Annotated in this window: 43 protein-coding genes, 2 tRNA genes, 1 rRNA gene and 1 riboswitch (1 of these 47 only partly in view); of the genes, 34 read left to right on the top strand and 12 right to left on the bottom strand. The window is 71.8% G+C overall.

The genetic code is table 11. The features are described from left to right. The 5 genes from rrf to AMK19_RS16855 form a co-directional block, all read left to right on the top strand. A 5S ribosomal RNA gene (gene rrf, locus AMK19_RS38615) occupies window positions 1-68 on the top strand; the annotation flags it as partial. Between the two features lie 140 nt (window positions 69-208). Next, the gene (locus tag AMK19_RS16870; RefSeq protein ID WP_083646905.1) at window positions 209-904 is read left to right on the top strand and encodes a sigma factor-like helix-turn-helix DNA-binding protein; all 696 of its coding nucleotides are present in this window, start codon (window positions 209-211) and stop codon (window positions 902-904) included. Further along, complete coding sequence (locus AMK19_RS16865; RefSeq protein ID WP_073812429.1) at window positions 897-2,036, top strand: hypothetical protein; 1,140 nt, start codon at window positions 897-899, stop codon at window positions 2,034-2,036. The genes AMK19_RS16870 and AMK19_RS16865 overlap by 8 nt, the downstream gene beginning before the upstream one ends. Window positions 2,037-2,382: 346 nt before the next feature. Then, window positions 2,383-3,306, top strand: coding sequence for an ABC transporter ATP-binding protein (locus AMK19_RS16860; RefSeq protein WP_073812520.1), 924 nt, complete (start codon window positions 2,383-2,385; stop codon window positions 3,304-3,306). An 8-nt stretch (window positions 3,307-3,314) separates the two neighbouring features. Then, a complete protein-coding gene (locus tag AMK19_RS16855) occupies window positions 3,315-3,992 on the top strand; it encodes an ABC transporter ATP-binding protein (RefSeq protein ID WP_073812519.1) in 678 nt (225 codons plus the stop codon). 25 nt (window positions 3,993-4,017) lie between these two features. Here AMK19_RS16855 and AMK19_RS16850 read toward each other — a convergent pair whose 3' ends face one another. Then, the gene (locus AMK19_RS16850; RefSeq protein ID WP_073812427.1) at window positions 4,018-4,845 is read right to left on the bottom strand and encodes a patatin-like phospholipase family protein; all 828 of its coding nucleotides are present in this window, start codon (window positions 4,843-4,845) and stop codon (window positions 4,018-4,020) included. 129 nt (window positions 4,846-4,974) lie between these two features. Here AMK19_RS16850 and AMK19_RS16845 point away from each other — a divergent pair, with 129 nt between their 5' ends. The 4 genes from AMK19_RS16845 to AMK19_RS16830 are packed head-to-tail and all read left to right on the top strand — an operon-like array spanning window position 4,975 to window position 9,401. Then, entirely contained in the window at window positions 4,975-7,536 is a 2,562-nt protein-coding gene (locus AMK19_RS16845; RefSeq protein ID WP_073812425.1) for a sensor histidine kinase, read from the top strand. Then, window positions 7,533-8,213, top strand: a complete 681-nt coding sequence (locus tag AMK19_RS16840; RefSeq protein WP_043914021.1) for a response regulator — start codon at window positions 7,533-7,535, stop codon at window positions 8,211-8,213. Before AMK19_RS16845 ends, AMK19_RS16840 begins: the two co-directional genes overlap by 4 nt. A gap of 55 nt (window positions 8,214-8,268) precedes the next feature. Beyond that, window positions 8,269-8,679 carry an OB-fold nucleic acid binding domain-containing protein gene (locus AMK19_RS16835; protein ID WP_073812423.1) on the top strand — a complete coding sequence of 137 codons (411 nt, stop codon included), beginning with the start codon at window positions 8,269-8,271 and terminating at the stop codon, window positions 8,677-8,679. Beyond that, window positions 8,676-9,401: a DUF3159 domain-containing protein gene (locus AMK19_RS16830; RefSeq protein WP_083646903.1), complete on the top strand. Its 726-nt coding sequence runs from the start codon at window positions 8,676-8,678 to the stop codon at window positions 9,399-9,401. The genes AMK19_RS16835 and AMK19_RS16830 overlap by 4 nt, the downstream gene beginning before the upstream one ends. 61 nt (window positions 9,402-9,462) lie before the next feature. Here AMK19_RS16830 and AMK19_RS16825 read toward each other — a convergent pair whose 3' ends face one another. Both AMK19_RS16825 and AMK19_RS16820 read right to left on the bottom strand, forming a co-directional pair. Then, window positions 9,463-10,119 carry a potassium channel family protein gene (locus AMK19_RS16825; RefSeq protein WP_073812422.1) on the bottom strand — a complete coding sequence of 219 codons (657 nt, stop codon included), beginning with the start codon at window positions 10,117-10,119 and terminating at the stop codon, window positions 9,463-9,465. Further along, entirely contained in the window at window positions 10,119-10,787 is a 669-nt protein-coding gene (locus AMK19_RS16820) for a potassium channel family protein (protein ID WP_073812420.1), read from the bottom strand. The genes AMK19_RS16825 and AMK19_RS16820 overlap by 1 nt, the downstream gene beginning before the upstream one ends. A 245-nt stretch (window positions 10,788-11,032) precedes the next feature. On the opposite strand from AMK19_RS16820, the gene AMK19_RS16815 reads away from it, so the two are divergent. The 8 genes from AMK19_RS16815 to AMK19_RS16780 all read left to right on the top strand — a co-directional run bounded on the left by AMK19_RS16815 (window position 11,033) and on the right by AMK19_RS16780 (window position 19,571). Next, window positions 11,033-13,084, top strand: coding sequence for an APC family permease (locus tag AMK19_RS16815; protein WP_073812418.1), 2,052 nt, complete (start codon window positions 11,033-11,035; stop codon window positions 13,082-13,084). A 490-nt stretch (window positions 13,085-13,574) separates the two neighbouring features. Next, entirely contained in the window at window positions 13,575-14,894 is a 1,320-nt protein-coding gene (locus AMK19_RS16810) for a class I SAM-dependent RNA methyltransferase (RefSeq protein WP_073812515.1), read from the top strand. Window positions 14,895-15,062: 168 nt separating this feature from the next. Next, on the top strand, window positions 15,063-15,299 hold the full coding sequence (locus tag AMK19_RS16805) for a toxin-antitoxin system HicB family antitoxin (protein WP_035862820.1): 237 nt from the start codon (window positions 15,063-15,065) through the stop codon (window positions 15,297-15,299). Continuing rightward, complete coding sequence (locus AMK19_RS16800; RefSeq protein ID WP_033216979.1) at window positions 15,296-15,709, top strand: hypothetical protein; 414 nt, start codon at window positions 15,296-15,298, stop codon at window positions 15,707-15,709. Before AMK19_RS16805 ends, AMK19_RS16800 begins: the two co-directional genes overlap by 4 nt. 115 nt (window positions 15,710-15,824) lie before the next feature. Then, complete coding sequence (locus AMK19_RS16795) at window positions 15,825-16,655, top strand: putative RNA methyltransferase (RefSeq protein ID WP_073812417.1); 831 nt, start codon at window positions 15,825-15,827, stop codon at window positions 16,653-16,655. A 98-nt stretch (window positions 16,656-16,753) separates the two neighbouring features. Next, window positions 16,754-18,106, top strand: coding sequence for an AAA family ATPase (locus tag AMK19_RS16790; protein WP_143200235.1), 1,353 nt, complete (start codon window positions 16,754-16,756; stop codon window positions 18,104-18,106). Continuing rightward, the gene (locus AMK19_RS16785) at window positions 18,103-18,429 is read left to right on the top strand and encodes a nucleotide pyrophosphohydrolase (protein WP_073812414.1); all 327 of its coding nucleotides are present in this window, start codon (window positions 18,103-18,105) and stop codon (window positions 18,427-18,429) included. The genes AMK19_RS16790 and AMK19_RS16785 overlap by 4 nt, the downstream gene beginning before the upstream one ends. Window positions 18,430-18,665: 236 nt before the next feature. Beyond that, the gene (locus AMK19_RS16780) at window positions 18,666-19,571 is read left to right on the top strand and encodes a DUF6099 family protein (protein ID WP_073812412.1); all 906 of its coding nucleotides are present in this window, start codon (window positions 18,666-18,668) and stop codon (window positions 19,569-19,571) included. Window positions 19,572-19,759: 188 nt separating this feature from the next. Here AMK19_RS16780 and dapD read toward each other — a convergent pair whose 3' ends face one another. Further along, window positions 19,760-20,749, bottom strand: coding sequence for a 2,3,4,5-tetrahydropyridine-2,6-dicarboxylate N-succinyltransferase (gene dapD / locus AMK19_RS16775; protein WP_443135014.1), 990 nt, complete (start codon window positions 20,747-20,749; stop codon window positions 19,760-19,762). A gap of 101 nt (window positions 20,750-20,850) precedes the next feature. On the opposite strand from dapD, the gene AMK19_RS16770 reads away from it, so the two are divergent. From AMK19_RS16770 to argF, 3 genes are all read left to right on the top strand, one after another. Continuing rightward, window positions 20,851-22,539 (top strand): 3' terminal RNA ribose 2'-O-methyltransferase Hen1, encoded by a 1,689-nt coding sequence (locus tag AMK19_RS16770; protein ID WP_073812409.1) that lies wholly within the window; start codon window positions 20,851-20,853, stop codon window positions 22,537-22,539. Next, window positions 22,536-25,184 (top strand): polynucleotide kinase-phosphatase, encoded by a 2,649-nt coding sequence (locus AMK19_RS16765; RefSeq protein WP_073812408.1) that lies wholly within the window; start codon window positions 22,536-22,538, stop codon window positions 25,182-25,184. The genes AMK19_RS16770 and AMK19_RS16765 overlap by 4 nt, the downstream gene beginning before the upstream one ends. A 195-nt stretch (window positions 25,185-25,379) precedes the next feature. After that, window positions 25,380-26,381 (top strand): ornithine carbamoyltransferase, encoded by a 1,002-nt coding sequence (gene argF, locus AMK19_RS16760; protein ID WP_073812406.1) that lies wholly within the window; start codon window positions 25,380-25,382, stop codon window positions 26,379-26,381. A 21-nt stretch (window positions 26,382-26,402) separates the two neighbouring features. Here argF and AMK19_RS16755 read toward each other — a convergent pair whose 3' ends face one another. The 4 genes from AMK19_RS16755 to AMK19_RS16740 form a co-directional block, all read right to left on the bottom strand. Further along, window positions 26,403-26,951, bottom strand: a complete 549-nt coding sequence (locus tag AMK19_RS16755; protein WP_073812405.1) for a hypothetical protein — start codon at window positions 26,949-26,951, stop codon at window positions 26,403-26,405. 140 nt (window positions 26,952-27,091) lie between these two features. Next, on the bottom strand, window positions 27,092-27,496 hold the full coding sequence (locus AMK19_RS16750) for a type II toxin-antitoxin system VapC family toxin (RefSeq protein WP_073812403.1): 405 nt from the start codon (window positions 27,494-27,496) through the stop codon (window positions 27,092-27,094). A 100-nt stretch (window positions 27,497-27,596) separates the two neighbouring features. Beyond that, the gene (locus tag AMK19_RS16745; RefSeq protein WP_073812402.1) at window positions 27,597-28,529 is read right to left on the bottom strand and encodes a hypothetical protein; all 933 of its coding nucleotides are present in this window, start codon (window positions 28,527-28,529) and stop codon (window positions 27,597-27,599) included. Between the two features lie 110 nt (window positions 28,530-28,639). Beyond that, window positions 28,640-29,158, bottom strand: coding sequence for a SigE family RNA polymerase sigma factor (locus AMK19_RS16740; protein WP_073812400.1), 519 nt, complete (start codon window positions 29,156-29,158; stop codon window positions 28,640-28,642). A gap of 318 nt (window positions 29,159-29,476) precedes the next feature. Between AMK19_RS16740 and acnA the strand changes: the two genes are divergently transcribed. From acnA to AMK19_RS16715, 5 genes are all read left to right on the top strand, one after another. Continuing rightward, window positions 29,477-32,122: an aconitate hydratase AcnA gene (gene acnA, locus AMK19_RS16735; protein ID WP_073812399.1), complete on the top strand. Its 2,646-nt coding sequence runs from the start codon at window positions 29,477-29,479 to the stop codon at window positions 32,120-32,122. 171 nt (window positions 32,123-32,293) lie between these two features. Then, the gene (locus AMK19_RS16730) at window positions 32,294-33,607 is read left to right on the top strand and encodes a glycoside hydrolase family 18 protein (protein WP_073812397.1); all 1,314 of its coding nucleotides are present in this window, start codon (window positions 32,294-32,296) and stop codon (window positions 33,605-33,607) included. 372 nt (window positions 33,608-33,979) lie between these two features. After that, the gene (ngcE, locus tag AMK19_RS16725; protein WP_073812396.1) at window positions 33,980-35,374 is read left to right on the top strand and encodes an N-acetylglucosamine/diacetylchitobiose ABC transporter substrate-binding protein; all 1,395 of its coding nucleotides are present in this window, start codon (window positions 33,980-33,982) and stop codon (window positions 35,372-35,374) included. Window positions 35,375-35,502: 128 nt separating this feature from the next. After that, complete coding sequence (locus tag AMK19_RS16720) at window positions 35,503-36,435, top strand: carbohydrate ABC transporter permease (protein WP_073812394.1); 933 nt, start codon at window positions 35,503-35,505, stop codon at window positions 36,433-36,435. A gap of 10 nt (window positions 36,436-36,445) precedes the next feature. Next, on the top strand, window positions 36,446-37,396 hold the full coding sequence (locus AMK19_RS16715; protein WP_073812393.1) for a carbohydrate ABC transporter permease: 951 nt from the start codon (window positions 36,446-36,448) through the stop codon (window positions 37,394-37,396). 66 nt (window positions 37,397-37,462) lie between these two features. Here the strand turns inward: AMK19_RS16715 and pepN are convergent, their stop codons facing one another. Beyond that, a complete protein-coding gene (pepN, locus tag AMK19_RS16710) occupies window positions 37,463-40,057 on the bottom strand; it encodes an aminopeptidase N (protein ID WP_073812391.1) in 2,595 nt (864 codons plus the stop codon). 187 nt (window positions 40,058-40,244) lie between these two features. Between pepN and AMK19_RS16705 the strand changes: the two genes are divergently transcribed. After that, window positions 40,245-40,880 carry a mycothiol-dependent nitroreductase Rv2466c family protein gene (locus AMK19_RS16705; protein WP_073812389.1) on the top strand — a complete coding sequence of 212 codons (636 nt, stop codon included), beginning with the start codon at window positions 40,245-40,247 and terminating at the stop codon, window positions 40,878-40,880. A gap of 91 nt (window positions 40,881-40,971) precedes the next feature. Here AMK19_RS16705 and AMK19_RS16700 read toward each other — a convergent pair whose 3' ends face one another. Beyond that, window positions 40,972-42,372: an amino acid permease gene (locus AMK19_RS16700; protein WP_073812388.1), complete on the bottom strand. Its 1,401-nt coding sequence runs from the start codon at window positions 42,370-42,372 to the stop codon at window positions 40,972-40,974. Window positions 42,373-42,649: 277 nt separating this feature from the next. Between AMK19_RS16700 and AMK19_RS16695 the strand changes: the two genes are divergently transcribed. Both AMK19_RS16695 and AMK19_RS16690 read left to right on the top strand, forming a co-directional pair. Further along, the gene (locus AMK19_RS16695; RefSeq protein ID WP_073812386.1) at window positions 42,650-43,246 is read left to right on the top strand and encodes a biotin transporter BioY; all 597 of its coding nucleotides are present in this window, start codon (window positions 42,650-42,652) and stop codon (window positions 43,244-43,246) included. A gap of 69 nt (window positions 43,247-43,315) precedes the next feature. Then, a complete protein-coding gene (locus AMK19_RS16690) occupies window positions 43,316-43,801 on the top strand; it encodes a ribose-5-phosphate isomerase (protein ID WP_073812384.1) in 486 nt (161 codons plus the stop codon). A 71-nt stretch (window positions 43,802-43,872) separates the two neighbouring features. Here the strand turns inward: AMK19_RS16690 and AMK19_RS16685 are convergent, their stop codons facing one another. After that, on the bottom strand, window positions 43,873-45,126 hold the full coding sequence (locus AMK19_RS16685; protein WP_073812382.1) for a GNAT family N-acetyltransferase: 1,254 nt from the start codon (window positions 45,124-45,126) through the stop codon (window positions 43,873-43,875). A 165-nt stretch (window positions 45,127-45,291) separates the two neighbouring features. Here AMK19_RS16685 and AMK19_RS16680 point away from each other — a divergent pair, with 165 nt between their 5' ends. The 3 genes from AMK19_RS16680 to AMK19_RS16670 all read left to right on the top strand — a co-directional run bounded on the left by AMK19_RS16680 (window position 45,292) and on the right by AMK19_RS16670 (window position 48,621). Next, complete coding sequence (locus AMK19_RS16680; RefSeq protein WP_241844430.1) at window positions 45,292-46,503, top strand: PP2C family protein-serine/threonine phosphatase; 1,212 nt, start codon at window positions 45,292-45,294, stop codon at window positions 46,501-46,503. Window positions 46,504-46,891: 388 nt separating this feature from the next. Continuing rightward, complete coding sequence (locus AMK19_RS16675) at window positions 46,892-47,086, top strand: hypothetical protein (RefSeq protein WP_043913995.1); 195 nt, start codon at window positions 46,892-46,894, stop codon at window positions 47,084-47,086. 371 nt (window positions 47,087-47,457) lie between these two features. Further along, window positions 47,458-47,611: riboswitch (cyclic di-AMP (ydaO/yuaA leader) on the top strand. Window positions 47,612-47,616: 5 nt separating this feature from the next. After that, window positions 47,617-48,621, top strand: a complete 1,005-nt coding sequence (locus AMK19_RS16670) for a M23 family metallopeptidase (protein WP_073812381.1) — start codon at window positions 47,617-47,619, stop codon at window positions 48,619-48,621. Window positions 48,622-48,753: 132 nt separating this feature from the next. Here the strand turns inward: AMK19_RS16670 and AMK19_RS16665 are convergent. Further along, window positions 48,754-48,827, bottom strand: a tRNA-Gly gene (locus tag AMK19_RS16665). A gap of 150 nt (window positions 48,828-48,977) precedes the next feature. Here AMK19_RS16665 and AMK19_RS16660 point away from each other — a divergent pair. The 3 genes from AMK19_RS16660 to AMK19_RS16650 form a co-directional block, all read left to right on the top strand. Continuing rightward, window positions 48,978-49,051: transfer RNA gene (locus AMK19_RS16660), tRNA-Pro, on the top strand. Window positions 49,052-49,253: 202 nt separating this feature from the next. After that, the gene (gene tig / locus AMK19_RS16655; protein ID WP_073812379.1) at window positions 49,254-50,636 is read left to right on the top strand and encodes a trigger factor; all 1,383 of its coding nucleotides are present in this window, start codon (window positions 49,254-49,256) and stop codon (window positions 50,634-50,636) included. A 224-nt stretch (window positions 50,637-50,860) separates the two neighbouring features. Next, window positions 50,861-51,359, top strand: the 5' portion of a protein-coding gene (locus AMK19_RS16650; protein ID WP_073812512.1) for an ATP-dependent Clp protease proteolytic subunit. It continues 131 nt past the right edge of the window; the window shows 499 of its 630 coding nt (coding positions 1-499); its start codon is at window positions 50,861-50,863; its stop codon lies beyond the right edge, outside the window.

The raw sequence follows: 51,359 nt of genomic DNA, 5'->3' as shown, positions 1-51,359 counted from the left end.
AAGCTAAGCCTCACAGCGCCGATGGTACTGCAGGGGGGACCCTGTGGGAGAGTAGGACGCCGCCGAACAATCTTTCAGGGAAAGCCCCTCGCCTCACGGCGGGGGGCTTTTTCGCGTTCTCGGACCATTTCCGGACCATTTCCGGAGCCGGAGGCCGAACCGCCGGGGCTGTTGCCGGGTGGTTCGGTGCACGGCACACTGTGGCGTCATGGTCGTGGAGCAGGGCGAGGGGGCCGGCGGAAGAGCCGGCCGAGGCGGCGACGACTTTCGGGTGTTCTACGAGGCCGCGTACGGTCAGTTGGTCGCGCACTTGTACGCGCTGACGGGTGATCTGGGTGAGGCGCAGGACGCCGCGCAGGAGGCGTTCGTCCGGGCGTGGAACCACTGGGGGCGGCTGGTGTCGCACGAGAATCCGGTGGCGTGGGTCCGGCTGACGGGGCAGCGGATCGCGATCAGTCGCTGGCGGCGGGCGCGGACGGCGTTGCAGAGCTGGATCCGGCACGGGGACGCGAATCTGCCGGTTCCGGGGCCGGGGCCGGAGACAGTGGCGTTGGTGGAGGCGTTGCGGCAGTTGCCGGAGGCGCAGCGGTCGGCGTTGGTCTGGCACCACATGGGGGGTCGTTCGGTGGCGGAGATCGCCGCGGACGAGGGGGTGCCGGTGGGGACGGTCAAGGCGCGGTTGCACAGGGGGCGGCAGGCGTTGGCGGTGCTGTTGGGGGAAGAGCCGGCGGCGGCCGTGGAGGAGCCGATGGTCGCGCCACTGCGGTCGGCCCCGGTGGCTGCCGCAGGTGAACCGGCGGCGGGGGGCGGGGAGTTGACGAGGGCCGACGGTGCTGACGAGGTGCCGGTGACGGCGCGGTTGACGGGGGCTCGGGTGCGGATGGCGGACGGATCGCATGTCTGAGCCCGAGGCGGAGACGGTGGAGACAGTGGGAACGGAGGACCGCCCGGCGATCGGGGCTGCCCGGTTGGAGGCGATGTTCGACGGGCTGCGGCGCGAGGTGGTGCTGGCCGTGCCGGTGCCGCCGAGCGAGGAGATGGTGCGTCGCGGGGTACGGCGGGGGCGTTACCGCGCGGGGGCGGTCGCGATGGCGGGGGTGCTGGGCGTGGCGGTGCTGTGGTCGGCGGCGGAGTTGGTGCCCCCGCCGCCGGGGCACGGGCACGGCGTGGCGGGGTATCCGGTGCCTCCGACGGCTGCGGCGTCCGGGCCGTCGGAGGTGCGGTCGCTCCCGGAGCCGCAGTTGCCGTTGCTTCCGTCGGCGAATTCCGAGGTGGAGTGGGCGCCGCTGGAGTCCGCAGATGCGGTGGTGCGGGCGCTGACGCTGGACGTGTCGCGGATGCCGAGCGTCCTGGGCGGGTACGGCCCGTGGACGGCCTTCCCGGTGGCGGACCAGGTGGCCACCGGCACGGCGTCCCCGGGCTCGACGACCGCGGCAGGTCCCTCCGCGAACGCCGACTCGGCCGTCGGCAACGGCACTTCATCGACAGCGAGCCGGCCGGCGACCCAGTCGGCGAGCCGGGCACCAGGTCAGGAGACGAACCGAACCGCAAGCCGGCCGGCGGGCCAGACCCCCGGCGCGAGCGGAAGCGCGTCCGGTCCCCCCGGCGTGGACGCGTTCGCGGACGGTTGTGTGTCGCGGCTGGTCCGCACGTCGGGTGCCGTGCAGTTGTGGGAGCAGCGGTACGTGGACGCCGGGCACCCGGAGGCGACGGCGCAGCAGGTGGTGATGCGGTTCGAGTCGCCGTTGGCGGCGGAGTACCAGGCGAGCCGGCTGATGGGGGGCGGGGAGTGTGTGAGCTCGGGGGCGGGGTGGACGGTCGAGCAACAGGTCGGCGCAGTGGTGGCGTTGGGGGTGCGGCAGCCGGTGGCGTATGCGGAGGAGGCGGTGGTGCACATCAGCGGCACGATGGTGGCGGTGTTGACGGTGCGTCGCGGCGGGCGGGGGGTGTCGCCGGCGGCGGGACTGTCGGATCCGTTCCGGGAATCGGCGCTGGAATTCCTGCAGTTGCGCGCATCGGAGCCCGAGGCCGGCTGAGGCCGCACGGTCCTGGAACGGCACCGGACCCAGGGGCGGCGTCGCGGTGTCCGGAGAGTTTCGAAAAAAGTCCGAGGTGCGGTGCAACCGGGCTGCTTCGGGCCGCGTTGGTGTGATGAGGTCGCCGCCGATCGGGGTGGCGGCCTGCGGGGGAACGCCCGGTCGGACGGTCGGGGCAGAACAGGGGACTGTCCCGGCTGCCCGACCGGGCGTCAACGAGGCACCCGCCGGGCGTCGCCGACGAGGTGCGGCCGGGCGGGAGCGTCACAGAGGTGTCGGCCGGAGTGCAGGCCGTGCCGAGCCGTGGGTTCGGCGGCCGGAGGGGAACGCGGTGGGGGTGTCGGTGGTGTCGGAGCCCGAGGGGCTGGACGAGTTGCGTCGACGGGCGGTCGCGGCGGGTCCGCCGCCGGCCGAGGGCATGGTGGTGTGCGAGAACCTGGTGCGGATCCACCGTTCCGAGGGCGTCGAGGTGCAGGCCCTGCAGGGGCTCGATCTGACGGTCGAGGACGGCGAGTTGATCGCGGTGGTCGGCGCGTCCGGTTCGGGGAAGTCGACGCTGCTGGGGATCCTGGCGGGGTTGGACGTGCCGACGGCGGGCAGTGCCCGGGTGGCGGGGCACGATCTGCTGGCGATGGACAAGCGGGAGCGGCTGGCGTTCCGGCGCCGGACGGTGGGCTTCGTCTGGCAGCAGACGGCGCGGAACCTGCTGCCGTACCTGACGGCGGTGGAGAACGTGATGCTGCCGATGGGGTACGCGGGGGTGCCGCGCCGCGATCGGCAGCGGCAGGCGGCGGACCTGCTGGGGATGTTGGGGATCGGGCACCTGGCGGGGCGTCGGCCGGCGGAGATGTCGGGCGGTGAGCAGCAGCGGGTGGCGATCGCGGTGGCGAACGCGAACTCGCCGGCGCTGCTGCTGGCGGACGAGCCGACGGGCGAGCTGGACAGTGCGACCAGCGAGGAGATCTTCGCGGCGCTGCGGTCGGTGAACGAGGAGTTGGGGGTGACGGTGCTGATCGTCACCCATGACCCGATGGTGGCCCAGGAGGTGCGGCGCACCGTGCGGATCCGCAACGGGCGGACGTCGACGGAGGTGCTGCGTCCGGAGCGGGGCGAGCCGGGGGTGGAGTACGCGGTGCTGGACCGGGTGGGCCGGTTGCAGTTGCCGCAGGACTTCACCGAGGCGTTGGGGCTGAGCCGCCGAGTGCGGTTGGCCCTGGAGGAGGACCACATCGGAGTGTGGCGCGCGGAGGGGTCGGAGGTGCGCGGGTGACCGGCGCGATGGTGGTCGTGGAGGACGTGCACCGGACGTTCGGGGCGGGTGACCGGGCGGTGCACGCGGTGCGCGGGGTGTCGTTCACGGCGAAGGCCGGGGAGCTGACGGCGCTGCGGGGCCGTTCGGGCTCGGGGAAGACGACGCTGCTGAACCTGGTGGGCGGCCTGGACACGCCGTCGGCGGGGCGGATCAGCATCGCGGGGATGGATCTGTCGGGGCTGGACGAGTCGGGCCGGCTGGCCTTGCGGCGCGAGCGGATCGGTTTCGTGTTCCAGTCGTTCGGGTTGATCTCGGTGTTGACGGCGGCGGAGAACGTCGGGGTGCCGATGCGGTTGCGCCGGGTGGCGGTGAGGGAGCGCGAGGAGCGGGTGCGGACCCTGCTGGCGATGGTGGGCCTGACCGACCACGCGGAGCAGCGGCCGACGGAGCTGTCGGGCGGCCAGCAGCAGCGGGTGGCGGTGGCGCGGGCGTTGGCGAACGAGCCGGCGCTGTTGATCGCGGACGAGCCGACCGGGCAGCTGGACTCGGACACCGGTCTGGCGATCATGGAGTTGCTGCGGGCGGTGGTGCGCAGCGAGGGCGTGACGGCGCTGGTGGCGACGCACGACCCGCAGCTGATGGACCTGGCGGACCGGGTGCTGGAGCTGCGGGACGGCAGGATCGTCGAGGAGCCGCAGCAGTAAAGAGGAGCCGCAGTAATAAGGGGTGTCAGGCCCAGAGCTCGCGGACCTGCTCGGTGATCCGGTGGGCCTGGGCCCGGCCGGCCTCGGCGGCGGGTGCACGGACGGCGGTGTCGAGCGGGTTGGCGCCGAAGGCGGCGAGCGCCTCCTCGTCGGGGGTGACGGCGAGGACGGCGCCGGTGGCCCGGAGGGTCTCCAGTTCGGTGTCGAAGTGGTGGTCGGTCATCGGGGCGACGACCAGGACGGCCTGTTGACCGGTCATCAGGTCGGCGTTGGTGTTGCTGCGGATGCCGCCGTCCATGTAGCGGCGGCCGTCGATCTCGACGGTGGGCCAGATGCCGGGGATGGCGCAGCTGGCGGTGACGGCGTCGACCAGGGGGATGCCGCTGTGCCGGTCGAAGATGCGCAGTTCGCCGGTGTCGGCGTCGACGGCGGTGAGGGTGAGCGGCCAGGCGGGCCAGTCGTGGGCGGGGAGACGGCCGGCGACGACGGCGCGTCGTTCGGCGGCGGGGACGGTGTCGGTGTCCAGGGCGAGGCGGCCGATGCGGCGGCGCAGTTCGGCGGGGTCGGTGATCTCGGCGACCAGGCCGGCCCAGGTTTCGAGGACCGACCCGACGGTGTCGAGGGGCGGGACGATCTCGTGGTTCTGCCGGGTCGGGTCGGTCTGCCGGAGGTGGAGTTCGGCGAGCGGGAGACCGGAGGCGAGTTGGCCGGCGACGGTGGCGCCGGCGGAGGTGCCGAGGATGTGGTCGGCGGTGCCGGGAAGGTCGAGGCCTGCTTCGGCGAGGCCGTGGAGCAGGCCGGTCTCCCAGGAGATGCCGGCGAGTCCGCCGCCGCCGAGTACGAGTCCGCGCATGGTGGTTCCCCCTTGGGTTGATCGCTTCGTTCGGCATTTTGGCGCAATGGCCGTCAAGAAGTTGCCAATTCTTCAGTCGGGCCAGCCTGATCAGCGGATATTCCGATTGCAGGGCCTAGTCTCAATGGCATGGTGCACACGGGCCGCGGCCGGCTGCGGATCTATCTCGGGGCGGCCCCGGGCGTCGGCAAGACGTACGCCATGCTCTCCGAGGCGCACCGCCGCCTCGACCGGGGCGCGGACGTGGTGGTCGGCTTCGTCGAGACCCACGGGCGCGCCCGGACCGCGGAACTGCTCGACGGCCTGGAGACCGTCCCGCGCCGCACGATGACCCATCGCGGCGCCGAGTTCACCGAACTCGACCTGGACGCGCTGCTGGCCCGGGACCCGGCGGTGGCGCTGGTCGACGAACTCGCCCACACCAATGTCCCCGGCTCGCGGAACGGCAAGCGCTGGCAGGACGTCGAGGAGCTGCTGGCGGCCGGGATCGACGTGATCTCCACCGTCAACATCCAGCACCTGGAGTCGCTCGGCGACGTGGTCGAGGGCATCACCGGCGTCCGCCAGCGGGAGACCGTCCCGGACGAGGTGGTGCGGCGCGCCGACCAGATCGAGCTGGTCGACATGTCGCCGCAGGCGCTGCGCCGCCGCCTGGCGCACGGCAACGTCTACGCGCCGGAGAAGGTGGACGCGGCGCTCGCCCACTACTTCCGGCCCGGCAACCTGACGGCGCTGCGCGAGCTGGCGCTGCTGTGGACGGCCGACCGGGTCGACGAGTACCTGCAGCGGTACCGGGCCGAGCAGGGCATCCAGGGCACCTGGCAGGCCCGCGAGCGGATCGTGGTCGGCCTGACCGGCGGCCCGGAGGGCGCCACGCTGATCCGCCGCGCCGCCCGGATCGCGGCCCGCAACAGCGCCGGCGAGCTGTCGGCGGTGCACATCTCGCGCTCCGACGGCCTGTCCGGCTCCTCGCCGCAGACGCTGATCGAGCAGCGCGCGCTGGTGGAGAGCCTCGGCGGCAGCTTCCACTCGGTGCTCGGCGACGACCCGGCGGCCGGGCTGCTGGACTTCGCGCGCGGCGTCAACGCCACCCAGATCGTGATCGGCACCAGCCGCCGCAAGCTCTGGCAGTACGTGTACGGGCCGGGCGTCGGCCTCACGGTGACCCGGGACTCCGGGGACATCGACGTCCACATGGTCAACCACGAGCACGCGGCGCTCGGCCGGGGCCGGATCCCGATCCGCAGGGTCACCGACCTGGGCCGGACCCGGGCGATCGCGGGCTGGCTGATCGGCGTCGCCGGGCCGCCGCTGCTGGCACTGGTGCTGAGCCGGTTCCACGACCAGGGCCTCTCCACCGACATGCTGCTGTTCCTGTCGCTGACGGTGTGCGCGGCGCTGGTCGGCGGACTGTACCCGGCGATCGCCTCGGCGCTGGTCGGATCGACGGCGCTCAACTACTACTTCGCGCCCCCCATTCACGCCTTCACCATCGCCGAGCCGCAGAACATCCTGGCGGTGGCGATCTTCACCGCGGTCGGCATCGCGGTCGCCACCGTGGTCGACCTGGCCGCCCGGCGCAGCCATCAGGCGGCCCGCGCCCAGGCCGAGGCGCAGACCATGTCCGCGCTGGCCGGCACCGTGCTGCGCGGTGCCCCCAGCGGCGAGGGGGTGCTGACGGCACTGCTGGAGCAGGTCCGGGAGACCTTCCAGCAGGAGGCGGTCGCCCTGGTCGAACGCGCCGATCCGCACGCCGCCTGGAACGCCGCCGCCTCGGTCGGGCCGCGTCCGCCCGCCGGTCCCGAGCAGGCCGACGTGGACGTGCCGGTCGGCGACCGCCTCGCGCTGGTGCTGCGCGGCCGGGTGCTGCCCGCCGCGGACCGGCGGATGCTCGGGGCGTTCGCCAACCAGGCCGCCATGCTGCTGGAACGCCGCCGGCTGGCCGGGGAGGCCGCCGCCGCCCGCCGGGAGGCCGAGGGCAACCGGATCCGCACCGCGCTGCTGGCCGCCGTCTCGCACGACCTGCGCACCCCGCTGGCCGGGATCAAGGCCGCCGTCACCTCGCTGCGCGCCGAGGACGTCGAGTGGGACCAGGAGGACGAGGCCGAGCTGCTGGCCGGCATCGAATCCGGCGCGGACCGCCTCGATCATCTGATCAACAACCTGCTGGACATGAGCCGCCTGCAGACCGGCACCGTCACCCCGCTGCTCCAGCCCACCGACCTGGACGAGGTGGTGCCGTTCGCGCTCGGCGGCGTCCCGCCCGGCAGCGTCCGGCTGGACGTGGCGGAGTCACTGCCGATGGTGCGCGCCGATGCCGGGCTGCTGGAACGGGTGCTGGCCAACCTGGTGGAGAACGCCGTCAAGTACGGCCCGCCCGGCAGCCCGGTGCTGGTCAAGGCGGACCTGCTGCCGCGCGAGGGCCGGGTCGAGCTGCGCGTGGTGGACCGCGGTCCGGGCGTCCCCGAGGAGGCCCGGGAGCGGATCTTCGCCCCGTTCCAGCGCTACGGCGACGCCCCGCGCGGCACCGGCGTCGGCCTCGGCCTGGCGGTGGCGCGCGGCTTCGCCGAGGCGATGGACGGCGCCGTCACCGCCGAGGACACCCCCGGCGGCGGGCTGACCATGGTGGTCTCGCTGCCCGCCGTCGACCTGCACGAGCACACCGACAACGGAAAGGCCGGTCCCGCATGACCCGGGTCCTGGTGGTGGACGACGAACCGCAGATCGTCCGTGCCCTGGTGATCAACCTCAAGGCCCGCAAGTACGAGGTGGACTCCGCGCACGACGGCGCGAGCGCCCTGGAACTGGCCGCCGCCCGCCATCCCGACGTGGTGGTGCTCGACCTCGGCCTGCCCGACATGGACGGCGTCGAGGTGATCCGCGGCCTGCGCGGCTGGACCAGGGTGCCGATCATCGTGCTGTCCGCCCGGCACGCCTCCGACGAGAAGGTCGAGGCGCTGGACGCCGGTGCCGACGACTACGTCACCAAGCCGTTCGGCATGGACGAGCTGCTGGCCCGGATGCGGGCCGCCGTACGCCGCGCCGAACCGGTCACCGCCGAGGGCGAGCCGGTGGTCGCCACCGAGTCGTTCACCGTCGACCTGGCCGCGAAGAAGGTCAACCGTCAGGGCCACGACGTCCGACTCACCCCCACCGAGTGGCACCTGCTGGAGGTGCTGGTGCGCAACTCCGGGCGGCTGGTCAGCCAGACCCAGCTGCTGCAGGAGGTGTGGGGGCCGGCCTACCGCAAGGAGACCAACTACCTGCGGGTCTACCTGGCGCAGCTGCGCCGCAAGCTGGAGGCCGACCCCTCGCACCCCCGCCACTTCATCACCGAACCGGGCATGGGCTACCGCTTCGAGCCGTGACCGGGCCCACCCGTGGCTCTGCCGCCGGGAGGCGGTGAACCGGTACCCTTCCCGCATGAGTGGTGACAACATCGGCGACCAGCCGCAGGGCCGTTTCCGCCGCATGCTGAGCCGGCTGACGTCCTCCTCGGAGGAGCTGGCCGCCCAGGAACTGCGGCAGGACACCGCCGAGGCGGGCTGCACCCCGATCGCCGCCTGCGGCGACCGTGAGATCGTCACCGTGGCCGGCACGCTGCGGACCGTCACGCTGCGCCCCCGTGCGGGTGTGCCCGCGCTGGAGGCCGAGCTGTTCGACGGCACGGAGGCGCTGGACGTGGTGTGGCTGGGCCGTCGCTCGATCGTGGGCATCGAGCCGGGCCGCCGTCTGATCGCCAGCGGCCGGATCGGCCACGCACGCGGGCGCCGCGTGCTCTTCAACCCCCGCTACGAGCTGCGTCCGGTGGGACACGGGAGCGAGTCCGCGTGAGCAACGAGGCCGAGGCGATCCGAGTGACCGCGCACGACCCGCAGGACGACCCGCAGAGCGGTGTGTACGAACGGGACGCCTCCAAGGAGGCGGCCGAGACGGTGCTGAAGGCGTTCGGCGGCATCCGCGGCATGGTCGACATGACGCTGCCGGGCCTGGTGTTCATCATCGCCTTCAACATCACCCACAAGGTGCCGGTGGCCGCCTGGTCGGCGCTGGCGCTGTGCGCGGTGTTCGTGGTGGTCCGGCTGGCGCGGCGGGAGACCATCCAGCACGCCTTCTCCGGCGTGTTCGGGGTGGCGATCGGCGCCTGGATCTCGATGAAGACCGGCAAGGCCGAGGACTTCTACCTGCCGGGCCTGCTGTGGAACGTCGGCTACTGCATGGCGCTGGCGGTCTCCGCGCTGGTGCGCTGGCCGATGATCGGACTGATGCTCGGCCCGATCACCGGCGAGATGTTCACCTGGCGCAAGCAGAACCCGGGCCGGCTGGCCGCCTACACCCGGGCGACCTGGGCCTGGGTGCTGATCATGGGCCTGAAGCCGTTGATCCTCTTCCCGCTGTACTTCACCCACAACGTCAACCTGCTGGGCTGGCTGAAGGTCGCCCTCGGCATTCCGCCGATGCTGCTGGCGATGTACGTGACCTGGCAGATCCTGCTGAAGGCGCCGCCGCCGATCAAGGCGGAGCTGCCGGAGGACGAGGAAGAGCCGCAGAAGTAGTCGGCAGATGTGACGAAGGGCCCGCGCGATGCGCGGGCCCTTCGTCGTACGGCGGGGCGGATCAGCCGGCGAGCAGCGTCTCCAGCTCCTCCTCGCGCTCCTGCGCGGCGACGAACAGCAGCTCGTCACCGGCCTCCAGGGTGTCGCTGCCACCGGGGACCAGCACCCGGCCGGCCCGGATGATGGTGACCAGCGCGGTGTCCACCGGCCAGGCCACGTCCGAGACCCGGGTGCCGACCAGACCGGTGTCGGCGGCCAGGGTCAGCTCGACCAGGTTGGCGTTGCCCTGCGAGAAGCGCATCAGCCGGACCAGGTCGCCGACGCTGACGGCCTCTTCGACCAGCGCCGACATCAGACGCGGGGTGGAGACGGCGACGTCCACGCCCCACGACTCGTTGTACAGCCACTCGTTCTTCGGGTTGTTCACCCGGGCGACCACCCGGGGCACCCCGTACTCGGTCTTGGCGAGCAGCGAGACGACCAGGTTGACCTTGTCGTCACCGGTGGCGGCGATCACCACGTGGCAGCGCTGCAGGGCGGCCTCGTCCAGCGAGGTGATCTCGCAGGCGTCGGCGAGCAGCCACTCCGCCAGCGGGACCCGCTCCACCGAGATGGAGTTCGGGTTCTTGTCGATCAGCAGGACCTCGTGGCCGTTCTCCAGCAGCTCTCCGGCGATGGAACGGCCGACGGCACCGGCTCCGGCGATTGCGACGCGCATCAGTGACCAGCCTCCTCGGGGCCCTTGGCGAAGGCCGCCTCGACCGCGGTCAGTTCGTTGCGGCGCAGCATCACGTGCACCAGGTCGCCCTCCTGCACCACCATCTGCGGGGTGGGCAGCACGCCCTCGCCGACGCGGGTGACGAACGCCACCCGGACACCGGAGGCGGCCTCCAGCTCGGACAGGCGGTGGCCTATCCACGCGGGGGCGAACGCCACCTCGGCGAGCTGCACGGCGCCCGACGGGTCCTGCCAGACCGGCTCGGCGCCGCTGGGCAGCAGCCGGCGCAGCATCTGGTCGGCCGTCCAGCGGACGGTGGCGACGGTCGGGATGCCCAGACGCTGGTAGACCTCGGCGCGGCGGGGGTCGTAGATGCGGGCCGCGACGTGCTCGACGCCGAAGTTCTCGCGGGCCACCCGGGCGGCGATGATGTTGGAGTTGTCACCGCTGGAGACGGCGGCGAAGGCGCCCGCCTCCTCGATGCCGGCTTCCCGCAGGGTGTCCTGGTCGAAGCCGACGCCGGTGACCCGGCGGCCGTTGAAACCGGCGCCGAGCCGACGGAAGGCGGTCGGGTCCTGGTCGATCACCGCGACCGAGTGGCCTTGTTTCTCAAGCGTTCTGGCGAGGGCCGAGCCCACGCGCCCGCAGCCCATGATGACGATGTGCACGCGACTACCTCACCCGATCCGTTGGGGTCATGACCTGCGTAAACACCGTTCATCGTCCTTCCGTGCCCCCGATTGCGGGGGCGACTTGTCGACTGCGCCTGTGATCCGACGCAGGGGGCAACCAGGTGGTGCCCGCTGACCCGTAATCCGACACGCTAGCCGGTCCGCCGAACACAGTCGCGACCAAGGTGGCCCCGGGAGGCATCGAGTGCCACCGGGAGCCCTTACGATTCCTTGCTGTGCCTATGCCTGCTGACCTACCGAAACGCATCCTGATCGGGCGTGCGCTGCGCAGCGACAAGCTGGGGGAGACGCTGCTCCCCAAGCGGATCGCGCTGCCGGTGTTCGCCTCGGACGCGCTCTCCTCCGTGGCGTACGCGCCCGAGGAGATCCTGCTCACGCTGTCGCTGGCCGGCGCGTCGGCGATCCACTTCTCCTGGCAGATCGGCCTCGTGGTCGCCATCGTGATGCTCGCGGTGGTCGCCTCGTACCGGCAGAACGTGCACGCCTACCCGAGCGGTGGCGGCGACTACGAGGTCGCCACCGTCAACCACGGGCCGAACTCCGGCCTGGTGGTGGCGAGTGCGCTGATGGTCGACTACATCCTCACCGTGGCGGTCTCCACCACCTCGGGCGTGGCCAACGTGGTGTCGGCGGTGCCGGCGTTGCGCGGCCACGAGATGGCGCTGTCGGTGTTCCTGGTCATCCTGCTGATGGGCATGAACCTGCGCGGTGTGCGCGAGTCCGGCTCCGCGTTCGCGGTGCCGACGTACGCGTTCATGGTGGGCGTGCTCGGCATGGTGGTCTACGGCCTGGTGCGGCACTTCGGGTTCGACTCGGCGCTGCCCGCGGAGAGCGCGTCGTTCCACCTGGAGCCGACGCCCGGCAACGGGGCGCTGACCGGGTTCGCGCTGGTGTTCCTGCTGCTCAAGGCGTTCTCCTCGGGCTGTGCGGCGCTCACCGGTGTGGAGGCGATCTCCAACGGCGTGCCGGCCTTCCGGAAGCCGAAGAGCAAGAACGCCGCGACCACGCTGCTGATGATGGCGAGCATCGCCGTCACGATGTTCATGGGCATCATCTACCTGGCACACCTGACCGGGACGCAGATGGCCGAGAACCCGACCGAGCAGCTGATCGGCGCGCCGGCGGACTACCACCAGAAGACCGTGCTGGCGCAGATCTCCGAGGCGGTGTTCTCCAACTTCACCCCCGGCTTCTACTTCGTCGCGGGCACCACCGGCCTGATCCTGGTGCTGGCCGCGAACACCGCCTTCAACGGCTTCCCGGTGCTCGGCTCGATCCTCGCCCAGGACCGCTACCTGCCGCGTCAGCTGCACACCCGCGGCGACCGGCTGGCGTTCTCCAACGGCATCGTGCTGCTGGCCGGCGCGGCGATCCTGTTCATCGTCGCGTTCGGCGCCGACCCGAACCGGCTGATCCAGCTGTACATCGTCGGTGTGTTCGTGGCGTTCAACATGAGCCAGTCCGGCATGATCCGGCACTGGACCAGGCTGCTGAAGACCGAGACCGACCCGAAGAAGCGCGGCCGCATGCAGCGCAGCCGGGCGATCAACGCCTTCGGCCTGGTGATGACCATGGCCGTGCTGATCGTGGTGCTCGCCACCAAGATCGGTCACGCCTGGATCGCGATCGCGCTGATGGTGGTGCTGTTCGTGATGATGAAGGCGATCCGCCGGCACTACGACAGTGTCAACTCCGAGCTGAAGGCCGCCGAGGAGCCCACCGACGTCGCCCCGCCGACCCGGGTGCACGCCGTCGTGCTGGTCTCCAAGCTGCACAAGCCCGCGCTGCGCGCCCTCGCGTACGCCCAGCTGTCCCGGGCGCACATCCTGGAGGCCGTCACCGTCAACGTGGACCCGGCCGACACCGCGGCGCTGCGCAAGGAGTGGGACGAGCGCGGCATCGACGTGCCGCTGAAGGTCCTCGACTCGCCGTACCGGGAGATCACCGGCCCGGTGCTGGAGTACGTGAAGAACCTGCGCCGCGACAGCCCGCGCGACGTGGTCGCGGTCTACATCCCCGAGTACGTGGTCGGCCACTGGTACGAGCACCTGCTGCACAACCAGAGCGCGCTGCGGCTCAAGGGACGCCTACTGTTCAAACCCGGTGTGATGGTGACGTCCGTACCCTGGCAGTTGGAGTCCTCGGAACGACGCAAGGCACCCAAGGCGTGGTCCGCGCCCGGTGCGGTGCGTCGTGGCGAGCCCCGGCCGCGTGCCGGGCAGACCACCGGGGAGTCCCGTGGCGGCAAGGACGACGCCGCGCCGCGCGACTGAGCGGCACGGCCCGTCCGGCCTCCCGATGGCCTTCAATGGGCCCGTGGCGGATCGTTCCCGGTCCGCCACGGGCCGCCGTGTTCTCCACCGTCCGTCCCCCCCCCGTCTTTCGTATCGCGTAAGGAAGCGCCCTGTGACCCGCAACAACCCGCCCCGCTCCTCCGGTCGCCAAGGCCGCCCCGGCCGCACGTCCGGCGCCAAGCCCGGGCAGGTGGCGCACCCGCGCTGGAGCAGCCGGCCGGCCCGGCCCGAAGCCACCGACCGGGAGGGCAACACCGCCCGCAGCCTGCCGCCGGTGCCGGGCGAGCAGCGTCCCGCCGAGGTGCGGCCGGCACCCGCGAAGGCGGCGAAGACTGCGAAGGAGCCGAAGACGGCGAAGGAGCCGAAGACGGCGAAGGGCGAGGGCCCGCGCGCGAAGAACGCCGATCGGCAGGGGCGCAAGCCCGGTGCGGTACGCGCGCCCAAGGCCGTGCGGCCCGCCCAGCGGGCGCTGCGGCAGCCGTCCGGCGACCCGCTGGTCGGCGAACGCTACGAGGTCGAGGTCGGGCCGGTCGCGCACGGCGGGCACTGCGTGGCCCGGCACGAGGGCCGGGTGCTGTTCGTCCGGCACGCGCTGCCCGGTGAGCGGGTGATCGCGCAGGTCACCGACGGCACCACCACCTCGCGATTCCTGCGGGCCGACGCGGTGGAGGTGCTGGAGGCCGCCAAGGAGCGGATCGAGGCGCCCTGCCGGTTCGCCGGCCCCGGCAAGTGCGGCGGCTGCGACTGGCAGCACGTCACCCCCGGCGGGCAGCGCAAGCTCAAGGGCGCGGTGCTCACCGAGCAGCTCGCCAAGCTGGCCGGCCTCACCCCCGAGGAGGCCCACTGGGACGGCTCGGTCGAGCCGGTCGGCGGCAAGCTCCAGGCCGGCGAGGTCCCGGCCTGGCGCAGCCGCGTCCAGTACGCCGTCGACGAGGACGGCACGATCGGCCTGCGCAAGCACCGGTCGCACGACATCCAGCCGATCGACCGCTGCCTGATCGCCGCGCCCGGCGTCACCGAGCTCGGCATCGAGTCCCGCGACTGGACGGGCGTCGCCTCCGTCGATGCGATCGCCGCGTCCGGCTCCTCCGACCGGCAGGTGATCCTGCGGCCGCAGCCCGGCGAGCAGCTGCCGCTGGTCGAACTCGACCGGGAGGCCTCGATCGCCCGGATCGACGAGCAGGACCTGTTCCACCGCGTGCACGGCCGCGCCTTCGTCCGCGAGCGCGCCGTCGGCCGCACCTGGCGGGTCTCCAACGGCGGCTTCTGGCAGATCCACCCCGAGGCCCCGGACACCCTGGTCGACGCCGTCCTCACCGGCCTCGACCCGCAGTGGGGCGAGAACGCCCTCGACCTGTACTGCGGCGTCGGCCTGTTCGCCGGCGCGCTCGCCGAACGGGTCGGCGAGGAGGGCGCGGTGCTCGGCATCGAGTCCGGCAAGCAGGCCGTGGCGGACGCCCGGCACAACCTGGCCGCGCTGGAGAACGTCCGGATCGAGTGCGACAAGGTCGAGACCCTGCTGCCCCGCACCGGCATCACCTCCACCGACCTGATCGTCCTCGACCCGCCGCGGGCCGGCGCCGGCCGCGACACCGTCGCGCACCTCTGCTCGCTCTCCGCCCGCCGCATCGCCTACGTCGCCTGCGACCCCGCCGCGCTCGCCCGCGACCTGGCCTTCTTCCGCGAGGGCGGCTACCGCCCGGTCTCGCTGCGGGCCTTCGACCTGTTCCCGATGACCCACCACTTCGAGTCCGTGGCCATCCTGGAGCCGATCGCCGACCGCCCGTAGTCGACCCACCCGTCAGGACGGGCGCGGGAGTTCCTCTCCCGCGCCCGTCCGGCGTTTCCGGGCCCGGTGGCCGGTTTTCGCGGGGGCGCGGGCGGACAGGGTTGGGGGAGCGGGGGTGCGGCCGGTTTGCGCCCTTGTTGTGCTAGCACCTCGGCGCTAGCGTGAAGCATGGCCAAGAAGCAGCTGAACGTCAGGGTGGATGCGACCACCGCCGAGATGGCCCGCGAGCGGGCCGAACAGCAGGGGATCAGCATGAACCAGTACATCGAGCGCCTGGTACAGCAGGACATGGGCGAGGCGGGGCGCAACTTCGTGGACGCCGCGGCGCAGTTCATGAAGGAGCACGAGGCGGCGTTCCTCGCCGAATTCGGATCGCCGAGCGAACTCCAGGACGTGCGCCGTTGAAACTTGAGGTCGACCTCTCGTGGCTGCTCATGACCGCCGAGCAGTACACGCCCGGTGACCCGCAGGTCACCGACTACGGATCGCTGCTCGCGGCGATCACCAGGCACCAGGCCGAAATCTTCGACATCGCCGTCTACCCGGAGCCGCAGGACCGTGCGGCCGCGCTGATGCACCAGCTGATCCGGGTCCCCGCGCTGGAGCGCAACAACGAGCTGTTCGCCACCGCCGTGGCCTACGCGTACCTGGTGGCCAGCGGCTGCCGGGTGGCGACCACCGCGCGCGAGGTGCGCAGCCTGGCCCGGGCGATCCGGGAGGGCAAGCTCGGCATCACGGGCGTGGCGGAGCGGCTGGCGATGTGGGTGGTCGACGAGTCGGAGGAGGAAGAAGTCGGCGACGACGGCGAGGAGTGAGCCGTCGGTACGGTCCGGCCGCAGGTCAGGGGCCGGGAGAGCGACGAGGCGTCCGCAGCCGGGATACCCTCGACGTTCCCCCGGCCCCTGACGATCCCGCGAGGATGCGACCGAGTTGCTGCAGGACATCGAGCCCTATCTGGTCTGCCCGCACTGCGCCCACCCCCTGACCCTGGACGGCCGCACCCTGCGCTGCGCGCAGGGCCACAGCTTCGACCAGGCCCGGCAGGGCTACGTCAGCCTGCTGGCCGGCGACGCGAAGGCGGGCACCGCCGACACCGCGGAGATGGTCGCCGCCCGCAGCGAGTTCCTGGCGGCCGGCCACTACCGTCCGCTGGAGCGGGCGCTGGCCGAGGCCGCCGCCGGGGTCGCGGCGGACACCGGCCTGGTGGCCGACCTGGGCGCGGGCACCGGGCACTACCTGGCGCGGGTGCTGGAGGCCCGGCCCGGTGCGGCCGGCGCGGCCCTCGACCTGTCGAAGTACGCGCTGCGGCGGGCCACGAAGGCGCACCCGCGGATCGGCGCCGTGGTGTGCGACGCCTGGCGTCCGCTCCCGCTGCGGGACGGCGCGGCGGACGTGCTGCTGAACGTGTTCGCGCCGCGCAACGGCCCGGAGATGCGGCGGGTGCTGCGCCCGGGCGGGCGGCTGCTGGTGGCCGCGCCGACCTCCCGCCACCTGCGGGAACTGGTGGGCGTGCTGGGCCTGCTGTCGGTCGACGAGGACAAGGACCGGCGGATCGAGGAGAAGCTCGGCCCGTGGTTCGCGCCGGTGGGGCGCACGGACGTGGAGTTCGCGCTGCGGCTGTCACGGGCGGACGCCGCCGCCGTGGTCGGGATGGGGCCGAGCGCCTGGCACACCGACCGGGCCGCGCTGGCCGCCGCACTGGACGCGCTGCCGGAGCCCGTGGAGGTCACCGGCTCGGTGCGGATCACCGCGTACGAGTGACACACCGCGACGGGCCCGGCGACGGTTGGGACTCGAAGGGGTGAAAGGCCGTCAGGAGAGTCGTTTCTCCAGCTCACTGCGGGCCTAAAGTGCTCGGAGTGACCAGCGAAGCCCCCTTGGCCCCGCCCCCGGTCGGGCCGCCCGACCGCTCCTCCGCCCAGCCGGGCCGGCGCCCGCCCGCGGAGTCCACACCCCTGGTGAAGCGCCCGACCGTCGAGGAACTGCGGCTGACGTCCTTCAAGTCCTACCGGCGCGCCACCCTGCCGATGTCACCGCTGACCGTCGTCCACGGCCCGTCCGGGGCGGGCAAGTCCAACGCGCTGGACGCCCTCTCGGTGCTCTCCCGGCTCGCCCTCGGTGAGGAGATCAGACCCTCGCTGGACGGCATCGGCGGCATCGGTGGCCCGCTCGCCGTCCCCGTCCGGGGCGGGTTGGCCGGCTGCGTCCCGCACGGGCGCAACGCGATCATCCTGGGCTGCACCGTCCGCTCCGGCGTCGGGCAGGTCCGGCTCGAAGTGGTGGTGCGCACCGACGAACGCGTCCGGATCGCCCGCGAATGGCTCACCCTGGACGGCCGGACCCTGATGGAGACCGGTGAACAGGACCTCGCCCGCGGCCGGGTCAACGTCACCTGGCACAACGACTCCCGGCAGGGCGACATCCGCGCGCCGCTGTCCAGCAGCAGCCTGATCACCGCCCAACTGCCGCTGCGGGTGGCCGGATCGTCCAACGGCGAACGCAAGGTGCTGGCCGCCTCCGAACAACTGCTCACCGCACTGCGCGAGGTGTTCGCCCTGCACCCCGTGCCCGCCGCGATGCGCGGCTGGGCCCGGCCCGAACCGCAGGCCCGGCTGCTCGGCACCGCCGCCAACATCTCCGCCGTCCTCGGCCGCCTCAAGAGCGAGTGCCAGCGCCGCTGGGCCCGGCTGCTGCGCACCGTCCAGGCCGCCGCGCCGCACCCGCTGCTCGGACTGGACGTCGCCCGGCGCGGCGAGGGCGCGCAGCAGCGGCTGATCGCCGTCTTCGACGAGGGCGTGCTCGGCCGCACCGGCGCCGACCAGGCCTCCGACGGCATGCTGCGGCTGCTCGCCTTCGCCGCCGTCCTGCTCACCGGCGCCGACGTCATCGACGTCGACCCGGCCGCCGAAGTGCCCGACGCGCACCGGCAGTTGGTGCTGCTCGCCGAGGACCTCGGGGCCGGGCTGGCGGCCGAGCAGGTCGCCGCGCTGCTGCGGCTGGCCCGCGAAGTCACCGGCAAGGGCGACATCCGGCTGCTCGCCACCGTCCAGGAACCCGGCCCCGCGCACGGCCTGGACGGCGTCGAACTGGTCGAGTGCCGGCGCGATCCGGCCACCGGCCACAGCCTGCTGCGCCGCACCGAACCCGCTGCCCGGGTGCCCGTCCAGGGCGCGGCGCGGGACGCGGCCGCAGTGGTAGACCTGGGGGAATGAACGATGATCTGACGGTGCCCGAACTCCAGCGGCGACTGGCCGAGTTCGCGGCCGCCCGGAACTGGCAGCCGTTCCACACCCCGAAGAACCTGGCCTCGGCGCTGAGCGTCGAGGCCGGTGAACTGCTGGAGATCTTCCAGTGGTTGACGCCCGAACAGGCCGGCGCGGTGATGACCGACGCCGGCACGGCGCACCGGGTGCGGGACGAGGTCGCCGACGTGCTGGCCTACCTGCTGCAGCTGTGCACCGTGCTGGAGGTGGATCCGCTGCGGGCGCTGGCGGAGAAGATCGAGCGCAACGAGAGCCGGTTTCCGGCGGCTTGAGGTCGTTCCGCGGTGGCTTCGTGGCTTCGTGGCTTCGGCGCTGCCGGCGACTCGGGCGTTTCACGTGGGTGCGGAAGTCATCCGGTTTTCCCTCCTGCGGGGGACCCGAGTTTTCCACAGGGCCGGGTTGTCCACAGGTGCGGCGAATGCGCTGGGAACGACCGGCCGGCGACGGCACGCTGAGCCCCTGACCGACCGCCGACCGACGGCGGCGGCGACCGAGGGGAGCGCGCGCCATGGAGGCACTGCGACTGATCAAGACCGTCCGGCAGGACCTGGCCGAGGCCCGGGGGGCCAGGGAGATCCTGTACCGGGCCTGCCGGTCCGGGTTGGCCATCGAGGCCGTCGGGGCGCGGATCGCCGACCACGACGGCGAGCAGTTCGCCACCCTGGGGCAGCTGCTCTCGGAGGCCGGCGGGCACACCGCGAGCTGCCTGCGACAGCCGCCCGATCCCGGCCTCCACGATCCCGGCCTCCACGGGTTCGGTGGCCGGCTCGGCGGCGGGCCGGTGCAGAGGCTCGGCGGTAGGTCCGGGCCGGGGCCGGTCGAGCGGCTCACCGAGCTCGGCGAGCTGGAACCGGTCCTGGTGGAGCTGGCCGGGCTGTTGGAGGAGACCGGCGAGAACCTGGTGGTGCTGGCCTGCGGAGCGGAGACCGAGAGCCTGTACTGGACGTGCATCGACGGGCTCGACGCGAGCTCCGAATGCCGGGATCTGGTCGCCGAGTTGCTGCGCGAGCAGCAGCGGACGACGGCGGCCGACGAGGCGTCTTCCGAGGACGTGGACGCAGCGGAAGCCGAGGCAGCGGAAGACGGGGAGGCGGAAGCCGGGGAGGCCGTGATGCCGGGCGGGGCCCGGCGGGAGGAGCCGAGGCTCGTGGTCCCGCTGGGCCCGCCGGTCCCGGTGGCGTGCGCTCAGTCGCGGGCCGAGTCGTCCGGCTCGCTCCGGGGTGCGGGTGCGGTGTCCCGCAGGTCGGAGTCGAGTCCGGCCAGGTCGGTGTTGATCGAGGCGAGCAGCTCCTGCATCTGCTCCAGCAGCGACTTGGTGGTGACGGGCACGCCGCCCGTGGGGGTGCCCGTGGTGGGCGGCTCGGTCCAGGGCTCGGACATGAGGGGGCCCCTTCAGCTCGGTGGTGCGGGGTGAAGCGCCGGGGGTCGACGCCGCCGGTCCAACGAGTCCCCGCCGTGCGCGGTCACCCGGGACCACCCGTAGCGGTCCAACCGCGGGGCCCGGTCAGCCCCAGGGGTGAGCCGAGTTTGCGAGCCCGGCCCCCGCTCGGCTACAGCGCCGAGCGGGGACGTCCCGAAGCCGGGACGCGAGCCGAAAGGAGATCAGTTGTGCGAGTGCAGATCCGCGTTCAGGCCGCCCCACGAACCGGAGCGGGCGATCACCTCGACCGCGCCGGACTGCGAGTTGCGACGGAACAGCAGGTTGTCCTGGCCGGACAGCTCCACCGCCTTCGCCACCGTGCCGTCCGGGGTGGTGACCCGGGTGCCGGCGGTGACGTACAGGCCCGCCTCGACCACGCAGTCGTTGCCCAGCGAGATGCCGATGCCCGCGTTGGCACCCAGCAGGCAGCGCTCGCCCACCGAGACGGTCTGCTGGCCGCCACCGGACAGGGTGCCCATGATCGAGGCGCCGCCGCCGATGTCGCTGTGGTCGCCGACCACCACGCCCGCGCTGATCCGGCCCTCGACCATGGAGGTGCCCAGGGTGCCGGCGTTGAAGTTGACGAAGCCCTCGTGCATCACGGTGGTGCCCTCGGCCAGGTGCGCGCCGAGGCGTACCCGGTCGGCGTGCGCGACGCGCACTCCGCTCGGCGCCACGTAGTCGGTCATCCGCGGGAACTTGTCGATGCCGTACACGGCGAGCTGCCCGCCCTGGGCGCGCACCGCCAGCCGGGCCTGCTCCACGTTGCCCACCGGCACCGGGCCGATCGACGTCCAGGCGACGTTCGCCAGCAGGCCGAAGATGCCGTCCAGGTTCTGGCCGTGCGGCTTCACCAGGCGGGTGGAGAGCAGGTGCAGGCGCAGGTAGACGTCGTGCGCGTCCAGCGGCTTCTCGTCCAGCGAGGAGATCACGGTGCGCACCGCCACCACCTCGACGCCGCGCCGCGCGTCGACGCGCAGCGCCTCGGAGGCGCCCGCGCCGAGCGCCTGCTCGGCCTCCTCGGCGCTCAGCCGGACGGTGCCGGACGGGCCGGGAGCGGCGGCCAGCTCGGGGGAGGGGAACCAGGTGTCGAGGACGGTGCCGTCGGCGGCGACGGTCGCCAGGCCGACGGCCACCGCGCCGTTCGTGGAAGTGGAGGTCTCAGCAGTCACATCCCGCACGTTAACCAATCGGGGCAAGGACTGACCAACACGCTCACCGGACGGACAAAACCTAATGCCCCCGTACAGGCCCAACAGCCATACTCGACCGGGTGTTCGTATCGATATCCACCACCGGCACCGCCGAGAACCCTGCATCCGACCTGGGCTTCCTCCTGCACAAGCACCCCGACAAGGTGCAGCGGTTCACCACCGCGCACGGCACCGCGCACGTCTTCTACCCCGAGTCCGGGGAAGACGCGTGCACCGCCGCGCTGCTGCTGGAAGTCGACCCTGCGGCGCTGCTGCGCCAAGGCCGGGGCAAGGGCCGCTCCGGCTCGCCCGACCTGGCGCTCGCCGAGTACGTCAACGACCGGCCGTACGCCGCGTCCTCGCTGCTCGCGGTGGCGCTGCGCACGGTGTTCCGGTCCGCGATGAAGGGCGAGTGCGGGCACCGGCCCGAACTGCCCGGCCGCGCCATGCCGTTGCGGATCGCGCTGCCCGCCGTCCCGGTGGCCGGCGACGGGCCGGCCCTGGTGGAGCGGCTGTTCGCCCCGCTGGGCTGGCAGGTCGAAGCGACGTGCGTCCCGCTGGACGAGTCCTTCCCCGAGTGGGGCGACTCCCGGTACGTGCGGCTCGAACTCACCGGCACACTGCGGCTCGCCGACGCCCTGCAGCACCTGTACGTGCTGCTGCCGGTGCTGGACGGCGCCAAGCACTACTGGGTCGCGCCCGACGAGGTCGACAAGCTGCTGGCGGCCGGTCAGGGCTGGCTCGCCGACCACCCCGAACGCGCCCTGATCACCCGCCGCTACCTGTCCCGCCGCTGGTCGCTGACCCGGCTCGCGATGGAACGCCTCGCCCTGGCCCGGCTGGCCGAGGCCGACGACCGCGAGGCCGAGGAACTCGACAACGCCGTCCCCGACACCCCGGAGGAGGTGACCGCCACCGACCCGACCACGGACGTGGAGACCGAACTCCCGACCGACGATGCGTCGACCCCGGCGCAGGCGGCACCGACCGGCGAACCGCAGCCGGAGCCGCCCGCCGTCGAGCCGCCCGCCGTCGAGGAGGCGGCCGGCCGCAGTGAGTCGCTGGCCGTCCAGCGGCGCACGGCGATCCTGGCCGCGCTGGCCGGCACCGGCGCCGCCCGGGTGCTCGACCTGGGCTGCGGCCAGGGCGAGTTGGTGGGCGCACTGCTCAAGGAGCCCCGGGTGACCGAGGTGGTCGGAGTGGACGTCTCCTCCCGGGCGCTGACGATCGCCGCCCGCCGGCTGCGGCTGGACCGGATGCCGGAGCGTCAGGCGCGCCGGGTGCGGCTGGTCCAGGGCGCGCTGACGTACACCGACGCCCGGCTGAAGGGCTACGACGCGGCGGTGCTGTGCGAGGTGATCGAGCACCTCGACCTGCCCCGGCTGCCCGCGCTGGAGTACGCCGTGTTCGGCGCGGCCCGGCCCGCCGCGGTCGTGGTCACCACACCGAACGTCGAGTACAACGTGCGCTGGGAGAGCCTGCCCGCCGGGCACGTCCGGCACGGCGACCACCGGTTCGAGTGGAGCCGGGCCGAGTTCACCGCCTGGGCGGAGCAGGTGGCCGACAGCTACGGCTACACGGTCGCGTTCGAACCGGTCGGCCCGCTCGACCCGGAGGTCGGCGCGCCCACCCAGCTCGCCCACTTCCGCCTCGCCGAGCCCGCCGACACCGCCGAGCTCGCCAAGACCGACACCGCCAAGGCTGACACCGCGGCCGGCACCGGCACCCCGTCGAACGACCTCGCCCTCGAAGGGAGCGCGAACCGATGACCACCGAATCCCCCGCGGACCAGAACCCGGCGGCCGAGACCCCGGAGGCCGAGACCCCGGAGGCCGGCCTCCCGGCCGGTCGGCGCCTCCCCGTCACCGACGTCTCGTTGGTGGTGCTGATCGGGAGCACCGGCTCCGGCAAGTCCAGCTTCGCCCGGAAGCACTTCCTGCCCACCCAGGTGGTCTCCTCGGACTTCTGCCGTGGGCTGGTCTCCGACGACGAGAACGACCAGTCCGCCTCGGCCGACGCCTTCGACGTGCTGCACTACGTCGTTGGCAAGCGCCTTGCGGCCGGCCGGCTCACCGTGGTCGACGCCACCAATGTCCAGCAGCACGCCCGGCGCGATCTGATCGCGCTCGCCCGGGAGCACAACGTGCTGCCGATCGCGATCGTGCTGGACGTGCCCGCCGAGGTGTGCGCCGAACGCAACCGGGCCCGGCCGGACCGGCAGCTGCCGGCGCACGTGATCCCCCGTCACCAGCGCGACCTGCGGCGCTCGCTGCGCGGCCTGGAACGCGAGGGCTTCCGCAAGGTGCACGTGCTGCGCGGGGTCGAGGAGATCGAGCACGCCGAGATCGTCCCGGAGAAGCGGTACAACGACCTGCGGCACCTGACCGGACCGTTCGACATCGTCGGCGACATCCACGGCTGCCGCTCCGAGCTGGAGACCCTGCTCGACCGTCTCGGCTACGCGATCACCCGCGACGACCAGGGCCGCCCGGTCGACGCCGCGCACCCCGAGGGCCGCACCGCGGTGTTCGTCGGCGACCTGGTCGACCGCGGCCCGGACAGCCCGGGCGTGCTGCGCCTGGTGATGGGCATGGTCGCGGCCGGCCACGCCCTCTGCGTGCCCGGCAACCACGAGAACAAGCTCGGCCGCTGGATGGACGGCCGCAAGGTCACCGTCTCGCACGGCCTGCAGGAGACCATCGACCAGCTCGCCGGCGAGAGCGAGGAGTTCCGCGCCCAGGTGCGGGAGTTCATGCGCGGTCTGGTCAGCCACTACCTGCTGGACGGCGGCGCGCTGGTGGTCTGCCACGCCGGCCTGCCGGAGAAGTTCCACGGCCGTGCCTCCGGCCGGGTCCGCTCGCACGCGCTGTACGGCGACACCACCGGCGAGACCGACGAGTACGGCCTGCCGGTGCGCTACCCGTGGGCCGAGGAGTACCGCGGCCGCGCCCTGGTGGTCTACGGCCACACCCCGGTGCCGGTGGCGAGCTTCCTCAACAACACCATCTGCCTCGACACCGGCTGCGTCTTCGGCGGCAGCCTCACCGCGCTGCGCTACCCGGAGCGGGAGATCGTCGGCGTGCCCGCCGAACAGGAGTGGTACGAGCCGGTCCGCCCGCTGCACCAGGACGCGCCCGGCGGCCGGGAAGGCCGTCCGCTGGACCTCGCCGACGTGGCCGGCCGCCGCGTGGTGGAGACCGGCACGCTCGGCAACGTCGCAGTCCGGGAGGAGAACGCCGCCGCCGCGCTGGAGGTGATGAGCCGCTTCGCGCTCGACCCGCGACTGCTCGCCTACCTGCCGCCGACCATGGCGCCCTCGCCGACCTCCCGCCGCGAAGGCCTGCTGGAGCACCCCGAGGAGGCGTTCCTCGCCTACCGGCACGACGGGGTGCGGCAGGTGATCTGCGAGGAGAAGCACATGGGCTCGCGCGCCGTGGTCCTGGTCGCCCGGGACGACGCCGCGCTGGACAAGCGCTTCGGCCTGCCCGGTCCGGGCGCGATCTGGACCAGGACCGGCCGCGCCTTCCTGTCCGACGAACAGCTCACCGGCGCGATACTCGACCGGCTGCGGGCCGCCGCCGAGCAGTCCGGCCTGTTCGACGAACTCGACACCGGCTGGCTGCTGTTGGACGCCGAGCTGATGCCCTGGTCGCTGAAGGCCGTCGACCTGCTGCGCCGCCAGTACGCCGCGGTCGGCGCGGCCGCCGGCGCCGCCCTGCCCGTCGCGCTCGACGCCCTCGCCAAGGCCGCCGCCCGCGGACTGGACGTGGCGGAGCTGACCGGCCGCCAGCAGGAGCGCACCGCCGACGCGCTGGCGTTCACCGAGGCGTACCGGCGCTACTGCTGGCCGACCGAGGGCCTGGACGGCATCCGGCTGGCCCCGTTCCAGCTGCTCGCCGCCGAGGGCGCCAACCTGGCGCTGCGCCCGCACACCGAGCACCTCGACCTGATCGACCGGCTGGTCGCCGCCGACCACCGGCTCGCGGAGGAGAGCGGCGGCGGCACCCCGGTGCTGCACCGCACCGGGCGGATGCTGGTCGACACCGAGGACGAGGCCTCGACGGCCGCGGCCGTCGCCTGGTGGGAGGAGCTGACCGGCGCGGGCGGCGAGGGCATGGTGGTCAAGCCGGTCGAGGCACTGCAGCGGGACGGCAGCGGGCGACCGGTCCAGCCCGGTCTGAAGGTGCGCGGGCGCGAGTACCTGCGGATCATCTACGGCCCGGACTACATCCGGCGGCTGGACCGGCTCCGGCAGCGCTCGCTGGGCCACAAGCGCTCGCTCGCCCAGCGCGAGTACGCGCTCGGCCTGGAGGCACTGGACCGGCTGGCGGCCGGCGAGCCGCTCTGGCGGGTGCACGAGGCGGTGTTCGCGGTGCTGGCACTGGAGTCCGAGCCGGTCGACCCCCGACTCTGACCCCGGCCGGGCCCAGGCCGTGCCCCGTTCGGGCCGGCCGTGCCCCGGACAGTCCGCGCGAGGCCCCGTTCGGGCCTCGCGCGGGCCTGTTGTGCGGACCTCCGGTGCCCGCACAACAGCCCCGCCATTGCATGATTATTCGACGACTCGTATACACTTCCCGTCTCAGCCCGTTGACCGACCCAGGAGACCGGTATGGCGTTCAACCTCCGGAACAGGCACTTCCTCAAGGAGACCGACTTCACTCCCCAGGAGTTCCGTCACCTGGTCGACCTCGCGGCGCAGCTCAAGGCGGCCAAGTACGCGGGGACGGAGCAGCCGCGGCTGAAGGGAAAGAACATCGCCCTGATCTTCGCCAAGACCTCCACCCGCACCCGCTGCGCGTTCGAGGTGGCGGCCCACGACCAGGGCGCGTCCACCACGTACCTCGACCCGGCCGGGTCGCAGATGGGCCACAAGGAGTCGGTGAAGGACACCGCCCGGGTGCTGGGCCGGATGTTCGACGGCATCGAGTACCGGGGCGACGGCCAGGAGATCGTCGAGGAACTGGCCGCCCACGCGGGTGTCCCGGTATGGAACGGCCTGACCGACGAGTGGCACCCCACCCAGATGCTGGCCGACGTGCTCACCATCCAGGAGCACGCCACCAAGCCGCTGAACGAGACCACGCTGGTCTACCTCGGCGACGCCCGCTCCAACATGGGCAATTCGCTGCTGGTCACCGGCGCGCTGCTGGGCATGGACATCCGGATCGTCGCCCCGGCGCAGCTGTGGCCGTCGGAGGAGGTCCAGAAGGCCGCCCACACCCTGGCCGAGGCCAGCGGCGCCCTGATCACGCTGACCGAGGACGTCGCGGCGGGCGTCGCGGGCGCGGACTTCCTGTACACCGACGTTTGGGTGTCGATGGGCGAGCCCAAGGAGGTCTGGGCCGAGCGGATCGCCCTGCTGAAGCCCTACCAGGTCTCCATGGACACGGTGCGCGCCACCGGGAACCCGGCGGTCAAGTTCCTGCACTGCCTGCCCGCGTACCACGACCTCGGCACCGAGATCGGCCGGCAGATGTTCGAACTCACCGGCATGGCCGAACTGGAGTGCACCGACGAACTCTTCGAGTCGGCGCACTCCGTGGTCTTCGACCAGGCCGAGAACCGCCTGCACACCATCAAGGCCGTGATGGTGGCCACCCTCGGTTCCTGACCCCCGGGCCCGAGGGCGGGCTCAGAAGTCGACGTCGACGCAGCCCACCCGGTCGGCGGCGGCGTGCCGGCCCGCGTCGGTGCCGGCGTGCAGCACCAGCGAGTGCGCGCCGTCGGGCCGGAACGCCCAGGGGACGGTCGCCGAGGCGTGGCCGGCCCCGCCGGCGTCGGTGTGCACCGTCATCCGCACCTCGTTGTCCGCGGAGTCCGCGTTCGCCACGTGCTGGTAGTGCGGGCCGGACGCCGCCGGGTCGACGCCGCAGTAGCCGGTGTGCACGTGCGCCGGGAACTCGTGCGGGCCGGCCACGCCGGCGAGTTCCACCGCGACGGTCGTCCGGCCCTCCTCCCGGTGGACGGTGACCCGCACCTGCGCGCCGTACGGCACCAGGTCGGGTGCGTGGGTGACCGCCCGGGCGGGGACGAAGCCGTCGGCGCGGTCGAACTGGGCGTTCACCACCTGGTCGGGTACGGTCCCGGCGGTCGCCCCGCCGGGTCCGGGGGCCTCGGGCGGGCCGATCGGCAGCAGTGCGAGCGGCATCAGCAGTGCGCCGGCGGCGGAGGACAGGGGCATCGCGGACCTTCCGACGGGCTGTCAGGGAACACCGCCCACGGTGGCCGCCGGGCACCCCGCCCGCACGCCGCCGTGCCGCAGCACCGCCCGCAGTCACCCGTACGAGAACGCTCCGACGCCGCCGGGGCCCGGCAAGCCCGTCAGCCGGCGGCGGTGATGCCGCGGATCTCGCAGCGCGGCCCGCTGGCGCGCATCAGGCGCAGGTCGGCGGTGATCAGCGGGGCGCCGCACTGTTCGGCGACCGCGACGTAGGCGGCGTCGTCCGGGGTCAGGTTGTCCTTGAGCTCCCAGATCCGGCCGAGCAGCGGGGCGAGCTCCACCTTGCGGATGGGCAACTCCGGCAGCCGCCGGGCGACTTCGGCCGCCTGCTCGGCGGTGACCTCCTTGGCGAGGTAGAGGCCGCGCAGCGACTGCATCACCTCGATCAGCACATGCTCGGGCGCGACCCAGTCGAGGTCGGCGGCCAGCGCGGCCCGGGCCGCGGCCCCCCGCGGGCCCTGGTCGGCGAGCGAGAGCACCACTGCGGAAGCGTCCACCACGATCACCCGCCCACGGTAGCCCGCCGACGGTGCGGCACGGCACCCGGGTGCCCAACCCCCGTCCCCGGCACGCCGATCCGCACCCGCCGGGCACCGGGGCGCCCCGCTACGGAGCGGTCCTGCCCCCCGCCGGCGCGCCCCCCGCCGGCGCGCCCCCCGTCACGCCGGCCGACGGCTGGGCGGCCGGGCCCGAACCCGGCGTCAGTGCGGAGGGCGGCAGGTCCGCCGGGCCGTGCGCGGCGAAGGCCTTCACCTGTTCAGCGGCGGACTCGGCCTGGCTGCGGCTGATGTAGGGCTGCCAGTTCGGGTCGAACGCCCACTTCGCGAGGGTGTTCAGGGACACCCCCGGCTCTGCTCCGTCCATGCCGGTGGCGGTCAGCGTGATCTGGACGCCGTCCTGCGACCGCAGGAGCTTCGCCGCGTAGGCGGTCTGCTGGTTGTCGCCCCGGAAGCTGTAGGCCGCCCCGGACTCGCCGTTGACGCCCTGGACGATCTCGCAGTGCTCGGTGGTGGGGTGGCCGGCGCAGTCGACACCCTCGCGGGTCGGTGACGGCCCGTCGTCGGGGGCCACCAGGTCGATCTCGATCACGCTGATCCGATTGGTGACGCGGTCGTGCACCCGGGCGACGATGTAGGTGTGCAGGTCCGTGCTGACGGGATAGGCGTTGCTGTTCCAGGTCATGACGGTCAGGTCGGGGCCGAGCAGACGGCCGAGCACGACCATGCCGGCGGCCCCGGTCATCGGCACCCGGTCCGACGGCAGGGTGGCCCGCGGCGTGGGGACGGGCGTCGTCGAGCTTCCGGCGGCGGGGGTGGCGGCGGCGGTGGGCGGTGCGCCGGGGCGCAGCAGCAGTCCGCCGACCAGTGCCAGCCCGGCGACGCCGACGACGGCCCCGGTGAGCACGACCCGCCGTCGCCGCCGGATGGCGCTGCCCTCGGCGGTGGCCCCGGCGACGAGCAGGCCGAGGTCGGGCACGGCCTCGCCGACGGCCCATTCGAAGACGTCGCTCAGCTCCCGCTCGGACTCGGGCTCGGGCATGGGGGTCTCTCGCTTTCTGGTGGTCGGACGCTCGGGGCGTGGCGCAGTGGGTCGTCCGGTTCGGGCGACCGGGGGGCGGCGGGGGCGACGGGGAGGGGACGCGGGCTCGGTCACGGCACGAGGGTGTCCAGGTGCGGGGAGAGCTGGCGGCGCAGCCGGGTGAGGGCGCGCAGCGCGCGGACCCGGACGGTGCCGGGGGCGAGCTGGAGTTCGGCGGCGGTCTCCTCGACGCTGCGGTCCTCCCAGTAGCGCAGCACCAGGACGGCCCGGTCCTTGGGCGGCAGTTCGGCGAGTGCGGAGAGCAGGGCGACGCGCAGCGCCGGGTCGCTGTCGGGGGCGGCCTGTTCGGGGAGGAAGTCGAGCCCGGGCAGTTCGCTGCTGCGGCGCAGCCGCCGGTGCGAGAGGTAGCAGCGCAGCAGCACGGTGCGGGCGTAGGCGATCGGGCTGTCGGCCTGCCGGACGCGTCCCCAGGAGGCGTAGATGCGGGCGAGCGCGGTCTGGGTGAGGTCCTCGGCGAGGTGCCAGTCGCCGCAGAGCAGCAGGGCGGTGCGGAACAGTGCGGTGCCGCGGGCGCGCGCGAACTCCTCGAACTCGCGCCGCTCCTCGGCCCGCCGCCGCCCCACCGCCATCCGCACCCCTTGTCACGTGCCGGGTTTCCGGCGGCCCGATCGGCTGGACGAGGCACCGCCCGGTACATGGAAGACAGATGCGCCGGGGCTGCGGTTGCGTTACAGGATGTACCGGTGAAGTTTGGACGGAGCCATGCACTATGGTTTATCTCGACATCGAGATACATTCCGCGCTAGAATTTATCTTGACGTCAAGATACTTGCCGAGAGGCGCAGGCCCCGCGTCCGGCGGGCCTTCCATCATCGGCTCGGTAGGCGGCGGCTGCCAGGTTAGCCAAGCCTTACCTTATCACCGGGTGGACCAAGAAGGAGTCAGTCGTGTCCGCGAACAGCTTCGACGCTCGCAGCTCGCTGCAGGTGGGCGACGAGTCGTACGAGATCTTCAAGCTCTCCGCCGTCGAGGGTTCCGAGCGGCTGCCGTACAGCCTCAAGGTCCTGCTGGAGAACCTGCTCCGCACCGAGGACGGCGCGAACATCACCGCCGACCACATCCGCGCCCTGGGCGGCTGGGACCCGACGGCCGAGCCGTCCGAGGAGATCCAGTTCACCCCGGCCCGCGTGATCATGCAGGACTTCACCGGCGTGCCCTGCGTGGTCGACCTGGCCACCATGCGCGAGGCCGTGAAGGAGCTGGGCGGCGACCCGTCCAAGATCAACCCGCTGGCGCCGGCCGAGCTGGTCATCGACCACTCCGTCATCGCCGACAAGTTCGGCACCCCGGACGCCTTCGTCCAGAACGTCGAGATCGAGTACGGCCGCAACAAGGAGCGCTACCAGTTCCTGCGCTGGGGCCAGACCGCGTTCGACGAGTTCAAGGTCGTCCCGCCCGGCACCGGCATCGTCCACCAGGTCAACATCGAGCACCTGGCCCGCACCGTCATGGTCCGCAACGGCCAGGCGTACCCCGACACCTGCGTCGGCACCGACTCGCACACCACCATGGTCAACGGCCTGGGCGTGCTGGGCTGGGGCGTCGGCGGCATCGAGGCCGAGGCCGCGATGCTCGGCCAGCCGGTCTCGATGCTGATCCCGCGCGTGGTCGGCTTCAAGCTGAACGGCCAGCTGCCGGCCGGCACCACCGCCACCGACCTGGTGCTCACCATCACCGAGATGCTGCGCAAGCACGGTGTGGTCGGCAAGTTCGTCGAGTTCTACGGCGAGGGCGTCACCTCGATCCCGCTGGCGAACCGCGCCACCATCGGCAACATGTCGCCGGAGTTCGGCTCGACCTGTGCGATCTTCCCGATCGACGCCGAGACCATCAACTACCTGAAGCTCACCGGCCGCAGGGAGCAGCAGCTCGCCCTGGTCGAGGCGTACGCCAAGGAGCAGGGCCTCTGGCACGACCCGTCGGTCGAGCCGGTCTACTCCGAGTACCTGGAGCTGGACGTCTCCACCGTCGTCCCGTCGATCTCCGGCCCGAAGCGCCCGCAGGACCGCGTGATCCTGGCCGAGGCCGCCGAGAAGTTCGCCGAGGCGCTGCCGACCTACTCCGCCGAGGCCTCGAAGCCGACCGCCGTCACCGCCCCCGACGGCTCGACCTACGAGATCGACAACGGCGCGGTCGTGATCGCCTCGATCACCTCCTGCACCAACACCTCCAACCCCTCCGTCATGCTGGGCGCCGCCCTGCTGGCGAAGAAGGCCGTGGACAAGGGCCTCACGGTCAAGCCGTGGGTCAAGACCACCCTGGCGCCCGGCTCCAAGGTCGTCATGGACTACTACGAGAAGGCCGGCCTGCTCCCGTACATGGAGAAGCTGGGCTTCAACCTGGTCGGCTACGGCTGCGTCACCTGCATCGGCAACTCGGGCCCGCTGCCCGAGGAGGTCTCCGCCGCGGTGAACGAGTCCGACCTCGCGGTCGTCTCGGTGCTCTCCGGCAACCGCAACTTCGAGGGCCGGATCAACCCGGACGTCAAGATGAACTACCTGGCGTCCCCGCCGCTGGTGGTCGCCTACGCCCTCGCCGGCAACATGAACGTCGACATCACCAAGGACGCGCTGGGCCAGGACGCCGACGGCAACGACGTCTTCCTCGCCGACATCTGGCCGTCCGAGCAGGAGGTCGCCAACGCGGTCGCCGGCTCCATCGACGAGGCCATGTTCGACAAGGGCTACCAGGACGTCTTCGCCGGCGACCACCGCTGGCAGTCGCTCCCGGTCCCGACCGGCAACACCTTCGAGTGGGACGCCGAGTCCACCTACGTCCGCAAGCCCCCGTACTTCGAGGGCATGGCCAAGACCCCGAGCCCGGTGACCGACATCGCCGGCGCCCGCGTGCTGGCCAAGCTGGGCGACTCGGTCACCACCGACCACATCTCCCCGGCCGGCAACATCAAGCCGGGCACCCCGGCGGCGCAGTACCTCACCGAGCACGGTGTGGAGAAGCGTGACTTCAACTCCTACGGCTCGCGCCGTGGCAACCACGAGGTCATGATCCGCGGCACCTTCGCCAACATCCGCCTGCGCAACCAGATCGCGCCGGGCACCGAGGGCGGCTACACCCGCGACTTCACCCAGGCCGACGCGCCGGTGTCGTTCATCTACGACGCCTCGCAGAACTACCAGGCCGCGGGCATCCCGCTGGTGGTCCTGGCGGGCAAGGAGTACGGCTCCGGCTCGTCCCGCGACTGGGCGGCCAAGGGCACCGCGCTGCTCGGCGTCAAGGCCGTCATCGCCGAGTCCTACGAGCGCATCCACCGCTCCAACCTGATCGGCATGGGCGTCCTGCCGCTGCAGTTCCCGGCCGGCCAGAACGCCGACTCGCTGGGCCTGACCGGCGAGGAGACCTTCGAGTTCACCGGTGTCACCGAGCTGAACGAGGGCCGCACCCCGAAGACCGTCAAGGTCAAGGCCGGTGCGATCGAGTTCGACGCGGTCGTGCGCATCGACACCCCCGGCGAGGCGGACTACTACCGCAACGGCGGCATCCTGCAGTACGTGCTGCGCAGCCTCATCGGCTGACGACACGCCTGAAGAGCCGCACCACCCCGGAAGGGGCGGTGCGGCTCTTTGCCATTTCTTGGGATGAATCCGGCCATCCCCTTGTGCGAACACGCGCAACTGGACTAGACCTCTCCATCAGCACTTGGTCCATACCAATTTCACGCTGAATCGGACGGAGAGATTCACGGAATGACCAGACGCACCTCGGCCCTCCTCGTCGCCGCGACCATCGGCGCCCTGCTCGTCTCCCCGGCTGCCGCGCAGGCCCAGGAGAAGGGACCGCGCCTGAACGGGCAGCGGGTCGGCTACTTCACCCAGTGGGGCATCTACAGCGGGTTCTCCGCCAAGAAGGTCCAGGACAGCGGCCAGGCCGGCCGGTTGACCGTGCTCAACTACGCGTTCGGCAACGTCTCCGCCGACGGCACCTGCTTCGAGGCGAACGAGGCCGGGGCGGGCGACGCCTGGGCCGACTACCAGCGGCCGGTGGGCGCCGAGGAGTCGGTGGACGGCGTGGCCGACGCCCCCGGCCAGGCGCTCAAGGGCAACTTCAACCAGCTGCGCAAGCTGAAGGCGAAGAACCCGCAGCTGCGGGCGGTGATCTCGCTGGGCGGCTGGAGCTGGTCCAAGCACTTCTCGGACGCGGCGCTCACCGACGCCTCCCGGAAGAAGTTCGTCTCCTCCTGCATCGACCTGTACCTCAAGGGCGACCTGCCGCAGCTGGGCTCCGCGGAGGGCGGCGCGGGCGCGGGCGCCGGGGTGTTCGACGGCATCGACATCGACTGGGAGTACCCGGGCAGCCCGGGCGACGAGGGCAACGTGGTGCGCCCAGAGGACGGGCGGAACTTCACCCTGCTGATGCAGGAGTTCCGCACCCAACTCGACGCGCTGTCGGGCCGGAAGGGCCCGCACTACCTGCTCACCGCCGCGGTGCCGGCCGGCGAGTCCGCGATCGACAAGTTCGAGATCGACAAGGTCGCCGAGCCGGTGGACTGGCTGAACCTGATGGCCTACGAGCTGCACGGCCCGTGGGAGACCAAGGGCCCGACCAACCACGAGTCCAACCTGTACTCCGACCCGAACGACCCCACCGGCCTGCAGCTGAGCGTGGACCGTCTGGTCGGCGCCTACACGGACCGCGGCCTGCCGTCGAAGAAGGCCGTGGTGGGCGTCCCGCTCTACGGCTTCGGCTGGGCGGGCGTGCCGGCCGGCCCGCGCGGCAACGGCCTGTACCAGTCGGCCACCGGCCTGGCCCGCGGCGGCACCCTGTCGTACAAGCAGATCAAGGAGCTGCCCGGCAAGGTCTGGACCGACCGGGCGCACGGCGTGAGCTGGAAGTACGACGGCACCGACTTCTGGACGTACGACACCCCGGAGATGGCGACCGCCAAGGCCCGCTACGTGCGGGAGAACGACCTGGCCGGTGTGATGGTCTGGTCGCTGGACGGCGACGACGCCCAGGGCAGCATGATCGCCGCGCTGGACAAGGGCCTTCGGAACGACTGAAACTGAGGGCCAATCAGGGATCACTGCGCGCAGCTCCGCCGTCACAGTTCTCGAACCGTGATGCGCGGAGCTGCGCGTTTGTATGTTCAAACGAACACAAGCGCGCTAGATTCGCGATCACGGCTGGCGCGGACATGCAATGAGCAGGGTCCCTGCACATTGCACATGCTGCACCGCCGACAACGCTTTGACTGTCAGGTTTGTTATCAGACCGGCGGCCTATTGCTGTCAGATGAACAGTGGACTATACCTTTGCGCATCATCACACCGCCTCTGACCGGCAACTTCGCCGCTGGGCACCTTCCGGGCCAAGGGAGTTGACGTGACGTCAGCTCGGCTCATTTCTTCTGGAACTGAGGGGTTAGGGCACGCATGGGCTCTGCAACTGAGTACAACCGCCGCGACCTGTTCAAGCGCGCGGCCGCGATCACCGTCCTGGCGGCCGGCAGCAGCTCGCTGCTCGCGGCCTGCGCCGGCGGTACCGGCAGCAGCGACAACAAGTCGAGCTCTCCGGCGGTCGGGGGCGACAGCAAGAACCCGTTCGGGGTCAAGGCGAGTGACCCGCTGGACGTCGTGATCTTCAAGGGCGGCTACGGCGACGACTACGCCAAGGCCTTCGAGGACATGTACAAGAAGACCTACTCGGGCGCGAACATCTCGCACCTGGGTACCCAGGAGATCAGCGGCAAGCTCCAGCCGCGCTTCAACGCGGGCAACCCGCCGGACGTCATCGACAACTCCGGCGCCCAGCAGATGAAGCTCGACGTCCTGGCCGGCGCCGGTCAGCTCGCCGACCTGACGGCGCTGTTGGACGCCCCGTACCTGGACGACCCGTCGAAGAAGATCCGCGACGTCCTGCTGCCGGGCACCATCGAGCAGGGCACCATCGGCGACAAGATGTACTCGCTGAACTACGTGTACACCGTGTACGGCCTCTGGTACTCGGCCAAGCTGTTCAAGGACAAGGGCTGGACCGCGCCCAAGACCTGGGACGAGTTCATCACCCTCTGCGGCACCATCAAGGCCGCCGGCGTCGCCCCGTTCGCGCACCAGGGCAAGTACCCCTACTACGCGAACTACGTGATCCTCGACCTGATCGGCAAGCAGGGCGGCGCCGAGCTGATCAAGAAGATCAACGCCTGTGAGGCCGCGGCCTGGGACGACCCGGCCGTGCTCGCCGGTGTCTCCGCGTTCTACAAGATCATGGAGAACGACTACCTGCTCCCGGGCACCAACGGCATGACCCACACCGAGTCGCAGACCGCCTGGTGCCAGGGCAAGGCCGCCTTCATCCCGTCCGGCTCCTGGCTGGAGAACGAGATGCTGGCCTCCACCCCGGCCGACTTCGACATGGCCTTCCTGCCGATCCCGTCGCTGCCCGGCGACAAGCTGCCCGCCACCGCGGTCCGGGCCGGCGCCGGCGAGCCGTTCATCGTGCCGACCAAGGCCAAGAACAAGAACGGCGGCCTCGAGTTCCTGCGCATGATGCTGACGAAGGAGGGCTCCGGCAAGTTCGCCGCCGCCGCCAACTCCCTCACCGTCCTCAAGGGCGGCATCGGCGCCGACGTGCAGCTCAAGCCGGGCACCAAGTCGTCCGCCACCGCCGTCGACGCGGCCGGCACCGGGACGTTCAACTTCACCTACCCGGACCTGCAGACCCCGTTCGACACCGAGCTGCAGAACGCCACCAACGAGCTGGTCAACAAGCGCATCACTCCGAAGGAGTGGGTGGCCCGCGGCAAGGCCGCGACCGCCAAGAAGGTCTGACCCACCAGCAGGCCGACGGCTTGTCACCGAAAGGCCGGGGTCCGCTCGCGGGCCCCGGCCGTTCCACGCGATAACCGCAGTTCCAAGCCTGTCTGACCACAGGCTGTCGGCGGACAGGAGCAGCTCGCATGCGTCACCGTAAATACCCCTTCATCTTCGGGTTCCTCGTCGTTCCCGTCGTGCTGTACATCGCCCTGGTCATCTGGCCCTACCTGCAGACCTTCGGCTACTCGCTGACGGACTGGTCCGGCGCCTCGCCGGAGATGAACTTCATCGGGCTGGACAACTACACCAAGCTCTTCAAGGACAGCGTTTTCCTCGGCGCACTGCAGCACAATCTGCTGCTGCTGATCGTGCTGCCGCTGGCCACCATCCTGCTGGCGCTGTTCTTCGCCTTCATGCTCAACGTGGGCGGCCGGAGCGGGACGGGCGGTGTGCAGGGCGTGCGGGGATCCGCCTTCTACAAGGTGGTCTTCTTCTTCCCGCAGGTGCTGTCGGTCGCGATCCTGTCGGTGCTCTTCCAGGGCGTCTACCGGACCGACGAGGGCGGTCTGCTGAACGGCGTGCTGTCCAAGATCGGCATCGTCGACCCGGCGCACCCCTGGCAGTGGCTCGCCGACCCCGACTTCGGCCTGTGGTGCATCATGGGCGTGCTGATCTGGTCCGGCGTCGGCTTCTACCTGGTGCTGTTCTCGGCCGCCATGCAGAGCATCCCGAAGGACATCTACGAGGCCGCCCTGCTGGACGGCGCCAAGCGCGGCACCACCTTCTTCAAGATCACGCTGCCGCTGCTCTGGGAGACCATCCAGACCGCCTGGGTCTACCTGGCGATCGCCGCGATGGACGCCTTCGCGCTGGTCTCCACCATGACTCCCGGCGCCTACTACGGCGGTGGCCCGGACCACCACAGCGAGATCATGGCGACCTTGCTGATGCGCAACTTCATCACCTTCGGCAAGGCCGGCTACGCCTGTGCCATGGGTGTGGTGATCTTCTTCATCACCATGGTCCTGTCCGTCGTCTCGCTCCGGGTCACCCGGCGCGAGAAGATCGAGTTCTGAGGTTCCCGGCATGAGCACCAATACCGACGCGACCACCGGCATCCCGGCTCAGCGGGGCGGGGACGACAAGCCGCGCAGGCCCGGCAAGGAACAGCGCTTCGCGGACGGCGGGGGAGTCCTCAACGTCTTCTCGCACGGCTTCCTGGCGCTGTGGGCACTGCTGATCATCGGTCCGCTGATCTGGATCGTCCTCGGCTCCTTCAAGAACAACACCGAGATCGGCAGCAGCGCCTGGAGCTGGCCGTCCCACTGGAGCTTCGACGCCTTCGGCCGGGCCTGGCAGAAGGGCATCGGCGACTTCTTCGTCAACACCCTGATCGTGCTGGCCGGTTCGCTCACGCTGACGATGCTGCTCGGCGCGATGGCCGCCTACGTGCTGGCCCGTTACGAGTTCCGTGGCAACCGGGTCATCTACTACTTCTTCGTCGCCGGCGCGATGTTCCCGGTGTACCTGGCGCTCGTCCCGCTGTTCTTCATGGTGAAGAACCTCGGCGACGTGATCCCGTGGCTGGGCCTGAACCAGTACGTCGGCCTGATCCTGGTGTACACGGCCTACTCGCTGCCGTTCACCGTGTTCTTCCTGTACTCGTTCTTCCGCTCGCTGCCCAGCGCCGTGCACGAGGCCGCGATGATCGACGGCTGCTCGCACAGCCGGGCGTTCTTCCAGGTCATGGTGCCGATGGCGAAGTCCGGCCTGATCAGCGTGTTCATCTTCAACGTGCTCGGGCAGTGGAACCAGTACCTGCTGCCGCTGACCCTGATGCAGCAGCAGAGCGGCTCCGACCCGGACCACTCGATGCTTGCCCAGGGCCTGATGAACCTGGCCCAGCAGTCCGGCTACGCCAGCGACTTCCCCGGCCTGTTCGCCGGCATGACGATCGCGATGCTGCCGGTGCTGGTGGTGTACCTGTCCTTCCAGCGCCAGGTCCAGGCGGGTCTGACCTCCGCCACCCTGAAGTAGCGGACGCCCGTGCGCAGTTGGGCAACTCCCGGTCTGGAGCCGGAAGTTGCCCAACTGCGCGTTCGGCTACTCGGCGTCGCACTCCTGGGCGCGCAGCGCGCGGGCCAGGTCGTCGCGGCACTCCAGCACCAGGCGGCGCAGCGCCGGCGCGGCGGCCGGGTGCCCGGTCAGCCAGGCGTCGGTGGCCGCCAGGGTCTCGGGCGTGGTCTGGTACCGCGGGAAGAAGCCGCCGACGATCCGCATCGCGATCTCGATCGAGCGGTCCGCCCAGATCGACTCCAGGATCTCGAAGTACGGCCGGGTGTAGCCGGCCGTCAACTCGCGCTGCCCGGCCAGGTTGAAGCCGGCGATCTGCGCCTCGACCAGGGCGTTGGGCAGTTCGTCGGAGTCGACCACCGAGGTCCAGGCGGCGGCCTTGGCCTCCGCGGTGGGCCGCGCGGCCAGGCACTCGGTGTGCTGGCGGCGGCCGCCGGCGGTGTTGTCGCGGGCCAGTTCGGCGGCCAGCTCCTCGGTGGTGGCGTCGCCGTTGGCGGCGAGGGCCAGCCAGAAGTTCCAGCGCAGTTCCTGGTCGATCGTCAGGCCGTCGATCCGGGCGGTGTCCTCCAGCAGGCCGCGCAGCAGCTGCAGGTGGTCGGCGCGCTCGGCGGTGTCGGCCAGGAAACGGGCCCAGGCGAGCTGGTGGTCGCTGCCGGGGGCGGCCTGGGAGAGCTCGCGCAGCGCGACCTCGGCGAGTGCGGTGCCGTACTCGGCGCGGCGGGCCGGGTCCGCGTACACCTCCAGGGCGACGCCGGCCTGCTGGTGCAGGGACTGCAACACGCCGATGTCGGACTCCCGGCCGGCGAAGCGCTGCACCAGGTCGAGGTAGTCGCGGGTGGGCATCAGCCCGTCCCGGGTCAGGTTCCACACCGCGGACCAGGCCAGTGCCCGGGCCAGGCCGGACTCGCCGGCGATGTCGCCGAGGCCGGTGCGCAGGGTCTCCAGCGAGCGCTCGTCGAAGCGGACCTTGCAGTACGTCAGGTCGTCGTCGTTGAGCAGCACCAGCGCGGGCACCGAACGCCCGGCCGCCTCGGCGACCACGGTGCGGGCGCCGGTGACGTCCAGCTCGTAGCGGTCGGTGCGGACCAGCGAGCCGTCCTCGGCGCGGTCGTACAGGCCGACGGCGATCCGGTGCGGGCGCAGCCCACGCGGCGGAGCGGCGTCATCGAGCACAGTGCCGTCCTGCCGGATCGCCAGCTCGGTGAGCCGGCCCTCGGCGTCCGAAGTGACCTCGGGGGTCAGGACGTTGACGCCGGAGGTCTGCAGCCAGGCGGCGGACCAGGTGCGCAGGTCGCGGCCGCTGGTCTCCTCCAGGGCGTTCAGCAGGTCGGCGAGGACGGTGTTGCCGAAGGCGTGCTTCTTGAAGTAGCGGCGGGCGCCCTCGAAGAAGGCGTCCCGGCCGACGTAGGCGACCAGCTGCTTGAGGACGGACGCGCCCTTGGCGTAGGTGATGCCGTCGAAGTTGAGCTTGGCGTCTTCCAGGTCGCGGATGTCCGCGGTGATCGGGTGGGTGGTGGGGAACTGGTCCTGCCGGTACGCCCAGGCCTTGCGGCGGTTGGCGAAGGTGATCCAGGCGGAGCGGTACTTGGTGGCCTCGATCTGCGCGAAGGAGCCCATGAAGTCGGCGAACGACTCCTTCAGCCACAGGTCGTCCCACCACTTCATGGTGACCAGGTCGCCGAACCACATGTGCGCCATCTCGTGCAGGATCACGTTGGCGCGGGACTCGTACGCGGCCTCGGTGACCTTCGAGCGGTAGACGAACTCCTCGCGGAAGGTCACGCAGCCCGGGTTCTCCATCGCGCCGATGTTGTACTCGGGGACGAAGCACTGGTCGTACTTGCCGAACGGGTACGGGTAGTCGAACTCGTCGTGGAAGAAGTCCAGGCCCTGCTTGGTGACGGTGAGGATCTCGTCGGCGTCGAAGTACGGGGCCAGCGAGCGGCGGCAGGTGGCGGCGAGCGGGATCTCCAGCACGGTGCCGTCGGGCAGTTCGCGGGAGTAGTGGTCGCGCACCACGTGGTACGGGCCGGCCACCACGGCGGTCAGGTAGGTGGAGATCGGCCGGGTCGGCGCGAACTCCCAGGTGCGGGCGTCGCCTTCGTCGGTGATGCGCTCGTGCACCGCGTTGGCGTACACGTCCCAGGCCGCCGGGGCGGTCACGGTGAAGCTGAACGGGGCCTTCAGGTCGGGCTGTTCGAAGTTGGCGAACACCCGGCGGGAGTCGGCCGGCTCGTAGTGGGTGTAGAGGTAGGTCTCGCCGTCCACCGGGTCGACGAAGCGGTGCAGGCCCTCGCCGGTGCGGCTGTACGCGCACTCGGCGACCACGGTCAGCTCGTTGTGCGCGGCGAGCTCCGGCAGCGCGACCCGGGTGCCGTCGAACACCTCGGCCGGGTCCAGCGCGCGCCCGTTCAGCTCGACCGAGACCACCTCGGGGGCCAGCAGGTCGGCGAAGCTCGATGCGCCCGGAGCGCTGCAGTCGAACGAAATCCGGGTGGTGGATCGGAAGGTGGGCCGGCCGGGATCGGCCGCCGCACTCACGTCCAGGTGGATGCGGTAGCTCTCCACCCGAATGATCGCGGCCCGGTCGCGGGCCTCCTCACGGCTCAGGTTCTTGCCCGGCACGGCGGCACTCCTCTGTACGGAACACACGGCTTTCGGAGTGTTCATGGCACCCCGTGGGGGGCATCCTTTCACGCTCCCCCCGCTGTGCCATTGCACTGGGTGAGGAATCATCAGGGAAGCCCCCGGGTTGCAGCTCCGAGGGGGACACTCCGCACCTCTCGACCGTCGACTTCCGAGGACGCCGCCCGTGAGCACTGCAGACAGCCGCAAGACCGCCGACTTCTGGTTCGACCCGATCTGCCCCTGGGCCTGGATGACCTCGCGCTGGATGCTGGAGGTCGAGAAGCTCCGCCCGGTGGACGTCCGCTGGCACGTGATGAGCCTGTCCGTCCTCAACGAGAAGCGCGACGACCTGCCCGAGCAGTACCGCGAGCTGCTGGCCGCCGGCTGGGGCCCGGTCCGGGTGCTGATCGCCGCCGCCGAGCAGTACGGCGAGGAGGTGCTCGGCCGCCTCTACACCGAGCTCGGCCTGCGCTTCCACAACCAGGGCCTGCCCAACACCCGGGAGACCGTGGTCGCCGCCCTCGCCGCGGCCGGGCTGCCCGAGGAGCTCGCGGACGCGGCCGACACCGACGCCCACGACGAGAAGCTGCGCGCCTCCCACGCGGAGGGCATCGGCTTGGTCGGCGAGGACGTCGGCACCCCGGTCATCGCCGTGGACGGCGCCGACGGCGAGCGGGTCGCCTTCTTCGGTCCGGTCGTCACCCCCGCCCCGCGGGGCGAGGCCGCGGCCCGCCTCTGGGACGGGACGCTGCTGGTGGCCTCGACGCCCGGGTTCTACGAGATCAAGCGGACGCGGACCGCGGGGCCGTCGTTCGAGTAGTCCGTCCGGTGCGCGGACGGCTGTGCGAACACCCTCGGCCACATCCGTGCAGGTCCCCGCGCCCCTGCCAGGGGCGCGGGGACCGCTGCTGTCAGACGGCCCGGGCGCGGTTCCGCAGGAAACCGGCGGCGGCCAGGGCGATCGTCAGGCCGGCGGTGAAGTAGAGCTGGATGCGGTTCGCGGGGTCGAGAGTCATCAGGACCAGGATGACCGCGATCGCCGCCAGCGCGGTGTACGTCAGGTACGGGAACGCCCACATCCGGACGGGGAGCCGGTCGGCGGACACCTTGCGCCGCATCCGGAGCTGGGCGACGGCGATGAACGCCCAGACCACCAGGACGGCGGCGCCGACCATGTTGAGCAGCCAGCTGAAGACCGTCTCCGGCCACCAGTAGGACAGCAGCACCGCCAGGAACCCGAACGCGCAGGACGCCAGCACCGCGCGCCGCGGGACGCCGCCGGACAGCCGGGCCAGCGCACGCGGGCCGTGGTCGCGGGCGACCAGCGAGTGCGCCATCCGGGACGAGCCGTAGATGTTGGCGTTCATCGCGGACAGCAGCGCGATCAGCACCACCACGTTCATCAGCTGCGCCGCCCCCGGGATGCCCAGGGTCTGCAGCACCGCCACGTACGGCCCGGGCCGGACGACGGACGGGTCGTCCCACGGCACCAGCGTCACGATGACCGCCATCGAACCGACGTAGAACAGCGCGATCCGCCACATCGCGGTGCGTACCGCGACGGCCACGCTGCGCCGGGGGTTCTCGGACTCGGCGGCGGCGATGGTGACGGTCTCCAGGCCGCCGTACGCGAAGACCGAGGCGAGCAGGCCGGTGACCAGGCCGCTCGCGCCGTGCGGCAGGAAGCCGTGGTGGCCGGTCAGGTTGGCGGCGCCGGGGGAGGCGGTGCCGGGCAGCAGGCCGAGCACGGCCAGCACGCCGATCACCAGGAAGGCGCTGATCGCCAGCACCTTGATCGCGGCGAACCAGAACTCGAACTCGCCGAAGTTGCGCACCGCCGCCAGGTTGGTGACGCAGAAGAAGGCCATGAAGATCGCGACCCAGGCCCAGGAGGGCACGGCGGGCAGCCAGTCGGAGACGATGCCGGCCGCGCCGATCGCCTCCACCGCGACGCCGACGCACAGGAGTATCCAGAACAGCCAGCCGACGGTGAAGCCGGCCCACGGGCCTATCTCCCGGTCGGCGTGCACCGAGAACGAGCCGGAGGCGGGCCGGGCCGCGGACATCTCGCCGAGCATCCGCATCACCAGCATCACCAGCAGCCCGGAGGCGGCGAAGGCGAGCACCACGGCCGGACCGGCGGCGGCGATGCCGGAGCCGGAGCCGACGAACAGCCCTGCGCCGATCACGCCGCCCAGCGCGATCATCGACAGATGGCGCTGCTTGAGTCCGTGCGCCAGACCGGTGTCCTCGGCGGCGCCGTCGGCGGCCGGCCGGGCGGACGCCTTGGCGGAGGGGGGAGTGCGGGTCATGCGGAGGGGTTCCAGACTGTGTGACTGCCCGACCATTTCGATGGGGTCTGTCCACTATTCGGCATATGACGTGAACGCCCCAACCGGGACCGGCATCCGGACGCCCTCCCGACGGACAGTGATCGCCCCACCACCGTATGCGGTCGTGAGGGCTTGGTCACAGGCCGGACCCGACAAGCCGGGCCCGGTCGGCTTTGTCGCGCTCCGACGCGGTGGCGGGGCCCTGACGCAGCGTAGGTTCACAGGTGATCACCCTCATCGGATCCCGGGAGCAGCCATGGCCATCGCCGCGCCGACACCGTCCACCGCCGTCCTCGCCGACCTGCTGCCGCAGGCGGCCACCCGGATCGGCGCGCGGGCCCGCGACCTGGCCCTGGTGGCCGGCGGCGCCGCGCTGACCGGCATCGCCGCCCAGCTGTCCGTCCCCGTGCCGGGCTCCCCGGTGCCGGTGACCGGCCAGACCTTCGCCGCGCTGCTGGTCGGCACCGCCCTCGGCGCCCGCCGCGGCGCCGCCGCCCTCGGCCTCTACCTGGCCGCCGGCGCGGCCGGGCTGCCCTGGTTCGCCGAGGGCACCTCCGGCGCCGGCATGGCCACCTTCGGCTACGTGATCGGCTTCGTGCTGGCCGCCGCCCTCACCGGCGCGCTGGCCCGCCGCGGCGCCGACCGCAGCCCGCTGCGCACCGCCGGCGCGATGGCGCTCGGCAGCCTGGTGATCTACGCGGTCGGCGTGCCGTACCTGGCGTTCGCCCTGGACGTCCCGTTGGCCAAGGCCGCCGGCCTCGGCATGTACCCGTACCTGATCGGCGACGCGCTGAAGATGGCCCTCGCGATGGGCGCCCTGCCGCTCACCTGGAAGCTCGTCGGCCGACGCTGACGACGTGTCCGAACCGGGCCCGCCGCCCCTGTCGGGGTGCGGGCCCGGTGGCATGTCACACTCGTGTCCATGCGCGTCTACCTGGGCTCCGACCACGCCGGATACGAACTGAAGAACCACCTCGTCGAGTGGCTGAAGGGGGCCGGGCACGAGCCGGTCGACTGCGGCCCGCACATCTACGACGCCGAGGACGACTACCCGCCGTTCTGCCTCCGGGCGGCCGAGCGCACCGCCACCGACCCCGAGGCGCTGGGCGTGGTGATCGGCGGCTCCGGCAACGGCGAGGCGATCGCCGCCAACAAGGTCAAGGGCGTCCGCGCCGCGCTGGCCTGGAGCAAGCAGACCGCCGCCCTGGGCCGCGAGCACAACAACGCCAACGTGATCTCGGTCGGCGGCCGGATGCACACCCTGGACGAGGCCACCGAGTTCGTCGAGATCTTCCTCAACACCCCGTACAGCGGCGAGCCCCGGCACACCCGCCGGATCGAGATGCTCTCCGAGTACGAGACCACCGGTGAGCTGCCGCCCGTCCCGGCCCACCACCCGCAGGGCTGATCCACCCGCAACGCACCGCGCCCGCCCGGGAGTCGACCCGGGCGGGCGCGGTGCGTGCTGCGGGCGGCCGGTCAGAAGCCGTGCGGCAGCCAGGGCTCCAGCCCCGAACGGAACGCCGCCGACACCGACTCCAGCGCACCCGGCCGCAACTCCCGCACCAGGCCCGCCGCGGCCAGCGCCGACAGCGCGGTGCCGCCCAGGTACGCCGAGCCCAACTCCCGTACGTCCAGCGCAAGATCGGCCGGATCGTCGGTCGGCACGCAGGACGCCGGCTTGCCCGGTGCGGCCGTCAGCCGCCAACGGCCCGCGTTCCACGGGCAGAACGCGTCGGTGACTTCCAGCACCGCGTCCACCGGCTGCGCCCAGCCGCGCGCCTCCAACGCCCTCGGCAGATCCACCAGCCGCACGAACATGGCGTCCACCAGGCGCGGCGCCAGGTGCCGGACGTCCGACACCAGGTGCAGCAGCGGGTCGTCGGCCGGCAGGTTGTACGCCTCCACCCGCTCCGTCAGGTCGAGGTCGAGCAGGAACTCCCACAGCCGGGCGTACACCCACGGCTGCTCCGCCTGCACCACGCGGACCCGGACCACGCCGGCCGCACCCCGCTCGTTCCAGTCACTCTTCACCGCGTACCGGGCGTAGCCGAGCAGCTCGCCCGTGTTCGGGTCCTCCGCCACCACCGACTGCAGCGGGGAGAAGCCGTCGCGGGAGCCCGGCGCGTCCAGCACCGGCAGCTTCTCCCAGCCCGGCTGCCGCACCAGGGTGCCCGGACGGCGGGTGGCCAGGCGGGCGTACAGCTCCTCGCAGCGGGCCAGCTCGGCGGCCGGGTCCGCGAGCCGCAGCACCAACTCGCCCTGCTGCTCCGGGGTGTGCACCCGCACCCGGCCGCGGGTCATCGACACCGTCACCTTGCGGGTGCCCTGGCCGTAGCCGAAGCGCCCGTAGATCGGCGGCTCGGACGCCGTCAGCACCGCCAGCGGCTCCCCGGCCGCGTGCACGTCGTCCAACTGGCGGCGCATCAGGGCCGTCAGCGCGCCGCGCCGCCGGTGGGTGGGCAGCACGCCCACCATCGTCACGCCCGCCGCCGGCAGCACCGCACCGCCCGGCACCACCACCCGGAAGCTCAACGCGGAGGCGCTGCCGACGATCCGCTCGCCCTCGCAGGCCGCCAGCGAGCGCTCCACCTCCGTCAACTCGCGCCACAGCGACCGCTCCTCGGGCGGCTCCTCAGTGCCGCCGAAGGCCACCAGCAGGCTGTCGTACCAGGTGTTCCACTCCTCGGCCTGCAGCGGCCGCACGGTCAGTCGGGGGTGTCGAGTCGTCATGAGGCCCTGCCTATCACCGGATCCGGAACCGTGCGAGCGATTTGTCGCGCGCATGTCGCGGGCGCCCCCGCACGGCCGAAACCCGCCGGAGCGTGCCACTCCCGCTGCACTCGGTGCCACCCGGGCCGTCGACGCACGCACCGCCGGTGGATAAGGTCGGTCCCCATGGCCGGCAGAGCGCGTCCCACAGCGACGGGCCGGGACGGCGGACCGTCCCGCGAGCCCGTGACGGCCCGGCTGCGCGCGGCGCTGTACCGGGCCCGACGCAGGCTGCGCCGCACCGGAGTCGACTACTTCCGCGGCGACGGCGCCGACTGGTGGGCGTTCGCCGCCCTCGCCCTCGCGGTGCCCGTCCTGGTCCTGCTGAACATCGCGGCCCCCGACTGGGCCCCGCCCACCGCCCTGGTGCTGCCGGTGCTGGCCGGCGCGCTGCTGCTGCGCCCCGGCACCCTGGTGCTGCTGTACGCCGTCGCCGCCGCCGGGCTGGTCACCGAGTCCCTGGTGCACACCGGCGAGCGCGTCGCCAGCGCGCGGCCCGAGGCCTACGCCCACGGCGTGACCCCGGGAGCCGCGCTGGTGGTCGGCGCGGTCGGCGTCGCCGGACTGCTGGTCGCCCAGTTCCGCCGCCGGATCGGCGTGCCCTGGCGCGGCGGCTCCACCATGCTGTTCGACCTGCGCGAGCGGATCCGGGTCCAGGGCCGCATCCCGCAACTGCCCGACGGCTGGCACACCGACACCGCGCTGCGCCCGGCCGGCGGCCAGTCCTTCTCCGGCGACTTCATGGCCGCCGCCCGCACCGGCCCCGGCGGGCGGATGCTCGAAGTCGTCCTGGCCGACGTCTCCGGCAAGGGCATGGACGCCGGCAGCCGCGCCCTGCTGCTGTCCGGCGCGTTCGGCGGGCTGCTCGGCTCGCTGCCCGCCCACGACTTCCTGCCCGCCGCCAACGGCTACCTGCTGCGCCAGGACTGGGCGGAGGGCTTCGCCACCGCCGTGCACCTGGTGGTCGACCTGGACACCGGCGAGTACGAACTGCTCTCGGCCGGCCACCTGCCCGGCATGCACCGGCTGGCCGGCGCCGGGTACTGGGAGGTCAAGGAGGCCGAGGGCCCGCTGCTCGGCGTCTACGACGAGGCCAAGTTCGAAGGGGTGCGCGGCGTCCTCGGCCCCGGCGACGTCCTGATGCTGTGCACCGACGGCATGGTGGAGATCCCCGGCCGCGACCTCGCGGAGGGCATGGACCGGCTGATGGGCGAGGCCGACCGGCTGGTCGCCACCGTCCCCGTGGCGGTCCGGCACGGCGCCGCGGTCCGGCTGATCGACACCGTCGCCAAACACGTCAACGACGACCGCGCGGTGCTGCTGATCTGGCGCCGCTGAACTCGCCTGTCGTGCAGGTGCGGTGAGCGCGGAGTGCCCACGGAGTGTCAAACCCGGGCGTTGATCTTCGGCCAATTCCGGTACGCCGCCCGGAGACGGCGGCGATGGCGGATCTGCCTGCCGCTTTGCCGCGCCGGCCTGGGCGGACCACCGCCCACCGACGGGACGTCAGAACCCGTCCGCTATCGTCGCGGTCGGCGAAAATCAGTCCTACCAGCCGGGTTGGGGCCCCGGGCGACCGGGCAAGTCCTTTACGCACTCAGCACGAGCGACCACACTGAGTCCGGATGGAGTGGTGGGGACACGGGGGGCAGGGGCCGGTTTCCGCCTGGGAGCCATCGGCGGCTCCCACCCGAACCCCCGCCATGAATCGAGGAAGTGAGTCCCGGTGGCCTTCTCCGTCTCCGCGCTTGTCCTGTTCGGCATCATCGTCGCGATCTTCATTCGCAACAAGCAGCTGAAGTCCGGGCACGCCATCGTCGCCGCGCTGTTCGGCTTCATGCTCAGCCAGTCGACCATGGCCGGTCCGATCCAGCAGTTCCTCACCTCCGTCTCCAAGGCCATCGCGTCGATCGCGGGTTGACGTCGCGTCGGGTCGCCGACGGCACGCCAAGACGGGTGGGAGGCCTCCCTGCGCCGCCCGCTCGGCCTGCCCGCGGGTGACCAGGCTCACCCGCGTGCTCACACCGAGTCGTCGTGCGGACGCGCACGGTGTCCGAAGTCGCCCACCGTGCGGGGTTCGTGTGCGTACCGTCATGATCCCGTACGCGTACCGCAGCGCGGCGCCCGCACAGCGTGACCTGGTGATCCGTCAGCCCCTTCCCGATCCCGGGAGCGGGGCCAATCGGCGTTTGCCAGCCTTGCGGGCCGTGGGATTTGCTTCGTCCGCAGCCCGGCCAGTGACCGGGCGGGCCACCGGACGGAACGCCTAGTCCTGCCGTCGTCCGGTGCCGACCAGATACCACGCCACGGCAGGAGCGGGGGAACCACAGGTAAGTCGCCGGGCCCGGGAACATCCGGGAACGGCTTGGGGTGAAGTCGCACTCGTGCGGCCGGGCAACTCTCGCCCGAACCCGACAGCTCACCTCGCAGGCGTCGGAGAGGAACGCCTTCATGTCCGCTCAGGGCAAGCACCGCAAGCCGAGCATGGCCACCGTCGTCCGCATCGCCATCGCCGCCGGTGTGGCCGGCGCCGCGATCGGCCTCCCGGTCACCGCCGCCTCCGCGCACACCGCCGCCGACCAGGGCGCCAACCGCCCGTCGACCGTCTCGGTGGACGCCACCCCGGTCGCCGACCAGGCCCCCGCCGCGCACGACTACCGGGTCGTCTCCGGCGACACCCTGTCCAAGATCGCCGACGCGCAGCACGTCGACGGCGGCTGGCAGAAGCTGTACCAGGACAACCACTCCGTGGTCGGCGGCAACCCCGACCTGATCTTCCCCGGCCAGCAGCTGACCATCAACGGCCAGGCCGCCCCGGCCAAGGCGCCGGCCGCCCCCGCGAAGGCCCCGGCCGCCAAGTCCGCCACGGACGCCGCCGCCAAGCCCGCCGCCGCGCCGAAGGCCGCCACCCAGCAGGCCCCCGCCGCCAAGCCGGCCACCACCGCCCCCACCGCCGCGAAGGTCCAGCCGGCCGCCCCGGCCCCGAAGGCCGCTGCCGTCGCCCCGGCCGCCCCCGCGAAGGCCCCGGCCGCCGCGACCACCAGCTCCAACGCCGCGTACGTCGCTCCCGCGCCGGGCAAGGTCACCACCGGCTACAAGGTCGCCGGCTCCAACTGGTCCAGCGGCTACCACACCGGCATCGACTTCCCGGTCGCCACCGGCACCAGCCTCAAGGCCGTCGCCGCAGGCACCGTGGTCTCCGCCGGCAACGGCGGCGCCTACGGCAACCAGGTCGTCATCAAGCTGGCCGACGGCAAGTACGCCCAGTACGCCCACCTGTCCTCGATCTCCGTCTCGGCCGGCCAGTCCGTGACGGCGGGCCAGCAGATCGGCCTCTCCGGCGCGACCGGCAACGTCACCGGCCCGCACCTGCACTTCGAGATCCGCACCACCCCGGACTACGGCTCCGACATCGACCCGATCGCCTACCTGGCGGCCCACGGCGTCAACGTCTGATCCACGCCTCACCCCCGAAGGCCCCGCGCAGCCACCACGGCCGCGCGGGGCCTTCGGGCCGTCCGCGGACGACAACGGCCCCGAAACGACAACGGCCCCGACTGCGTTGGCAGTCGGGGCCGTTGGCCTTGCTGGAGCGGGTGACGAGAATCGAACTCGCGTGACCAGTTTGGAAGACTGGGGCTCTACCATTGAGCTACACCCGCAAAGGCGTACCCGCACCGCTGTCGCGGTGGCGAGGACTGGATCAGGGTACCTGGTCGAGCCGGTGGATTGCACACTTCTTCCGCGTCGTCGGCTCGCGGATATCGCCCCGGTCGGAGGCGGGCCGACGTGTACTCTTCTGCTCGGCACCACGGGGTGTGGCGCAGGTTGGTAGCGCGTCCGCTTTGGGAGCGGAAGGCCGTCGGTTCGAATCCGGTCACCCCGACCGTGCGGCAGGGTCTCGTCGGTGGGCGGGGCCCTGTTGTCGTTGCGGGGCACGGATGTGGCGGATCCGCAGCGTGGTGCACCCGGTGCCGGGCGCAGTCGCTTTCGTGGTACCGGTAGGATGGACCGCTGGCGGTAGTACGGACAGCATTTCAGCCCCCACCGCCTATCGCCCTGACCGCAAGCCCCTAGGAGACCCAACCGTGAAGAGCGCCGTCGAGACTCTGAACCCGACCCGGGTTCGACTCACCGTCGAGGTGCCCTTCGAGGAGCTCAAGCCCAGCCTCGACGCGGCGTACAAGAAGATCAACCAGCAGGTCACCGTCCCGGGCTTCCGCAAGGGCAAGATCCCGAACCGGGTCATCGACCAGCGCTTCGGCCGGGGCGCGGTGCTGGAGGAGGCCGTCAACGACGCGCTTCCGCGCTTCTACACGCAGGCCGTCGACGAGGGCCAGATCGATGTGCTGGGCCAGCCGGACATCACCGACATCGCCGGTGTCGAGAACCTGGCCGACGGCGGTGACCTGAAGTTCACCGCCGAGGTCGACGTCCGTCCCGAGGTCGCCCTGCCGGACTTCACCGAGATCGCCGTCGTGGTGGACCCGGTCGAGGTCTCCGACGAGGACATCGAGAAGTCGCTGCAGCAGCTGCGCGAGCGCTTCAGCTCCGTGAAGGATGTCGAGCGCGCCGCCGCCGAGGGCGACGTCGTGGTCATCGACCTGGAGGCCAAGGTCGACGGTGAGGTGCCGGAGGACGGCACCGCCACCGGCGTGAGCTACGAGATCGGCTCCGGCCGTCTGCTGGACGGCATCGACGAGGCCGTCGTCGGCCTGTCCGCCGGTGAGGTCAAGACCTTCACCACCACCCTCAAGGGTGGCACCCAGGCAGGCAAGGACTCCGAGGTCACCGTCACCGTGACCACCGTCCAGGAGAAGGAACTCCCCGAGCTGGACGACGAGTTCGCCCAGCTGGCGTCGGAGTTCGACACCCTGGAGGAGCTGCGCGGGGACTCCCGCAAGCGCCTCGAGCGGATGAAGGAGTTCGACCAGGCCACCCAGGCCCAGGAGAAGGTCCTGGACGAGCTGCTGACCCGGGTCGAGATGGACTACCCGGAGAAGCTGCTCGCGGACGAGATCGGCACCCGCAAGCACAACCTGGAGCACCACCAGCTGGAGCCGATGGGCCTGACCCTCGACACCTACCTCGCCTCCCAGGACAAGTCCCTCGAGGACTACGAGAAGGAGACCGAGGACCAGGCGAAGAAGGGCATCAAGACCCAGTTCGTGCTGGACCAGATCGTCAAGAACGAGGAGCTGGGCGTCAACCAGGAGGAGCTCACCGAGCACCTCATCCGTCGCGCCGCCGGCTCCGGCCTGACCCCGGACCAGTTCGCCCAGCAGGTCGTCCAGGGCGGCCAGGTGCAGCTGCTGGTCGGCGAGGTCGCCCGCGGCAAGGCGCTGGCCCTGGTCGTCGAGGCCGCCAAGGTCACCGACACCAACGGTGAGGTCGTCTCCTTCGAGGACGACGAGGAAGAGGTCACCGAGGCCGCCGCCGAGGCTGCTGCCGAGGAGACCCCCGAGGCCTGAGCCTCGTAACCGTCGGGCATCCGACGGAGTTTTCGGACCGGGTAAGGGCCCGGGCACCGCACGGTGCCCGGGCCCTTACCCGTTCGGCCTGGTCACCCTGCGCTCACAGCGAACAGTTCTGCGTGGGGGATTCAGCGGCGGGGCCTGCGCGTTAGGGTCGGTGGACAGCGACACACACGCAGATCGACTGAGCAGGTGGCTAAGTGACGTTCCCGCAGATGCAGATGCCTGGCCCGATGGCACCGCACGCCGCCGGCGGCGACGTGGGCGGCGGCCTGGGCGACCAGGTCTACAACCGGCTGCTCAACGAGCGCATCATCTTCCTCGGCCAGCAGGTCGACGACGACATCGCCAACAAGATCACCGCCCAGCTCCTGCTGCTCGCGGCGGACCCCGAGAAGGACATCTACCTCTACATCAACTCCCCGGGCGGCTCGATCTCGGCCGGCATGGCGATCTACGACACCATGCAGTACATCAAGAACGACGTCGTGACCATCGCCATGGGCATGGCCGCGTCGATGGGCCAGTTCCTGCTGACCGCGGGCGCCAAGGGCAAGCGCTTCTCGCTGCCGAACGCCAACATCCTGATGCACCAGCCCTCCGCGGGCCTCGGCGGCTCCGCCACCGACATCCGGATCCAGGCCGAGCAGCTGCTGCGCACCAAGAAGCGGATGTCGGAGCTGATCGCCAACCACAGCGGCCAGTCCTTCGAGCAGATCA

The sequence above is a fragment of the Kitasatospora sp. CB01950 genome, from assembly GCF_001905465.1.
Classification (GTDB): domain Bacteria; phylum Actinomycetota; class Actinomycetes; order Streptomycetales; family Streptomycetaceae; genus Kitasatospora.
This window is presented reverse-complemented; position numbering and strand designations above follow the sequence as displayed.

Bases quoted from the DNA above. Each gene is read 5' to 3' on its own strand.
- AMK19_RS16870 (WP_083646905.1), top strand. From the start codon at position 209: ATGGTCGTGGAGCAGGGCGAGGGGGCCGGCGGAAGAGCCGGCCGAGGC.
- AMK19_RS16865 (WP_073812429.1), top strand. From the start codon at position 897: ATGTCTGAGCCCGAGGCGGAGACGGTGGAGACAGTGGGAACGGAGGAC.
- AMK19_RS16855 (WP_073812519.1), top strand. From the start codon at position 3,315: ATGGTGGTCGTGGAGGACGTGCACCGGACGTTCGGGGCGGGTGACCGG.
- AMK19_RS16850 (WP_073812427.1), bottom strand. From the start codon at position 4,845: ATGCGCGGACTCGTACTCGGCGGCGGCGGACTCGCCGGCATCTCCTGG.
- AMK19_RS16845 (WP_073812425.1), top strand. From the start codon at position 4,975: ATGGTGCACACGGGCCGCGGCCGGCTGCGGATCTATCTCGGGGCGGCC.
- AMK19_RS16840 (WP_043914021.1), top strand. From the start codon at position 7,533: ATGACCCGGGTCCTGGTGGTGGACGACGAACCGCAGATCGTCCGTGCC.
- AMK19_RS16835 (WP_073812423.1), top strand. From the start codon at position 8,269: ATGAGTGGTGACAACATCGGCGACCAGCCGCAGGGCCGTTTCCGCCGC.
- AMK19_RS16825 (WP_073812422.1), bottom strand. From the start codon at position 10,119: ATGCGCGTCGCAATCGCCGGAGCCGGTGCCGTCGGCCGTTCCATCGCC.
- AMK19_RS16815 (WP_073812418.1), top strand. From the start codon at position 11,033: ATGCCTGCTGACCTACCGAAACGCATCCTGATCGGGCGTGCGCTGCGC.
- AMK19_RS16805 (WP_035862820.1), top strand. From the start codon at position 15,063: ATGGCCAAGAAGCAGCTGAACGTCAGGGTGGATGCGACCACCGCCGAG.
- AMK19_RS16785 (WP_073812414.1), top strand. From the start codon at position 18,103: ATGAACGATGATCTGACGGTGCCCGAACTCCAGCGGCGACTGGCCGAG.
- AMK19_RS16780 (WP_073812412.1), top strand. From the start codon at position 18,666: ATGGAGGCACTGCGACTGATCAAGACCGTCCGGCAGGACCTGGCCGAG.
- AMK19_RS16765 (WP_073812408.1), top strand. From the start codon at position 22,536: ATGACCACCGAATCCCCCGCGGACCAGAACCCGGCGGCCGAGACCCCG.
- argF (WP_073812406.1), top strand. From the start codon at position 25,380: ATGGCGTTCAACCTCCGGAACAGGCACTTCCTCAAGGAGACCGACTTC.
- AMK19_RS16755 (WP_073812405.1), bottom strand. From the start codon at position 26,951: ATGCCCCTGTCCTCCGCCGCCGGCGCACTGCTGATGCCGCTCGCACTG.
- AMK19_RS16745 (WP_073812402.1), bottom strand. From the start codon at position 28,529: ATGCCCGAGCCCGAGTCCGAGCGGGAGCTGAGCGACGTCTTCGAATGG.
- AMK19_RS16740 (WP_073812400.1), bottom strand. From the start codon at position 29,158: ATGGCGGTGGGGCGGCGGCGGGCCGAGGAGCGGCGCGAGTTCGAGGAG.
- AMK19_RS16730 (WP_073812397.1), top strand. From the start codon at position 32,294: ATGACCAGACGCACCTCGGCCCTCCTCGTCGCCGCGACCATCGGCGCC.
- ngcE (WP_073812396.1), top strand. From the start codon at position 33,980: ATGGGCTCTGCAACTGAGTACAACCGCCGCGACCTGTTCAAGCGCGCG.
- AMK19_RS16720 (WP_073812394.1), top strand. From the start codon at position 35,503: ATGCGTCACCGTAAATACCCCTTCATCTTCGGGTTCCTCGTCGTTCCC.
- AMK19_RS16715 (WP_073812393.1), top strand. From the start codon at position 36,446: ATGAGCACCAATACCGACGCGACCACCGGCATCCCGGCTCAGCGGGGC.
- AMK19_RS16700 (WP_073812388.1), bottom strand. From the start codon at position 42,372: ATGACCCGCACTCCCCCCTCCGCCAAGGCGTCCGCCCGGCCGGCCGCC.
- AMK19_RS16695 (WP_073812386.1), top strand. From the start codon at position 42,650: ATGGCCATCGCCGCGCCGACACCGTCCACCGCCGTCCTCGCCGACCTG.
- AMK19_RS16690 (WP_073812384.1), top strand. From the start codon at position 43,316: ATGCGCGTCTACCTGGGCTCCGACCACGCCGGATACGAACTGAAGAAC.
- AMK19_RS16685 (WP_073812382.1), bottom strand. From the start codon at position 45,126: ATGACGACTCGACACCCCCGACTGACCGTGCGGCCGCTGCAGGCCGAG.
- AMK19_RS16680 (WP_241844430.1), top strand. From the start codon at position 45,292: ATGGCCGGCAGAGCGCGTCCCACAGCGACGGGCCGGGACGGCGGACCG.
- AMK19_RS16670 (WP_073812381.1), top strand. From the start codon at position 47,617: ATGTCCGCTCAGGGCAAGCACCGCAAGCCGAGCATGGCCACCGTCGTC.